General features: G+C 35.1%; 58 protein-coding genes and 2 tRNA genes (2 of these 60 cut by a window edge). 30 read left to right on the top strand and 30 right to left on the bottom strand.

Annotated elements, in window-relative coordinates; all coding sequences use genetic code 11:
* A protein-coding gene (locus tag FNE73_RS14405) for a hypothetical protein (protein WP_143885262.1) crosses the window boundary here: on the bottom strand, nucleotides 1–85 show its beginning. The gene continues 269 nt to the left of window position 1, outside the view; the window shows 85 of its 354 coding nt (coding positions 1–85); the start codon lies at nucleotides 83–85; the stop codon falls past the left edge of the window.
* A 30-nt stretch (nucleotides 86–115) separates the two neighbouring features.
* Nucleotides 116–850: a tRNA pseudouridine(38-40) synthase TruA gene (gene truA, locus FNE73_RS14400; RefSeq protein ID WP_143885261.1), complete on the bottom strand. Its 735-nt coding sequence runs from the start codon at nucleotides 848–850 to the stop codon at nucleotides 116–118.
* A 150-nt stretch (nucleotides 851–1,000) separates the two neighbouring features.
* Between truA and lpxK the strand changes: the two genes are divergently transcribed.
* From lpxK to FNE73_RS14365, 7 genes are all read left to right on the top strand, one after another.
* Nucleotides 1,001–2,026 carry a tetraacyldisaccharide 4'-kinase gene (gene lpxK / locus FNE73_RS14395; RefSeq protein WP_143885260.1) on the top strand — a complete coding sequence of 342 codons (1,026 nt, stop codon included), beginning with the start codon at nucleotides 1,001–1,003 and terminating at the stop codon, nucleotides 2,024–2,026.
* 324 nt (nucleotides 2,027–2,350) lie between these two features.
* A complete protein-coding gene (locus FNE73_RS14390) occupies nucleotides 2,351–2,857 on the top strand; it encodes a hypothetical protein (RefSeq protein ID WP_143885259.1) in 507 nt (168 codons plus the stop codon).
* A gap of 103 nt (nucleotides 2,858–2,960) precedes the next feature.
* A complete protein-coding gene (locus FNE73_RS14385; RefSeq protein WP_185147356.1) occupies nucleotides 2,961–7,007 on the top strand; it encodes an Ig-like domain-containing protein in 4,047 nt (1,348 codons plus the stop codon).
* Nucleotides 7,008–7,080: 73 nt separating this feature from the next.
* The gene (locus FNE73_RS14380) at nucleotides 7,081–7,743 is read left to right on the top strand and encodes a hypothetical protein (RefSeq protein WP_228430135.1); all 663 of its coding nucleotides are present in this window, start codon (nucleotides 7,081–7,083) and stop codon (nucleotides 7,741–7,743) included.
* Between the two features lie 130 nt (nucleotides 7,744–7,873).
* Nucleotides 7,874–8,389: a TlpA family protein disulfide reductase gene (locus FNE73_RS14375; RefSeq protein WP_143885257.1), complete on the top strand. Its 516-nt coding sequence runs from the start codon at nucleotides 7,874–7,876 to the stop codon at nucleotides 8,387–8,389.
* A gap of 79 nt (nucleotides 8,390–8,468) precedes the next feature.
* Nucleotides 8,469–9,563, top strand: a complete 1,095-nt coding sequence (gene dinB, locus FNE73_RS14370) for a DNA polymerase IV (protein WP_143885256.1) — start codon at nucleotides 8,469–8,471, stop codon at nucleotides 9,561–9,563.
* A gap of 38 nt (nucleotides 9,564–9,601) precedes the next feature.
* Nucleotides 9,602–11,074 carry an alpha-amylase gene (locus FNE73_RS14365; RefSeq protein WP_143885255.1) on the top strand — a complete coding sequence of 491 codons (1,473 nt, stop codon included), beginning with the start codon at nucleotides 9,602–9,604 and terminating at the stop codon, nucleotides 11,072–11,074.
* A gap of 247 nt (nucleotides 11,075–11,321) precedes the next feature.
* On the opposite strand, the gene FNE73_RS16935 is transcribed toward FNE73_RS14365, so the two are convergent.
* The 5 genes from FNE73_RS16935 to FNE73_RS14340 form a co-directional block, all read right to left on the bottom strand.
* Nucleotides 11,322–11,555 (bottom strand): GNAT family N-acetyltransferase, encoded by a 234-nt coding sequence (locus FNE73_RS16935; RefSeq protein ID WP_228430132.1) that lies wholly within the window; start codon nucleotides 11,553–11,555, stop codon nucleotides 11,322–11,324.
* Nucleotides 11,543–11,785, bottom strand: coding sequence for a GNAT family protein (locus FNE73_RS16930; RefSeq protein WP_228430129.1), 243 nt, complete (start codon nucleotides 11,783–11,785; stop codon nucleotides 11,543–11,545). Before FNE73_RS16930 ends, FNE73_RS16935 begins: the two co-directional genes overlap by 13 nt.
* Nucleotides 11,786–12,799: 1,014 nt before the next feature.
* Nucleotides 12,800–13,489, bottom strand: a complete 690-nt coding sequence (locus FNE73_RS14350) for a hypothetical protein (RefSeq protein ID WP_143885254.1) — start codon at nucleotides 13,487–13,489, stop codon at nucleotides 12,800–12,802.
* 200 nt (nucleotides 13,490–13,689) lie between these two features.
* On the bottom strand, nucleotides 13,690–15,315 hold the full coding sequence (gene groL / locus FNE73_RS14345) for a chaperonin GroEL (protein ID WP_143885253.1): 1,626 nt from the start codon (nucleotides 15,313–15,315) through the stop codon (nucleotides 13,690–13,692).
* Nucleotides 15,316–15,422: 107 nt separating this feature from the next.
* Complete coding sequence (locus tag FNE73_RS14340; RefSeq protein WP_039369684.1) at nucleotides 15,423–15,701, bottom strand: co-chaperone GroES; 279 nt, start codon at nucleotides 15,699–15,701, stop codon at nucleotides 15,423–15,425.
* A 350-nt stretch (nucleotides 15,702–16,051) separates the two neighbouring features.
* Here FNE73_RS14340 and FNE73_RS14335 point away from each other — a divergent pair, with 350 nt between their 5' ends.
* On the top strand, nucleotides 16,052–16,468 hold the full coding sequence (locus FNE73_RS14335) for a hypothetical protein (protein WP_228430126.1): 417 nt from the start codon (nucleotides 16,052–16,054) through the stop codon (nucleotides 16,466–16,468).
* Between the two features lie 37 nt (nucleotides 16,469–16,505).
* On the opposite strand, the gene FNE73_RS14330 is transcribed toward FNE73_RS14335, so the two are convergent.
* Nucleotides 16,506–18,884, bottom strand: coding sequence for a M1 family metallopeptidase (locus tag FNE73_RS14330; RefSeq protein ID WP_143885251.1), 2,379 nt, complete (start codon nucleotides 18,882–18,884; stop codon nucleotides 16,506–16,508).
* 66 nt (nucleotides 18,885–18,950) lie between these two features.
* On the bottom strand, nucleotides 18,951–19,529 hold the full coding sequence (locus FNE73_RS14325; RefSeq protein WP_143885250.1) for a HupE/UreJ family protein: 579 nt from the start codon (nucleotides 19,527–19,529) through the stop codon (nucleotides 18,951–18,953).
* A 67-nt stretch (nucleotides 19,530–19,596) separates the two neighbouring features.
* On the opposite strand from FNE73_RS14325, the gene FNE73_RS14320 reads away from it, so the two are divergent.
* From FNE73_RS14320 to FNE73_RS14310, 3 genes are read left to right on the top strand one after another with little or no spacing between them, the layout of a single operon-like run.
* On the top strand, nucleotides 19,597–19,845 hold the full coding sequence (locus tag FNE73_RS14320; protein WP_143885249.1) for a hypothetical protein: 249 nt from the start codon (nucleotides 19,597–19,599) through the stop codon (nucleotides 19,843–19,845).
* Nucleotides 19,821–20,126: a hypothetical protein gene (locus FNE73_RS14315; protein WP_143885248.1), complete on the top strand. Its 306-nt coding sequence runs from the start codon at nucleotides 19,821–19,823 to the stop codon at nucleotides 20,124–20,126. Before FNE73_RS14320 ends, FNE73_RS14315 begins: the two co-directional genes overlap by 25 nt.
* The gene (locus FNE73_RS14310; protein WP_143885247.1) at nucleotides 20,123–20,626 is read left to right on the top strand and encodes a DUF6702 family protein; all 504 of its coding nucleotides are present in this window, start codon (nucleotides 20,123–20,125) and stop codon (nucleotides 20,624–20,626) included. The genes FNE73_RS14315 and FNE73_RS14310 overlap by 4 nt, the downstream gene beginning before the upstream one ends.
* A gap of 1 nt (nucleotide 20,627) precedes the next feature.
* Here FNE73_RS14310 and FNE73_RS14305 read toward each other — a convergent pair whose 3' ends face one another.
* The 3 genes from FNE73_RS14305 to radA all read right to left on the bottom strand — a co-directional run bounded on the left by FNE73_RS14305 (nucleotide 20,628) and on the right by radA (nucleotide 24,312).
* Entirely contained in the window at nucleotides 20,628–21,221 is a 594-nt protein-coding gene (locus FNE73_RS14305) for an acyl carrier protein phosphodiesterase (protein ID WP_143885246.1), read from the bottom strand.
* An 85-nt stretch (nucleotides 21,222–21,306) separates the two neighbouring features.
* Entirely contained in the window at nucleotides 21,307–22,845 is a 1,539-nt protein-coding gene (locus FNE73_RS14300; RefSeq protein WP_143885245.1) for a zinc-dependent metalloprotease, read from the bottom strand.
* 117 nt (nucleotides 22,846–22,962) lie between these two features.
* On the bottom strand, nucleotides 22,963–24,312 hold the full coding sequence (gene radA / locus FNE73_RS14295) for a DNA repair protein RadA (RefSeq protein ID WP_143885244.1): 1,350 nt from the start codon (nucleotides 24,310–24,312) through the stop codon (nucleotides 22,963–22,965).
* Nucleotides 24,313–24,946: 634 nt separating this feature from the next.
* On the opposite strand from radA, the gene FNE73_RS14290 reads away from it, so the two are divergent.
* Nucleotides 24,947–26,554, top strand: a complete 1,608-nt coding sequence (locus FNE73_RS14290) for a CTP synthase (RefSeq protein WP_143885243.1) — start codon at nucleotides 24,947–24,949, stop codon at nucleotides 26,552–26,554.
* Nucleotides 26,555–26,805: 251 nt separating this feature from the next.
* Nucleotides 26,806–28,623, top strand: a complete 1,818-nt coding sequence (gene yidC, locus FNE73_RS14285; RefSeq protein ID WP_143885242.1) for a membrane protein insertase YidC — start codon at nucleotides 26,806–26,808, stop codon at nucleotides 28,621–28,623.
* A 63-nt stretch (nucleotides 28,624–28,686) separates the two neighbouring features.
* Here yidC and aroQ read toward each other — a convergent pair whose 3' ends face one another.
* A complete protein-coding gene (gene aroQ / locus FNE73_RS14280) occupies nucleotides 28,687–29,097 on the bottom strand; it encodes a type II 3-dehydroquinate dehydratase (protein ID WP_143885241.1) in 411 nt (136 codons plus the stop codon).
* A gap of 123 nt (nucleotides 29,098–29,220) precedes the next feature.
* Between aroQ and FNE73_RS14275 the strand changes: the two genes are divergently transcribed.
* The 4 genes from FNE73_RS14275 to FNE73_RS14260 all read left to right on the top strand — a co-directional run bounded on the left by FNE73_RS14275 (nucleotide 29,221) and on the right by FNE73_RS14260 (nucleotide 31,421).
* Complete coding sequence (locus FNE73_RS14275) at nucleotides 29,221–29,583, top strand: hypothetical protein (protein WP_143885240.1); 363 nt, start codon at nucleotides 29,221–29,223, stop codon at nucleotides 29,581–29,583.
* A gap of 147 nt (nucleotides 29,584–29,730) precedes the next feature.
* On the top strand, nucleotides 29,731–30,006 hold the full coding sequence (locus tag FNE73_RS14270; protein WP_143885239.1) for a YHS domain-containing protein: 276 nt from the start codon (nucleotides 29,731–29,733) through the stop codon (nucleotides 30,004–30,006).
* Nucleotides 29,993–30,673 carry an SCO family protein gene (locus FNE73_RS14265; protein WP_185147355.1) on the top strand — a complete coding sequence of 227 codons (681 nt, stop codon included), beginning with the start codon at nucleotides 29,993–29,995 and terminating at the stop codon, nucleotides 30,671–30,673. Before FNE73_RS14270 ends, FNE73_RS14265 begins: the two co-directional genes overlap by 14 nt.
* A gap of 79 nt (nucleotides 30,674–30,752) precedes the next feature.
* A complete protein-coding gene (locus FNE73_RS14260; protein ID WP_143885237.1) occupies nucleotides 30,753–31,421 on the top strand; it encodes a superoxide dismutase in 669 nt (222 codons plus the stop codon).
* 73 nt (nucleotides 31,422–31,494) lie between these two features.
* Here FNE73_RS14260 and FNE73_RS14255 read toward each other — a convergent pair whose 3' ends face one another.
* The 6 genes from FNE73_RS14255 to ruvC form a co-directional block, all read right to left on the bottom strand.
* Nucleotides 31,495–32,985, bottom strand: a complete 1,491-nt coding sequence (locus FNE73_RS14255) for a hypothetical protein (protein ID WP_228430125.1) — start codon at nucleotides 32,983–32,985, stop codon at nucleotides 31,495–31,497.
* A 279-nt stretch (nucleotides 32,986–33,264) separates the two neighbouring features.
* Nucleotides 33,265–33,336 (bottom strand) — tRNA-Glu (locus FNE73_RS14250).
* A 68-nt stretch (nucleotides 33,337–33,404) separates the two neighbouring features.
* Nucleotides 33,405–33,476, bottom strand: a tRNA-Glu gene (locus FNE73_RS14245).
* 10 nt (nucleotides 33,477–33,486) lie between these two features.
* Nucleotides 33,487–33,741, bottom strand: coding sequence for a 30S ribosomal protein S20 (gene rpsT / locus FNE73_RS14240; RefSeq protein WP_143885236.1), 255 nt, complete (start codon nucleotides 33,739–33,741; stop codon nucleotides 33,487–33,489).
* A 77-nt stretch (nucleotides 33,742–33,818) separates the two neighbouring features.
* Entirely contained in the window at nucleotides 33,819–34,139 is a 321-nt protein-coding gene (locus FNE73_RS14235; RefSeq protein WP_143885235.1) for a hypothetical protein, read from the bottom strand.
* 215 nt (nucleotides 34,140–34,354) lie between these two features.
* Nucleotides 34,355–34,909, bottom strand: a complete 555-nt coding sequence (gene ruvC, locus FNE73_RS14230) for a crossover junction endodeoxyribonuclease RuvC (RefSeq protein ID WP_143885283.1) — start codon at nucleotides 34,907–34,909, stop codon at nucleotides 34,355–34,357.
* 120 nt (nucleotides 34,910–35,029) lie between these two features.
* Here ruvC and FNE73_RS14225 point away from each other — a divergent pair, with 120 nt between their 5' ends.
* From FNE73_RS14225 to FNE73_RS14210, 4 genes are all read left to right on the top strand, one after another.
* Nucleotides 35,030–35,353: a PadR family transcriptional regulator gene (locus FNE73_RS14225; RefSeq protein WP_143885234.1), complete on the top strand. Its 324-nt coding sequence runs from the start codon at nucleotides 35,030–35,032 to the stop codon at nucleotides 35,351–35,353.
* The gene (locus FNE73_RS14220) at nucleotides 35,350–36,063 is read left to right on the top strand and encodes a hypothetical protein (RefSeq protein ID WP_143885233.1); all 714 of its coding nucleotides are present in this window, start codon (nucleotides 35,350–35,352) and stop codon (nucleotides 36,061–36,063) included. The genes FNE73_RS14225 and FNE73_RS14220 overlap by 4 nt, the downstream gene beginning before the upstream one ends.
* A gap of 64 nt (nucleotides 36,064–36,127) precedes the next feature.
* The gene (locus FNE73_RS14215; protein WP_143885232.1) at nucleotides 36,128–36,832 is read left to right on the top strand and encodes a hypothetical protein; all 705 of its coding nucleotides are present in this window, start codon (nucleotides 36,128–36,130) and stop codon (nucleotides 36,830–36,832) included.
* A gap of 21 nt (nucleotides 36,833–36,853) precedes the next feature.
* A complete protein-coding gene (locus FNE73_RS14210; protein ID WP_143885231.1) occupies nucleotides 36,854–37,573 on the top strand; it encodes a hypothetical protein in 720 nt (239 codons plus the stop codon).
* Between the two features lie 7 nt (nucleotides 37,574–37,580).
* Here FNE73_RS14210 and FNE73_RS14205 read toward each other — a convergent pair whose 3' ends face one another.
* Complete coding sequence (locus FNE73_RS14205) at nucleotides 37,581–38,672, bottom strand: serine hydrolase domain-containing protein (RefSeq protein WP_143885230.1); 1,092 nt, start codon at nucleotides 38,670–38,672, stop codon at nucleotides 37,581–37,583.
* 143 nt (nucleotides 38,673–38,815) lie between these two features.
* Here FNE73_RS14205 and FNE73_RS14200 point away from each other — a divergent pair, with 143 nt between their 5' ends.
* Together FNE73_RS14200 and FNE73_RS14195 are read left to right on the top strand one after the other, a co-directional pair.
* Complete coding sequence (locus FNE73_RS14200) at nucleotides 38,816–40,102, top strand: DUF389 domain-containing protein (protein ID WP_143885229.1); 1,287 nt, start codon at nucleotides 38,816–38,818, stop codon at nucleotides 40,100–40,102.
* Between the two features lie 21 nt (nucleotides 40,103–40,123).
* Complete coding sequence (locus FNE73_RS14195; protein ID WP_143885228.1) at nucleotides 40,124–41,002, top strand: mechanosensitive ion channel family protein; 879 nt, start codon at nucleotides 40,124–40,126, stop codon at nucleotides 41,000–41,002.
* 50 nt (nucleotides 41,003–41,052) lie between these two features.
* On the opposite strand, the gene nhaA is transcribed toward FNE73_RS14195, so the two are convergent.
* The 4 genes from nhaA to FNE73_RS14175 form a co-directional block, all read right to left on the bottom strand.
* Nucleotides 41,053–42,228 carry a Na+/H+ antiporter NhaA gene (gene nhaA / locus FNE73_RS14190; RefSeq protein ID WP_143885227.1) on the bottom strand — a complete coding sequence of 392 codons (1,176 nt, stop codon included), beginning with the start codon at nucleotides 42,226–42,228 and terminating at the stop codon, nucleotides 41,053–41,055.
* A 244-nt stretch (nucleotides 42,229–42,472) separates the two neighbouring features.
* Nucleotides 42,473–43,363 carry a hypothetical protein gene (locus FNE73_RS14185; RefSeq protein WP_143885226.1) on the bottom strand — a complete coding sequence of 297 codons (891 nt, stop codon included), beginning with the start codon at nucleotides 43,361–43,363 and terminating at the stop codon, nucleotides 42,473–42,475.
* Nucleotides 43,364–43,399: 36 nt separating this feature from the next.
* On the bottom strand, nucleotides 43,400–44,110 hold the full coding sequence (locus FNE73_RS14180; RefSeq protein ID WP_143885225.1) for a Dph6-related ATP pyrophosphatase: 711 nt from the start codon (nucleotides 44,108–44,110) through the stop codon (nucleotides 43,400–43,402).
* A gap of 43 nt (nucleotides 44,111–44,153) precedes the next feature.
* Nucleotides 44,154–45,191, bottom strand: coding sequence for a hypothetical protein (locus tag FNE73_RS14175; RefSeq protein WP_143885224.1), 1,038 nt, complete (start codon nucleotides 45,189–45,191; stop codon nucleotides 44,154–44,156).
* Between the two features lie 349 nt (nucleotides 45,192–45,540).
* Here FNE73_RS14175 and FNE73_RS14170 point away from each other — a divergent pair, with 349 nt between their 5' ends.
* The gene (locus tag FNE73_RS14170; protein ID WP_143885223.1) at nucleotides 45,541–46,293 is read left to right on the top strand and encodes a hypothetical protein; all 753 of its coding nucleotides are present in this window, start codon (nucleotides 45,541–45,543) and stop codon (nucleotides 46,291–46,293) included.
* A gap of 73 nt (nucleotides 46,294–46,366) precedes the next feature.
* On the opposite strand, the gene FNE73_RS16975 is transcribed toward FNE73_RS14170, so the two are convergent.
* Nucleotides 46,367–46,495, bottom strand: a complete 129-nt coding sequence (locus FNE73_RS16975) for a hypothetical protein (RefSeq protein WP_262711347.1) — start codon at nucleotides 46,493–46,495, stop codon at nucleotides 46,367–46,369.
* A 191-nt stretch (nucleotides 46,496–46,686) separates the two neighbouring features.
* The gene (locus FNE73_RS14165) at nucleotides 46,687–50,034 is read right to left on the bottom strand and encodes a methylmalonyl-CoA mutase family protein (RefSeq protein ID WP_143885222.1); all 3,348 of its coding nucleotides are present in this window, start codon (nucleotides 50,032–50,034) and stop codon (nucleotides 46,687–46,689) included.
* Nucleotides 50,035–50,218: 184 nt separating this feature from the next.
* Here FNE73_RS14165 and FNE73_RS14160 point away from each other — a divergent pair, with 184 nt between their 5' ends.
* From FNE73_RS14160 to rpsB, 5 genes are all read left to right on the top strand, one after another.
* A complete protein-coding gene (locus FNE73_RS14160; protein ID WP_143885221.1) occupies nucleotides 50,219–50,551 on the top strand; it encodes a hypothetical protein in 333 nt (110 codons plus the stop codon).
* 37 nt (nucleotides 50,552–50,588) lie between these two features.
* Complete coding sequence (locus FNE73_RS14155; RefSeq protein WP_143885220.1) at nucleotides 50,589–51,317, top strand: hypothetical protein; 729 nt, start codon at nucleotides 50,589–50,591, stop codon at nucleotides 51,315–51,317.
* Between the two features lie 210 nt (nucleotides 51,318–51,527).
* A complete protein-coding gene (gene rplM / locus FNE73_RS14150; RefSeq protein WP_143885219.1) occupies nucleotides 51,528–51,983 on the top strand; it encodes a 50S ribosomal protein L13 in 456 nt (151 codons plus the stop codon).
* 6 nt (nucleotides 51,984–51,989) lie between these two features.
* Nucleotides 51,990–52,376, top strand: a complete 387-nt coding sequence (rpsI, locus tag FNE73_RS14145; RefSeq protein ID WP_047373582.1) for a 30S ribosomal protein S9 — start codon at nucleotides 51,990–51,992, stop codon at nucleotides 52,374–52,376.
* Between the two features lie 185 nt (nucleotides 52,377–52,561).
* Nucleotides 52,562–53,326 carry a 30S ribosomal protein S2 gene (gene rpsB, locus FNE73_RS14140; RefSeq protein WP_089744153.1) on the top strand — a complete coding sequence of 255 codons (765 nt, stop codon included), beginning with the start codon at nucleotides 52,562–52,564 and terminating at the stop codon, nucleotides 53,324–53,326.
* A 37-nt stretch (nucleotides 53,327–53,363) separates the two neighbouring features.
* Here rpsB and FNE73_RS14135 read toward each other — a convergent pair whose 3' ends face one another.
* Nucleotides 53,364–54,092, bottom strand: coding sequence for a DUF6759 domain-containing protein (locus FNE73_RS14135; protein ID WP_185147354.1), 729 nt, complete (start codon nucleotides 54,090–54,092; stop codon nucleotides 53,364–53,366).
* A 16-nt stretch (nucleotides 54,093–54,108) separates the two neighbouring features.
* On the bottom strand, nucleotides 54,109–54,786 hold the full coding sequence (gene trmB, locus FNE73_RS14130; RefSeq protein WP_143885218.1) for a tRNA (guanosine(46)-N7)-methyltransferase TrmB: 678 nt from the start codon (nucleotides 54,784–54,786) through the stop codon (nucleotides 54,109–54,111).
* Nucleotides 54,787–54,965: 179 nt separating this feature from the next.
* On the opposite strand from trmB, the gene FNE73_RS14125 reads away from it, so the two are divergent.
* On the top strand, nucleotides 54,966–56,306 hold the full coding sequence (locus tag FNE73_RS14125) for an IS5 family transposase (protein ID WP_143885217.1): 1,341 nt from the start codon (nucleotides 54,966–54,968) through the stop codon (nucleotides 56,304–56,306).
* 27 nt (nucleotides 56,307–56,333) lie between these two features.
* On the opposite strand, the gene FNE73_RS14120 is transcribed toward FNE73_RS14125, so the two are convergent.
* Nucleotides 56,334–57,116 (bottom strand): DUF6759 domain-containing protein, encoded by a 783-nt coding sequence (locus FNE73_RS14120; protein ID WP_143885216.1) that lies wholly within the window; start codon nucleotides 57,114–57,116, stop codon nucleotides 56,334–56,336.
* A 162-nt stretch (nucleotides 57,117–57,278) separates the two neighbouring features.
* Nucleotides 57,279–57,671 carry the final stretch of a hypothetical protein gene (locus tag FNE73_RS14115; protein WP_143885215.1) on the bottom strand. Its footprint extends 396 nt past the window's final position, so only the last 393 of its 789 coding nucleotides appear in the window; its start codon lies beyond the right edge, outside the window — the gene reads right to left on this strand; it ends in the stop codon at nucleotides 57,279–57,281.

Genomic DNA, 57,671 nt, shown 5'->3' with positions numbered 1-57,671 from the left:
CGAAATGCCATTTTGTTTTACCGAACTTTTCGGCTAATCCGGCATAATACCTGTAGGCTGCAATAGCAATGAAAATAGACAACATGATTAAGTTTTTTATAGCGAATATAAGTATTTATTCAAAATCATATCCTACATCTACCAAAAAAAGTCCGTGAGCAGGTGCTGATGTACCTGCAGAATTACGGTTTTTATTTTCTATGATATTCCGAAGGTCTTCTGGCTGAATTTTGCCTGCGCCGATATCTACCATAGTTCCTACAATTGCTCTTACCATATTTCTTAAAAAACGATTGGCTGAAACAGTAAATTTTAATTCTGCTCCGTTTTGCTCCCATTCGGCTTTATAGATGGAGCAAAGATTGGTTTTGTTATCGGTATGAAGCTTGGCAAAACTTGTGAAATCTTCGTAATCAAATAAAATTCTGCAGGCTTCATTCATTTTATTGATGTCTAATGGTCTTCTCCAATGTTGCCATGCAGAATCCTGTGTGAAAGGATTTTTTTCTAATGAAATGTAATATTCATACGTTCTGAAAGTAGCATCAAATCGGGCATGAAAGTCATCTTTTACCTTAAATATTTTATAAACAGCGATATCATTCGGTAAAAAACTGTTGAGTTGATGTACAAGCTGTGGAGATAAATCTTGACTGGTATCAAAATGAGCAAACATTTTTTTTGCATGAACTCCTGTGTCGGTACGTCCTGCTCCTGTGGTTTTGATAGGTTCTCTAAGAATGGTAGAAAGTGCTTTTTCAAGCTCTTCCTGTACCGAAATGTCTTTTGGCTGAATCTGATAACCGAAATAATTTTTACCGTTGTATGAAAATTCTATAAAATATCTCAAAGCTGATATGTTTTAATTCAAGATGAGGTTTTTTTAAAAATCTATTTGCAAAAATACTTTAATTTAATGTAAATATTGATGTGAATATTTTGTAAAAACTGACTAAAAACATCATCAGATAGTTTTTAAAATTCTTATTTTTGCCAACGTATGAAAAGATGGTATCTCTATCCTTTTTCTTTAGGTTTTCACATGGTTACGGGTTTTCGTAATACGATGTATGATCTGGGAATTTTTAAATCTACTAAATTTAAAACGCCGATTATCAATGTCGGTAATCTGTCTGTGGGCGGAAGCGGAAAGTCTCCTATGGTGATGTATCTGGCAAAATCTTTGTCAAAAAATTACAGAACCGGCGTTCTTTCCAGAGGATACGGAAGATTGACAAAAGGGTATGAAGTAACCAATTATGAAAGCAATTATAAAACTGTTGGCGATGAAGCGATGCAGCTTTTTGAGCGTTTTAAAAACCGTTTTGTAATCGCAGTTTCGGAAGAAAGAGTTCCCGGAGCAAAAAAGGTGATTGATGATATGGATCTGGATGTTCTGATTCTGGATGACGCAATGCAGCACAGACCCATCAAAGCAGGCTTTAATATTCTTATGACCGACTTCAATGATCCTTATTTTAAAGATCATATTCTTCCTGCGGGAGATTTGAGAGAATCAAGGTCGGGAGCTAAAAGAGCCGACATTATTATGGTTAGCAAATGTCCGGATGAGTTAACGGAAGAAACAAAACGCTATTATATTTCCAGAATAAAACCAACAGCTCATCAAAAAGTATTTTTCTCTTCCATTGGATATGATGAAAACGTTTATTCAAGAGATAAAATGCTGCCTGATAATAATCTGAATTATTACGATATTCTTTTGATTACAGGAATTGCGAATCCTAAACCTTTACTGGCACATCTTGCGAAGTTTTCTCAGCGAGTGAAACATCTAAAATTCAGAGATCACCATAATTTTTCTGACTCTGACATTAAAAATATTTTGGCAGAGTACAAAAAAATGGGTGAATATAAACTGATTCTTACTACCGAAAAAGATTATGTTCGTCTTAAAACTTTTGATTATCTGAGAGATTTGGTTTATTACTGGCCGATCAATGTTGTAATAGACAGGAAAGAGGAGTTTAATCAAATCATTATGAATTTTGTAAACCGTAAATAGTTACTCTTACCTATAGGTTATATTTATCTTACTTTACAGTAGTCTTTTTGCTTGGTTGACAAATCAGGCATTTTTGTTATTGACTAATATTTCTACCGATACTTTAGACATAATATTAAAATATGGACATACCTAGGTATCTGTATTTTGGTAAAATGATAAAAATCATGTTATTTTATTAAATATTATTAATATATAATAAATTACGATACTTTTTAATTTAATTTATTCTAAAATAAAATGTAGATTTGCCAAAAATAAACAAATAGCACTTTTATAATGTTTGCTTTTTACAGGAAGGGCATAAATATCAAAAAAAAATTTTTGATAAGTCTCATTCTTTTTTTGTCATTCGTTAATATCTCAGCGCAAATTTATGTCATCGGTGATGCTAAAATTATTGCTGAAAAGTCTATTGTTGCTACAGAAAATTTAAAAAATTCACTTTCATCGGTTACAGCTTCATCCGGAGAATCTCACAACCATAAAGGCTCGGATAAAAATTCATTTAAGAGAAAACCTTACCATAAAAAAAATAAGACTCTCACACATAGGCAGTACAGGCGCGCTTCAGGAGATCATTTTCAAAATGTATTACAGAATTTCTTTAAAAATACGGATGATGATCGGTATTTTAGGCAATATGATTCTTTTCAAAAATCTTTAGTTTTACAAAATGATTCATCAAAGTATGGTGTTGCTGCAAAAAACGATAACCGTTTTGATATAATTTTTCTTTTTGAAAGAAATAAATTTTTCTATACATCCACACCTGTTTTTTATAGAAGCAAGGAATATTTTCTAACAAGACCTCCGCCCGGATTTGCGTAAACATTCAGAATATTACTTTCTGATATCAATTTATTTTATACTTGAAAACTTTTAACGTCAGAATAAGCCCCGTAATGCGGTGCTCTGATTTTTTATCATGATAATGAAAAACTATATTTTTAAAGATAATCACCTGAAGAAAATCAGGAGTTTATTAATAGCAATGCTTGTAATACTCAATTATTTCACAGCTTCTGCTCAACAACCAAATTCTTTTGTTTTAGCAATTCCGGGACAAAACCTCAGTTTCCTCAATTCTAATAGGACACTGATTACGAACGCGGGTAATGGTGGTCTTTCTGCAGGTTCTGTCTGGCGGTATGATAATCTTCTTACGACCAATGGTATTACTATTTATGGTATCCTTACCATTAAAGAACTCAATGGAGCTGCAATTACCACTTTGGATAGTGAAACAGTTGGACTTCCGGCAAGGTTTCAGCCTTTTATCACTACCAATACAGCGGGAGGTTTTGCTCTATTTGAATTAGAATTCTATGAAGTAATTACCAATAACAGAGCCTATATTTCGGAGTATTATTTTACTTCGGTAGATATTGATGGTAGTGAATTCGTAGAAGTTGGAGGTTATTCTACCTATCAGGTTGATGCTACCAGTGGATTGACGATCAGCCAGCAACCATCCGGAAGGACAAGATTTGGAGGAATTACAGGGGATTTAACGAATGTGACATTTGAAAATACTGCAGCATTTATTGCACAATACAAATTCCCTTATACCAAAGTTACTTTTGCTTTAGGTAAAAGCAATACAGGAACTTCTCGTCAGTATTCAGTACAATTTGGTACTGCGGGAGGTACTTTCTCTAATCCTACAAGCGTAAGAAACCCTGTGAAATTGATGTATATCAATAAAACCGCTGATAGCAATTATTTTGTGGGAGGTGAAACAAGGAAATACACTATGGTTCTGGATAATTTAGGAAGTACTTCTGAAAATGTTACACTTACAGACCCTCTTCCGGCAGGACTTACTTATGTGCCAAACAGTACAACTATTTCCGTTCCTGCTGCAAGTGTGAATGAGAATGTGGCAGATAATTTTAACTCGGTATCTTATGCCCGTAACAATGGTACAGCTTTATGGAAAAATGAATGGGCAGAAATAGGCGAAACCACAAACCCTGCAGCCGGACAAATATCTATTACCGGAAATCGCTTAAACTTTGTTACTTTGCCTGTTGGAAGAGGAATTGAAAGAACAGCCAATCTTACCAGAGCAACAAGTGCAACACTTTCATTTGTCTATACTCAAAGTGCTGTTGGCGGAACCTTAGACGTGCAGGTTTCACCAAACGGATCCAATTATTTTTCTATCGGAACAATAACTGGTACAACAAGTGGTACTTTCAGTGCACCAATTAACTCTTCATATTTAACAGGTGATATGCGTATACGATTGGTTAATAGCGGAACTGCATGGGGAACCAGAACTGTAACTGTAGATGACATCCTTTTACAATATACACTTTCTCAGGCAGCGCAAAATAAGACCAATGCTCTTTCAGGAGGCACCTTGATCAATGGTGTTCCGCCCAATGTGATTGTAAGCGGTGATAACATTACTTTATTACCGGGGGTACAAGCTACAATTACTTTTGATGTTACAGTAAATTGCAATGCACAGGGTACAATTACTAATACTGCCACCGCTGCAACACCCGGACTTTATGAAGATACAATATCCGCTTCCCATACAGCTTATGTAGATCCGGTAAATGTAACGGGAGCAAGTCGTTGTGAGGCAGGTACGGTTGTTCTTACGGCATCCGGAGCACAAGGAAATCAGCAATACCGATGGTACTCAGCTCCTACAGGCGGAAGCCCTCTTGCAACTGGTCCTTCTTTTACAACACCAAATATATCAGGGACGACAACTTATTATGTTTCATTCTATAATCCGAATAATGGATGCGAAACAGGTCGTACACCGGTAACTGCAACAGTTTCTTCGGCAAGCAGCATTACTGGAACAGGAGTAATAAGCAGCTCAACGGGACAAAATGGTTCAATATTAAGCACAGGTGCGCAGAACGGCATCTCTGCTGTTAATTCCGGAACTGGTGTAGCTTGGACAAATCCGGGTAATGCCATAACTGCTAATAACAATAGTGCATCTGTAGCTTTATCATCTACAAATACTTTATCGCAGAATTTAGATATTTCATTCCCGAATCTTACTTCCGCAATACCTGCGCTGTCTACTATTACCGGAATACAAGTAGGTATACTTCGCAGTAGCACAAGTGCTGTACGAGATAATACTGTACAACTATTAAGAAACGGAACAGTAACGGGTACAAATTTAGCAAATACAGCAGCAAACTGGGCTACAGCTGCAGGTACTGTTAATTACGGAGGCAATGCTAATCTTTGGGGAGCAAGCTGGACACCTGCTGACTTTGCAAATACAGGGTTGAGAATTCGTACAGCTTATAATACAGGAACGGCACCCACGGCTTCCGTAGATAATGTAACCATTACTGTATTCTATACTTCCTTCGGAGATGACCAGAGTAGTGTAAGCTTTACTCTTACCGGTATTTCCGGTGCAACTGGATATACTTGGACGGTTCCTACAGGAGCTACCATTACTTCAGGGCAGGGTACTGATTCAATTTTAGTGAATTTTAATAATGCGGGACAAGACGGGTCAAATTACAACGTTTGTGCTACGCCAACCAATTCGTGCGTTACGGGAACACAGGTTTGCCGTACACTTGCCATATCTAATAATGTGAACAATGAAATCTCAGGAACTGTTTATAATGACCAGAATGGATCTGTAAGTCCTCAGAAAGTAGATGGGATTCCTATTTCGCAGATTGGAGGTCAGCAATTATATGCGGTATTAACTTCAAATACAGCTCCTTATAACGCTATTTCATCAGTAACAATAGCTCCGGATGGGACTTATAAATTTAGTTATCTTGCAAATACCACAGCAAATTTTTATAGGATATTCATCAAAACAACACCTTATGGTGATGGTATAGCAGTGCCTGTTACATCAGACCTTCCGTCTGGTGCTACATTCAACGGGGCGATTGATAACGATGCGGCGAATTCCTTAACAGGTGGAAGTACAACTAATGGATTCCTTGTAGTAACCGCCGGAAATAATACCAATAATACCAATGTTAATTTTGGAATTTTAGTGAATAATCCGGTATCTAATCCTGATACAGCAAATACTTTGGAAGACAATCCTGTGACCTTTAATATTTTATTAAATGATACGGTACCTACCGGAAGCATCAATGCAGGAACGGTAGATCTTGATCCGTCAACTCCAGGACGTCAGGTTTCAGTGACGACAACAAATGGAAGCTGGAGTGTTGATAACAGTGGAAATGTTACCTTTACACCTGTTGCTGATTATTTTGGCACCGATTCTATTTTTTACACAGTAGAAAGCAACGGAGGATTCATCTCTAATCCAACCTCTATTACGGTTACCATAACTCCTGTAAATGATGCACCTTCATTCACAAAAGGAGCAGATCAGGCACATACACAAAGCGGATCTCCAGTTGCTTATACAGTTCCTGGATGGGCTACCAATATCAGCCGCGGACCTGCGAACGAATCTGTACAAAATATTAGTTTTATTGTTACCAATAACAACAATGCAATGTTTAGTGTACAGCCTTCTGTAAATGCAGCAGGTCAGCTTCAGTATACGGTTGCGGCAAATGCGGCAGGAACTGCTGCTGTAAGTGTTAGAATTCAGGATGATGGCGGTGTAGCTAATGGAGGCGTTGATACTTCGCCTGTTCAGACATTTTCTATTACGGTTAGTTCTTCAAGATGTTACAAACCGGCAGTAACGAATGCAGGAGCTACATTTCCTGCAAAGCATGGTGTTACAGCATTATCTGCAGCAGGAGCCGATAACGGAAACTGGCCGATGGTAAGAGAAAGTGCATGGAGCGTCATTGAGTCAAAAGAAAAAGGATTTGTTATCAATAGGGTTGCGGATACTGCATCACTCAGCAATATTACCAATCCGGTTATCGGAATGATGGTATACGATATTCAGGCAAAATGTCTTAAAATTTATGCTTTGAAGTCTGGGGACGCTAATCCTGCGTGGCACTGTTTTGAAAATCAAGCTTGTCCGGATTGATCCTTGGTCAATTTACATAGAACTTTTAAGTGTAATTGAATATCCTCATCTTAGATATTAAAGATAATTTAAAATGAATAATATTAAAAATATCATCACCATAATTGCTTTTGCAGTGTTTTTTTCTGCAAAAGCACAGGTTGCTATAGGGAAAAGTGAGCTTTCCAAAATACAGCCGGCAAATACAACAACCAATACAAGCATTTCTTTAGAATTTTATGATGCACCCGACAATAAATATGGGATCGTTCTTCCGTGGACTTCTACGGTCAACAATCAGCCTGCAGCATACAACGCAGCAACAGGAGCGGGTTATAGAGGGATGCAGGGAACCATTGAAAACGGAACTCTGATCTTTGATCTTTCTGACAGAAATGTGAAATACCGAAAAGACGGAGCATGGTTTAATCTTACGAATGTAACCTATCCTGTAACGGTAACAAGAGCAGATAATACTAATCAGACTATTACGGGAAATAATACAGTAGACAGCTCTTTGCAGGATAATAAAAGAGAAAATGCTACTGCAAAAGTAGCAATCGGAACAAATTCTGCAGCAGATACAACCAATGGTATCCTTGTGCTTACAGATACAAACCGCGCCATGGTTTTACCTAAAGTGGCAAGTCCGCATCTGAATGTCATCAATCCTTCTCCCGGAATGATGGTTTTTGATACCGTTAAGCAGCAGTTAGCTGTATTCAACGGAACTGTGTGGAGCTTTTGGCAGCCTTAACTAAATCTGTAAAAAACAATCAGACAATCCCTGAAGATTTTCAGGGATTGTCTTTTTAACATCTTATTGTTTGTTAAAATTTTACGATATATACGCTTCAATGTTTAGATTTGTAAAAAAAATATTGAGAATGAAGCAGATTATGATTTTTGTAATGATGAGTATCTTTACATTAAGCTGTGCCCAGAAAGCACCACAGGAAAATAAAACGCAGTTTTCAAAAGAGGCATTACGCCAGAAGCTTGAAGATGAAAATGGTAAGAAAATAAGTGTTCAGGAAATTCTTGATCAGCATAAAGGTAAGGTTCTGGTTATAGATTTCTGGGCAGGATGGTGCAGAGACTGCCTTTTAGCATTGCCAAAAGCGGAAGAGCTTGAAAGAAATAACCCCGATGTAGATTTTGTTTTCTTTTCTCTGGAACGGTCAAAAGAGAAATTTGACAGCAGTCTGGAGAGGTTTAGTATGAAAGATAAAGAAAACTATTGGTTTTCTGTAGGCTGGAAAAATAACTTTAACAATTATGTTGATCTTAACTGGATTCCAAGATATATGGTTGTAGATCAGCAGTCGGGAATTGCCAAATACTATGCAATCTCACCTGAAGATCCTGAAATTCAGAAAACAATAGATAAGCTTTTAAAATAACTTTAAATAAAATTTTATTGATCTGAACTGCAAACATTGAAGCTTGATTTAAAAAACGTAGAATCCATATCTTTGTGATATGGATTCTTCTTTTCCCATCAGAAAAATTATTCATGTTGATATGGATGCATTTTATGCTTCTGTAGAACAGCATGACCATCCGGAATTAAGAGGAAAAGCCATTGCAGTGGGTGGTGGTCATCGTGGTGTGGTTTCTGCGGCAAGCTATGAAGCAAGAAAATTTGGAGTACGGTCTGCAATGCCAAGTAAAACAGCCCGCGAAAAGTGTCCGCATCTTATTTTTGTTCCGCCAAGATTTGCAAGATATAAGGAAATCTCAAGGAAAATCCGTGAAATATTTTATGAGTATACCGATCTTGTAGAACCGCTTTCTTTAGATGAGGCGTATCTGGATGTTACCGAAAACAAGAAAGGAATAGAATCTGCCAATCAGATTGCCAAAGAAATCCGTGAAAAAATTTTTAAGGAAACCGGTTTAACGGCTTCTGCAGGTATTTCGGTAAATAAATTTCTTGCTAAAGTTGCTTCGGATATCAATAAACCAAACGGACAGAAGACCATTCATCCTGATAAAATTGAAAGCTTTCTGGAGGAACTTCCGGTAGATAAATTTTATGGTGTAGGAAAAGTGACTGCCAATAAAATGTTTAGCCTGTCGATCTATAAAGGAAAAGATTTGAAAAATAGATCCTTGGAAGATTTAACGAGACTTTTCGGTAAGTCAGGCAAATATTATTATGATGTTGTACGAGGTATTCACCATTCGGAAGTAAAACCAAACCGAATACAAAAAAGTGTAGCTGTAGAGCGTACTTTTCTTGAAGATCTTTCTGATGAACAGCAGATTAATGAAAAGCTGGAAAACTTAAGCAGGGAGCTTCATCAGAGATTAATGAAAAACAACATTTTGGGAAGATCTTTAACACTGAAAATCAAGTATAAAGATTTTTCACTATTTACAAGAAGTTTTACTAAAGAAGAATACTTCAGCTCTGCAGAACAGTATTTTTCCACTGCTAAAAAATTGTGGGAACTACGTCCTTACGATAAAGCGGTACGATTATTGGGATTGTCATTATCACACCTCAACACCGAAGAAAAAAAGCAGGTCTCTGTACAGCTCAAAATCCGGTTTGAGGAATTTAAGGATTAACGACAGCAATACACTATTCATAAAATTTACTTGTAACTATGAACCCAACTATGATTCAGCTCTTTCACTGGTATACAGAAGGTGGAGGAACGTTTTGGAAATACGCAGCACAACAATCATCATATTTAGCAGAATTAGGCATCACTTCAGTTTGGTTTCCTCCAGCCTATAAAGGAACAGACGGAGAAAACTCTGTAGGTTACGATGCATATGATCTATTCGATCTTGGAGAATTTGACCAGAAAAATTCTGTTGCAACAAAATACGGAACCAAGAAAGACTATCAGAAAGCCATTAAGGCGCTCAAGGAAAAAAATATTCAGGTTATTGTTGATATTGTTTTGGGACACAAAGGAGGAGGAGATGAACTTGAAAAGTTTAAAGTAGTAAAGGTTGACGAAAATAACCGTGATAAAATTATATCAGATGCTATTGAAATAGAATCTTATACCAAGTTTACTTTTCCCGGAAGAAATAAAAAGTATTCGGATTTTGAATGGAATTTCACCTGTTTCAGTGGTGTAGATTATGCAGAGGGAAAAGATTCGCATATTTATAAAATCTTGTCTGAGTATGGTGATGACTGGGAAGAAATGATTGATGATGAAAAAGGGAATTATGATTATCTAATGTTCAATGACGTAGAACACAGAAATCCGCATGTACGGGAAGAGCTTAATAAATGGGCACAGTGGTATTTTGAGCAAACCGATTTCGACGGTGTCCGACTGGATGCGTTGAAGCATATTTCATTTGATTTTTATAAAGAATGGCTCACACTTCTCCGTTCCAATTCCGGAAAGAATATTTTTGCAGTTGGTGAATATTGGGCTCCCGGATATCTGAATCTTCTTCAAAAGTATATTGAAGCTACAGAAGGCTGTATGAGTCTTTTTGACAGCTCTTTACAAAACAATTTCTGTAATGCTTCCAAAGAAGGTGCTTCGTATGATCTTCGTAGAATTTTTGACGAAACCCTTACGCAGGCAGATCCCATGCATTCTGTAAGTCTGGTTGATAATCATGATACACAGCCTTTACAGGATTTGGAAGCTCCGGTAGAGTATTGGTTTAAACCGCTCGCTTATGCATTGATTTTGCTTAGAGAAAATGGCTACCCGTGTGTTTTCTATCCGGATTTGTATGGTGCTCATTACAAAGATTTTGACAGAGAAGGAAACGAGCAGGAAATTTTTCTGGATAAAGTAGAAGGAATCGAAGAATTATTAAAAGCCAGAAAAGAAAATGCCTACGGAATTCAGCGGGATTATTTTGAAGATGCCAATTGCTTAGGCTGGGTGAGGGAAGGAGACGAAGAGCATTCCGGCTGTGCTGTTGTGTTGAGTAACAAAGATGCGTATGAAAAGCCTATGGAAATGGGAGAGAAATATGTTGGAAAAACTTTTTATGACAGACTTGGAAGAAGCCAGGAAAAAGTAACCATTGATGAAAATGGTTGGGGAAACTTCCCGGTTCCGGCAGGAAATGTAAGCGTATGGATTGCAGAATAATCTGACCATAAATAAAAAATAACCGTTCTAAAAAAAGGACGGTTATTGATTTTTATGCAAAAAAACGGTTGTAAATAATACATTATTCTACAATATCAGCAAGCCCTCTGAAAAGATTGAGCGGATATTCAGCCCAACGGTTGCACAAATAAAGATACCATTGTTTTCCATAAACAACATAGATTCTGCATTGGTAACCGTGGTTTTTGAAAGTATTATCTCTATGGCTTTAAGCAATTAATTTATGTCATACAGTTGTGTCTTGAATTTTTAATTTCATTCTTAATAAAGGATAGTTTCTTCCTTGATCATCTTGATCTATTCTTGCAAATATCTCAAATCCAGATTTTTGATAAAATTTTACCGCTTTTACGTTTTGTTCATTCACATCAACTTTATTGGCTTTCAGTTCTTTTACTGCGAAATTCAGCAACTGCAGACCCAATCCTTTTCCGAAGATCTGAGAATCTAAAAACAGCATTTCAATCTTTTTTCAGCGACTCCGATAAATCCGGATACGATATTTCCGTTTGTCAGGCAAAAAACATCCAGCTGATTAAAGTTGATACTGCTTACTAATTCTTTAATTTCTCTAAAATCATTCGGACTCAAAAAATCGTGAGTAGCAAGAACTGAATTTTCCCAGACTTTCAAAACCTGTTCTCGCACTTTATCGCTGTATGGCTCAATGTTAAAATGATCTTTCTGCATAGTTATAACTGCTGAAATTGGCAAATTTTTCGTGGAATTTCAGTTTTTCCCTAAAATCCTGAGAAACCTGAATATGCATGATTATAATTTTTTTACAATAATACATATATTGGTTTAATGTTGCAAAAAAATCCTGTAAGGTGGAGTTAATTTGGGTTTGAATTAATTTTTTTAATAGTTTTTTGTTAAAGTGGAGTAGCAGTTAAAGCCACGCCACGGATTGGAAACTGGCAATATGTTTAAGATTTGACGATTTTCTTTACCCTTGTCAAGGTTTTAAACCTTGACAAGGGTACTTTACGCAATGAAACTACAAAGGTCTCCTACAACCTGCGTGAAACCAAATACAATTGCAGGAGGTTACAAACACACTTGTTTTAAACCACCGGAGAACGACGGAGGTCTTGCGCAATTTGCAGGAAACGAAATGCAATCACAGGAAGTTACAAACAGGTGTGTTTATAATAAAATGCAATTGGAGGAGGTTATCAACACTCTTGTTTTAAATAACCGGAGAATGACGGAGATCTTAATTCAAAGCAAAAAAAATCATAGATTGATGTTCTGTGATTTAAAGTTGTTGCTCAAAGTCGGGAGACTTTGCACAGCGGGGGCGGGGGCAAATAAGCATGTGCGCTTCGCGGAGCAGAGTAATAATTTTGTTTTCAATGGTGTTGAGGTTTGGTTTAATTGATTTTCTGTGTAGAAAAATATGTTTTAAATATAGGGAAAAGTCACGGATTGGAAATCTGCGACATTGAACTCGTTTTGAAATGGAAAAACCGCTCTGGTGTGAGCGGTTTTGTCTTATTATTATTGCACAAAGTCATGAGACTTTGCGCAGCGGGAGTTTGGTAATTCCATTCCTGACCGACTTTATATTTCGTGGTTTCTGGATTTTTGCAGTTGGTGAGGAATAGAGATAGAAGTAGTGCTGTTATAATTTGGAGTTTGATCATGGTTGGGAATTTGTTTTACTGCCTCAAAGTCGGAGGCTTTGCGGAGCGGGGAGTACTATTTAGGCGCAAACTTTTTATATTCGTTTTCTAATGCTGGTTTTACTGCTGCTAGTAATCCTATTGTTTTATCAATCTCGTTAATGTTAGGTGATTTTCGGTTGTAATAATCAACACATAAATCACAAATCATTATTATTGGAGTTTTATAATATAATAACGTTTGATAGAAGTCTTTTTTATCCTCTAAATCTATTGAGCTATTGAAATTTTTTTGCAAAGTTTTAGTTAAATTACTTATAAACAATGTAAAAGATAATTGGAATGACCTCAATGAAGAATCATCAAGACAAGTTGATATATCGTTGCAACTTTTGATAGTATTTGCCATTCCAAATAATGCTCTTGTTCCTTTATAGGAATCAAAACTTCCTTTTGTTGGGAAAAAATTTAAATTTTCAAAATCTTGTTTTGTACTATCAAGCATTTTTGTGATTGTATCAAAATCTTTTGTTTTTCTTGTTCCTTCAGTTTGTTCCCTTAAAGTTAGATAAAGAAGTATAATACTTAGTAAATTTAGAAAAGGAGAGACTAATCCGCCGATTGTATCACCAATCTGACCAGTTTCTAAAAAACTAATATTTGTCCATTTTCTTGTGAAAAGTAGTGGAGATGTAAATGAAAATAAAATCATTAGTAAGCAGATCCATTCAATATTCTTTTTTAAAAAAGTATATGTTCTATTCATTTGTAGGTAAGTGTTTTCGTCAACCCAAATTTACGCATTGCGCAAATTACGAGAATGTTATTTAGTTTTAGATATCTGTTTGTTAATCATTAAATTGAAATCTAAATATACTATTTTCTTTGGGGAAATCATAATTTAAACATAAAAACCGCCCAGAAAAATCTGAACGGTTTTTTTTATATTGTCTCAGCGACACGCTGCTACATCATTCCCGGCATTCCACCACCCATTGGCATAGCTGGTTCGTCTTTTTTCACTTCAGTGATTACACATTCAGTTGTTAAAAGCATTCCTGAAACAGAAGCTGCGTTTTCAAGGGCAACTCTTGTTACTTTTGTAGGGTCGATGATACCTGCTTCAAGCATGTTTACATACTCGTCAGTTTTAGCATTGTAACCGAAATCTGCAGTTCCTTCTGCAACTTTAGCAACGATTACAGAACCTTCACCACCTGCGTTGGCAACGATTTGTCTCAATGGCTCTTCGATCGCTCTTTTTACGATTTTGATACCCGTATTTTCGTCTGCATTGGCACCTGAAAGATCATTTAAAGAAGCGATTGCTCTTACCAAAGCAACACCACCTCCTGCAACGATACCTTCTTCTACAGCAGCTCTTGTTGCGTGAAGTGCATCATCTACTCTGTCTTTTTTCTCTTTCATTTCCACTTCAGAAGCAGCACCTACATACAATACAGCAACACCACCGGCTAATTTAGCCAATCTTTCCTGTAATTTTTCTCTGTCGTAGTCAGAAGTTGTTGTTTCCATCTGAGCTTTGATCTGGTTTACTCTACCTTTGATCTTGCTGTCTTCACCACCACCGTTTACGATAGTTGTATTGTCTTTATCGATAGATACTTTCTCAGCAGTTCCCAACATATCCAGAGAGATGTTTTCCATAGTGAAACCTTGCTCTTCAGAAATAACCTGTCCACCTGTTAAGATGGCGATATCTTCCAACATAGCTTTTCTTCTGTCACCAAATCCTGGAGCTTTTACCGCAGCAATTTTAAGAGAACCTCTTAATTTGTTTACCACTAAAGTTGCCAAAGCTTCACCTTCAACTTCTTCAGAAATAATCAATAAAGATTTACCACCTTGAGCGATTGGTTCAAGAACAGGAAGCAATTCTTTCATTGAAGAAATTTTCTTCTCAACTAAAAGAATGTATGGGTTTTCAAGTTCAGCCAACATTTTCTCAGGGTTAGTCACAAAATATGGCGACTGGTAACCTCTGTCAAACTGCATCCCTTCTACAACATCAACGGTTGTATCAATACCTTTCGCTTCTTCTACCGTGATAACGCCTTCTTTTCCTACTTTTCCGAAAGCTTCAGCGATCAAAGCACCGATTGTTTCGTCGTTGTTAGCAGAAACAGAAGCAACCTGCTTTACCATTTCTGTAGAATCACCAACAGTTTTAGATTGAGATTTTAAGTTCTCAACAACGGCAGTTACTGCTTTGTCAATCCCTCTTTTCAGATCCATTGGGTTTGCACCTGCAGCTACGTTTTTAAGACCTTCTCTTACGATAGCCTGTGCCAAAACAGTAGCGGTAGTTGTACCGTCTCCTGCAATATCATTGGTTTTGGAAGCTACTTCTTTTACCATTTGAGCTCCCATGTTTTCTACTCTGTCTTCAAGTTCGATTTCTTTTGCAACTGAAACCCCGTCTTTAGTAACGTGAGGTGCACCGAAAGATTTTTCGATTACCACGTTTCTCCCTTTTGGACCTAAAGTTACTTTTACTGCATTTGCCAATGCATCAACACCTCTTTTTAAAGCGTCTCTTGACTCGATATCGAATTTTATTTCTTTTGCCATTTTGATTAGATATTAGATGTTAGATGTCAGAAGTTAGACATTCAACAATAGTTTAATTTGATTTTAATTTAAATAAATCTGAAATCTGATGTCTTGTATCCGGAGTCTTATCCGATGATACCCAATAAATCTCCTTCTTTTACAATTAAATAATCCTTTCCTTCCAATTTCAATTCAGAACCTGAATATTTTCCATAAAGAACTTTGTCACCCACTTTTACAGTTGTAGGCTCATCTTTTTTGCCCGGACCAACTGCCACAACAGTTCCTTCCTGAGGTTTTTCTTTTGCGGTGTCCGGAATAATAATACCTGAAGCTGTCTTAGTTTCTGCAGCGATTGGTTCTACCAAAACTCTGTCTGCTAATGGTTTAAAGTTTACTGACATAATATATTTAATTTTTTAGTTATTTCTGTCTTGTACTTCTCTAATTGTGTGCCAATAGACGAGAAAGAAATTTTTGGCAGATTTTTTTTAAGGGATGTGAAATTTTGGCAGACCTTATTATTTGTGTTCTGATGAAATAAATTTATATAAAAGTCATTTGTGTTTCGAATTAAATGATATTTTTGCAAAATCATTAAGAAAAATTAATATAAATGAAAACTATTTTATTATTGGCTGCGATTGGATTGTCATCAATCGGCCTCTATGGTCAAACTGCAACTGAACCGGAATTTATTGGAGAATGTTTATTACTAAAACCTGATCAAAGTACGGTGCTCCTGGAAAAACATATGACACAAACACGTTCTGCTATGAATGCGGGAATGGTGATTACTGGCTTTGGCAGCATTAAATCTAAGCTGCAGATTGATGGATGTTGCTCTATAACAAAACTTAAATCTAGTGATGATATTCAATTTATTGTACGTGCTGTAGACAATAATACAGATCCTATGGCTATTATCAAGATTTTTGAGTTTGATTCCAATAAAAAGTTCAGAAGAGCAGAAATGGCATCTATGAATACTTTCGGAACTACGAAAACGAATAAGCTTCATTATCTTAATTTTACAGGTAAAAAATATGGACAAAATTCATATATAATAACCCTGAAAGATAAGCTGCCGGGAGAATATGGTATTACAGTTACTAATCCTAACTCATTGGATGAGAAAAGTACGATCATATCAACTTTTTCTATTTTGTAATAAAAAAATGGCTGATTAAAATAATCAGCCATTTCATTTAGTCTTTCTTTCCTGCCGCCTGCATCGGATTTACTCTTCCGTTGCCGCCGCCTCTTACCGGACCGTCTTTTTTCTGCTTGAATACCTGAAATTTTGAAGTTTCAGAGGTGCTTCCGTCATGGCTCCAGAAATTGTTTGAAGTATCAATATCTGCTGTTTCTCTCATAGGATCCAGCTGTACAGACTTCAATTTTTTATCAAAATAAAAAGTCTTGGAAACTTTTTGCTCATTGTGTCTCCAGATTTGTGCTGAAGATTTGTCTCTCAGCTTGGTGCCGTCTTCGAAAGTAAATTCAAGAATGATCGGCATTACTAGACCACCTTTGTTAACAAAATCGATTTGATATGCAGTAAGGTTCTTGAGTTTATCCTGCTCTTTTTTATCTAAGGCGTCACTTCCTTCAGTTTTAAAGGTATATTCTTTATTATAGTCTACTTTTTCCTGACCTCGGTCGTATCGGTAATAAAAATCCTGCAGACTTTTGTCTTTTTCTACTTCAAAAGTGATGGTTTTATCTTCTCTGTTTCTTATTTTAGAAATATCTTCAAATTCATTTTGTACAGGTTTCTCAACTTTATATTTAATTTCACGCTCTTGTTGCACAGCTGCAAAATCGGGTGTTGCTACAGTAACTTTATCAATAGCAATGTCAACCGGGTCTGTGCCGTAGAACCAGCCTCTCCAGAACCAGTCCAGATCTTCTCCGCTTGCATCTTCCATCGTTCTGAAAAAATCTGCAGGTTCGGGATGTTTAAACGCCCATCTCTTTGAATAAGTTTTGAAGGCTTTGTCAAAAAGCTCTCTTCCCATAATGGTTTCGCGAAGAATATTTAAACCTGTTGCAGGTTTTGCATAAGCATTGGGTCCAAACTGAATAATATTTTCAGAATTACTCATAATGGGTTCCAACTGATCTTTCGGAAGTTTCATGTAGTCAACAATCGTCCATGCCGGTCCGCGTTTTGAAGGGAATTTGTTGTCCCATTTTTCTTCCGTTAAATATTCGGTGAATGTGTTTAAGCCTTCATCCATCCAGCTCCATTGTCTTTCATCTGAATTGATGATCATCGGAAAAAAATTGTGTCCCACTTCATGAATAATTACCCCGATCATTCCGTTCTTTGTGCCTTCGGAATAAGTTCCGTCTTTTTCTGTTCTTCCGAAATTAAAGCAGATCATCGGATATTCCATCCCGTTGGAAGCCTCTACAGACTGCGCAACAGGATACGGATATGGAACCGTATATTCTGAATAAGTCTTTATAGTATGTGCAACAGCTTTCGTGGAAAATTTTCTGTATAAACCATACGCTTCTTTAGGATAGAAGCTCATTGCCATTACTTTATTGTTGTTTTCCGGAATTAAAACTCCCATTCCGTCCCAAACAAATTTTCTTGATGAAGTCCAGGCAAAATCTCTTACATCTTTGGCTTCAAAAATCCAGGTTTTTCTCTGCTTTGAGCGGTTTTTCTCTGCTTTTTTAGCTTCGTCTAATGTTGCAATTTCAACCGGTTCGTTAGCTTTTTCTGCTTTTCTGTATCTGGTAAGCTGATCTGAGGTAAGAACCTGTTCGTAATTTTTGCATTCGCCCGTTCCGCCCACGATATGATCTGCGGGAACATTTACAGAAACTTTATAATTTCCGAAAACTAAAGCAAATTCTCCTCTTCCTGTAAACTGGTGATTCTGCCATCCCTGAAAATCGCTGTACACACACATTCTAGGAAACCACTGCGTAATAGTATACAAATCATTCCCATCTTCCGGAAAATTTTCATAACCGCCTCTGCCGCCCATTTTCATTCGGTTAGGAATGTTATAATTCCAGTCAATTTTAAAAATGAATTTTTCACCTTTCTTCAAAACTTTAGGCAGATCAATACGCATTATTGTTTTGTTGACCGTATATTTCAAAGGATTTCCTGATGCATCTGTTACTTTTTCCAGATTTACTCCGTAACCATTATCTTTCACAGGTAATTCTGAAACTTTCAGCTGCTGATCGCTCACAGCTTTGGGTAGAGTGGAAGAAAAAGGATAATCTGCTTTTTTTACCGACGACTGCTGGTTTTCATCCAACTGGAGCCAGATATAATCTAAATCATCAGGTGAATTGTTGTAATACGTAACAGTTTCAGAGCCTCTCAGATTTCTTTTGTCTTCATCCAGATAAGCGGAAATTTCGTAATCCGCCCTGTTCTGCCAATAAGCGTGTCCCGGTGCTCCGGAAGCTGTTCTGTAGACATTCGGAGTAGGAAGAATGGTTCCCAGCTGCTCAAATTTATTGCCGTGATTGCTTCCTGGGTTGTTTTGGATTTGCTGTGCAGAGACACCCAAATATAAAAATACCGAAAGAGCAGTAACAGTTAGTTTCATGAAAGAAAATTTAAATAATTATCAAATATAATAATAAGTAGTTAAAAATTTCAAAATGTTTCAGCCTTAAAAAGGAATTCTTTCCAAAGTCATCTTTAAAGCCAGGGCAAAAACTCCTGAAGATATAAATAAAACCCAGTCTTTTTTATTGATTTTAAATAGATTTAAAAGAATAAAAAGCAGTATTAATATTGCAAAAACAATGAGAATCTGTCCCAGTTCAAGACCAATATTAAAACCCAGCAACGGAACTGCAATACTCTGGCTTTTGGCAATGATTACTCTTGCTGTATTGGCAAAGCCCATCCCGTGAATCAATCCGAAAAATAAAGCCAGATAATAATTGAACTTACTTTTTGACTGATTTTTATTTTTATTGAGAATGTTACTCAAAGAAGTTAAAACTATCGTTAGTGGAATTAAAAATTCTACCCAGTCTGAGGATACTCTTACAATGTCTAAAATGCTTAAAGCTAGAGTAATAGAATGCCCAATGGTAAAAGCGGTTACCAAAACCAGTATTTTTTTCCAGTCTTTGGAAGTGTATACTGCGATTAAAGCCAAAACAAAAAGTTGATGATCAAGTGCATCAAGAGAGATGATGTGTTCCCAGCCAAGTTTCAGATAAAATAAAAAATCCTGCATTTTGATGATATTTTTTTAAAATGCGATGATACAAAATTTATTTTAACTTTGTATAAAATTCAGCATTATGATTGTCAATATCGAGTTGGAAAATTCTGAAGATTTTGTTTTTATCAAACAGCTTTTAGAAAAGATAAAAGGAGTAAAATCGGTTTCTGTAGAAAGCGGGTACGAAATGATTGAGGGAGTTCCTGCTCATGTTTATGAAGAGATAGCGAAGTATGGGAAATCTTTAAAAGAAAGTGACATGATTTCTAAAGATGAGTTTTTTGAATTTATTGACGAGGAAATATGCAAGTTGAATTCTCAGAAATAGCACGCAAAACTTTAGCTGAAAATATTCAGTTTCTTAGGGAAATATGGACTAACCGAGAGATTGTTAATTTTTTACAGGATGTAAAAAGGATCACAAATGATCTTGAAAATGGACAGTATTCGCAATTTCAAAATTCCAGAGACGATTCTATCAAAAGTGTATTGATAGGCAAAAAACACGTCAGGATGTTCTTCAGAAAAGAAAATGAAAAGCAAATAAAAGTTCTTCTGTTCTTTGGTATGAGACAAAATCCTGAAAAAATAATTGAACTTTTAAAATGAAAAAAATACTATTTCTAATTCTTATTTGCTTTCTTTCTTTTTCGTCATTTACCAAAGTTAAACATCCTTATCATGTAGGTTCGGTAGAAATCAATTACAATTCAAAGTCAAAAGCTTTTGAAATTACCGGAAGGTTTTTTCTGGATGATCTTGAGAATGGTTTAGCCAAAAAATACGGAAAGCCTTTTCATTTTAATGATTCCAAATATAAAACACAGCTTGATGAAGCTATTAGAAATTACAGTTCAGAATATTTTAAATTAAAAACCAATAGTCAGTTTTTAAAGGTAAATTATGTGGGTTATGAGGAAGACAGCGAATCCGTTAACATTTATCTTGAATCCGAAAAAATTGAAAACCCGAAAAAAATAGAAGCTGCAGTAAGTTTTTTATATAATCTGTTTGATGACCAGATTAACTTGGTTCATGTCATCATCAACGGAACACGGAAAAGTGAAAAATTAACTTATCCGAATCGGTATCTGTATCAGCAGTTTTAGCTTATCTTTCCAATTGTAAAAGTGCATTTTCTGCTTTTGCATGCGCCAGTAAATCCGGAAAGAAATTATCATAACATTTCTGTAATTTTTTTTTATTATCTAAAAAAGCCTGAAAAACCGGAATGTTTTTATCTAAATATTTTGCTTTGTTTAAAACATTCTGAATACTAAACTGGATGCCCCAATCTTCACGGTAATTGAATAACCAGTCATCGTGTTCCATTTTGATAAGCATCCTTTTAAAGGCATCCGGAAAATACTCTAAATTTTCATTTAAAACTTTATAAATTTTAAGTGAATGTTCTTTCCAGCCGTTTAAATCATGTAAGCTAAAATCTGTTGCCAGAAAATAATCCATAGAAACATCCACAAAAGCTCCGGCATACAGTCTCACAAGCGGACTGAATATTTTTTTTGCTTCATGTATTGCGGGGTGTGAGTCGGTAAAGGTATCAATGGCTCTGTGCATGGTGATCCCGTCCTGTATTTCTTTTGGGAAATTATACCGCTCATTGTTCCGGATAAAATCTTCAAGAAACTGCCCGACAATTTGTCCGTCAGAAAAGGAAAGAAATGAGTGGGCAAGAAAATTCATACAATCTTTATAAAGGCTTAAATTTAAAATCCTTTATCTTTAGACTAAGATAAAGGATTTTCCTGATTTAGTTTTAAACAAAAAATTATTTTACAATAAACTTTTTGCTTGCTACAAAAGTATTTTTATCGGTGTAAACATTCAGGAAATATTCTCCTGAAGGAAGTCCTTTCAGATTGATGGTTTTTTTATCACTTGAAATAACAATCTGCCCAAGAATGTTAACTACCTTATAAGTATATGCTTCATCATTTTTGATCCAGATATTAATTTCATCCTTTGCAGGATTAGGAAAAACGGTAAAATCTTTTACATCTCTGTTTCCCACTTCAAATGTTCCCAAACTAGATGTAGGCATAAACTGTGAAACAACACATGCAAATCGCGAAAAGCCAAAAGCTTCATTGGCTGGATTTGGATTTCCAATGGCAACTCCAGTGGGTTCAGAATTGTAATTTACATTCGGATTTGCCCATCTGTTGATTCTTGCACAGGAAATCCCGTTGGTGGTACATTCGTCGTTATATGCCATGATTGTTCTCCAACGCTGTGATGATATGCTTGATGTACCCAAAAGTACGGCAGTCTGATTCACATAACCATGATGATTGCTGCATGGTGTTGTACTTGAGTCTACAAACCAGTCATGTCTCAGTCCCATATTGTGTCCCATCTCGTGCGAGAGACTGTAATTAGTAACAACACAATTAAACAGAGTTACCGAAAATGCTGCATTGGCAGAATAATTGGTCGGATTGGTGTTCAGATAACCTAATCCGCAGGTATTGGTTGGTGATCCTGTTACCAGAGCGCAAAGATCGGCTCCATAGGTGCTTCTTAAAACATGTACATCATCTAAAAATCCGTCACCATTGTTTCTGAAATTAGCTAAATCCGTAGAAATACTTCCTGATTCGGTATAAAATATCTCACCTGAATATACCAAGTTGATAAAAGTATTGGTAACACCTGAATTAATAAGAGCTGTATTAAAATTTGTAATGGCGGTTGCGGCAAAAGAATTGCTTTGTGAAACACCTCCCCAAGAGGCTCTTGCAGCAGAAGTATACACAATAAGAACGTCGATCGTGGTGGAAGGACAAACTGGTGTGGCATCCAGACAGATGTTTGAATTTACTTTTTGCGAAATTGCAGAATTGTTTACGATAAAATCTTCATTAGAATCTCTCTGAATCAAGGAAGCTTCATTTACCACAGAAACAGCAAATAAATTGGTATCTAACTGATGGAAAATTATTTTTTCTCCGGAAACAGAAACATACATTCCTGTAATTGCATTTCCTGCTTTAGAAAAAACAAGTTCAGATTTTGGTTCATTTTGTACGCTGAAAACTGATGATTCACTTCCGTTACTGTATTTAAAATTTCTGGAGAATTGTGCTTTAATCTCTCTGTTGCCCGGTAAAACTATGGTAAGATCAGATTGTAATCCGAAAGATGATTGTGCATAATATTTTGTTGAAAGATAGGTTGAGGCGAGATCTTTACTAACTTTCTGCTCTGAGTTGAGGCTGTTTTCACTGATGCTGTTCTGGAATATTTTATTCTGTGAAAAAATAATGATACTGCAAAAAAGCATCAAAAAAGTAATTTTGTTTCTCATATTCCGTATTTTTGATATGGATTGATATTGTTTTTTTTAACCGCTTTACTTCTAAAGTTTTATGAATAAAGCTTTTACAACTGTAAATATAATCTTTTTTGATCAGATTTTATTTTTTTAAAACAGTCTTTCGTGAAAATCCTCAACTTTGCTCACTTCTTCAATTTTGATCCCGAATTTTCTTTTGGGAATTTTATTCAGATTAGAAACAAAAATCTTTTCATAGCCCAGTTTTTCGGCTTCTGTAATTCTTTGCTCAACTTGTGCAACCGGTCGTATTTCTCCGCTTAAACCAATTTCTCCTGCGAAGCAAAACTGTTCAGAAATTGCAATGTCTTCATTGGACGAAAGAATAGAAGCAACTACGGCTAAATCCAAAGCAGGATCATCAGTTTTTATACCGCCTGTAATATTCAGGAAAACGTCTTTTGCTCCCAATTGGAAACCCGCTCTTTTTTCCAGAACAGCCAAAAGCATATTGAGTCTTTTAGAATCAAAACCAGTGCAGCTTCTTTGCGGAGTTCCGTAAACCGCTGTGCTTACCAAAGCCTGAATTTCTAAAAGCATCGGACGGTTTCCTTCTAGTGTTACCGCAACAGAATTTCCTGAAAGTTCCTCAAATTTTTTGGTAATTAAAATTTCGGATGGATTTTTTATCTCTTTTAAACCCTGCGAAATCATTTCATAAATTCCGATCTCGGAAGTCGATCCGAAACGATTTTTATTGGCTCTCAATAATCGGAAAAGATGATTTCTGTCACCATCAAAATTCAACACCACATCTACCATGTGTTCCAGTACTTTGGGACCTGCAATTTGTCCGTCTTTCGTGATGTGACCCACCAAAAATACAGGCACATTATTTTCTTTGGCGTATTTGATGATTTCATTAGAGCATTCCCGAATCTGAGAAACAGTTCCGGGTGAGCTTTCAATTAACTGTGACTGTAAAGTCTGAATGGAATCAATAATCACAAAATCAGGCTCCAGTTTTTTGGCTTCATGAAGAATTTTTTCCAGATTCGTTTCTGTAAAAAGAAAGCAGTTGGGATTTTTGATTTCCGCCAAACGATCGGCTCTCATTTTGATTTGCGAAGCACTTTCTTCCCCGGAAACATAGAAGATTTTTTTCTTCATTTTCAGGGCAAGCTGAAGAAGCAGGGTAGATTTCCCGATTCCGGGTTCGCCGCCGATCAAAGTAACAGACCCCAATACAATTCCGCCGCCCAAAACACGGTTCAGTTCATCGGAAGGAGTTTTTATTCTTGGTTCTTCAATGGCTTCTACTTCAATGATGTTGATAACATTCTGTTTCGATTTTGAAAAAGGGGAAGTTTTGGATGAGGTTTTTTCCACGACTTCTTCTACTAAAGTGTTCCATTCTCCGCAATTTTTGCACTGCCCCGTCCATTGCGGGTATTGCGAACCACAGTTCTGACAGAAATATGCTGTTTTGAGTTTTGCCATACTGCGAATTTCTATATTTTTTTTGAATTTTTCAGACTGAAAATTGTTTTAATTTCAAGCATGAAGAATATTTTTTTTGAGTCTGATTATTTTTAGAGTAATGTCATTTTTACATACTGAATCTAAATATGCATATTTTTAAACGCAAAGTTTTTTAAAATAAAAACTATACAAGGAGCAAAGAAGATCAGCAAGTTGATTGACGAAGCCATGTTTTCAGGTTTTATGAGCAATTGATTTGCCTTTGCATCTCAAATGAAATGCTTTGAAAATAAAACTTTGCGTAAAATAAAACTTCAATTCAAAAAAATGAGTTTTATGTTTAAAAATGATTGTCTGTCTTTAATCATCATTTTAAAGTTTTGAAAAACTGTTTAATACTTGTTGTAGTTCAAAAAGTTCTTTTATCATGACCAATTTAGAATTCAATTAATTTAACTTTTACAATCACTTTTAATCTATATGATGTAAGACTTTTAAATAAGTCATTGCAACAATAATTTTCATATATATAATTTGGTTTAGGTTAAGGCTTCTCAGTTTTTGGGAAGCCTTTTTAGTTTTTAAAACTACAGATTCCAAAATAAATTGCTTTGCTTTTCTTTTTCCCCTAACTTTGCACAAACCTAATCTAATGAGTAAAAAGAATACAAAGTACATCTTTGTGACAGGAGGTGTAACTTCATCTTTGGGAAAGGGAATCGTTTCTGCTTCTCTTGGTCTATTACTAAAATCACGCGGCTTCAACGTAACTATTCAAAAGCTTGATCCTTACATCAATATTGACCCGGGAACTTTGAATCCTTATGAGCACGGAGAATGCTATGTAACCGAAGATGGTGCGGAGACGGATCTGGATTTAGGTCACTACGAGCGTTATCTTGATGCGCCGACTTCTCAAAACAACAACGTTACTACAGGAAAAATCTACCAGACTGTCATTGAAAAAGAAAGAAAAGGAGACTTTCTTGGAAAAACAGTTCAGGTAATTCCTCATATTACCAACGAAATCAAACGCAGAATTAAAATTCTATCCAAACAAAATTACGATATCATCATTACCGAAATCGGTGGAACTGTCGGAGATATCGAATCTTTACCTTACATTGAAACCGTTCGTCAGTTGAAGTGGGAATTGGGTGAGAAAAATTCTATGGTGATTCATCTTACTTTATTACCATATCTGGCTTCCAGTGGAGAATTAAAAACAAAACCTTCACAGCATTCTGTTCGTCAGCTAATGGAAAGCGGAATCATGGCAGATGTTTTGGTTTGCCGTACAGAACACAAGATTCCAAAAGATCAGAGAGCAAAACTGGCTCAGTTCTGTAATGTTCCTTTGGATAATGTGATTGAATGTAAAGATCTGGAAACAATATATGAAGTTCCGATGTACCTTCAGAAGCAAAATTTTGATGATGTAGTTCTGAAGGAATTAGATCTGAAAAGCGATAAAGATGCCGACCTGAAAGACTGGAAAACATTCCTTAAAAAATTCCAGAATCCTAAAAAATCTGTTGAGATTGCTTTGGTTGGAAAATATGTATCTCTTCAGGATTCATACATCTCAATTGCTGAGGCTTTCAAACATGCCGGAGCTGATTTGGAAACTGAAGTGAAAATAAGATGGGTGTACAGTGGAGATTTAACTTCTGAAAATATTAAAGAAACCTTAGCCGGAGTAAGCGGAATTTTGGTGGCGCCGGGTTTTGGTGACAGAGGAATTGAAGGGAAAGTGCTGACTGCTCAATATGCAAGAGAAAATAAAGTTCCGATGTTGGGAATTTGTCTGGGAATGCAGATCATGACCATTGAGTTTGCTAGAAATGTTCTTGGGTATTCCAAAGCCAACTCTATGGAATTTGATACTTCTACCGAACATCCTGTGATTTCTTTAATGGAAGAACAGAAAAATGTAGTAGATAAAGGTGGAACTATGCGTCTTGGAGCCTGGAAATGCTCTTTGAAAAACGGTTCTAGACTAAACGATATTTACGGCGCAAAAAATATTACTGAAAGACACCGTCACAGATATGAGTTCAACAGTGAGTATATTGGTGAATTTGAGAAAAACGGGTTTTTAGCGACAGGAACAAACCCTGAAACCGGCTTGGTTGAAGCGTTGGAAATGCCGGATCATCCTTTCTATGTCGGAGTGCAGTACCATCCTGAATACAAAAGTACGGTAGCAACACCACATCCTTTATTCAGAGCGTTTATTAAAGCTTGTACTTCGAAATAATTGTAAAATTAGATTGATAGATTTATAGTTTTGCGAAACCTTATAGGTTTTTAAAATCTAAGGTTTGAAAAAAAGTAATTCTGAAATTACGAACGTCATAGATAAGCTCAGACTGATTATTCTCAGCCTGAGTTTATTATATAGTAACACATTATAGTATAGAGTTTTGATAAAAAAACAGTATTTTTGTCGACTCAAAAAGCATGGGATTACCATGTTTGTTTAAATTTAAAAATTTTAATTAAAATAAAATGCAACAGAACAACGGACTCGATAAAAGTCAGATTATCAGTTTTGCGGTTTTATGTTTGGTTCTTTTCGGATTTATGTTTTATTTCCAGAAAGATCAGCAGACAGAGGAGGCTTTAAATGCTGAAAAACAGAAAACAGAACAAAAACAAAATTCTGTAAAGTCTACTCAGGCAGCCAATATCAATCCTAATGTAACACCCAATTCTATTCAGACGGCAACACTTGCTAATAACGAACTGAAGCTTGAGTTTTCAAGTCTGGGAGGTCAGGTTTCCAAAGTGGAGCTTTTGAAATATAAAGCTTACGATCAAAAGACTGATAAAGCAGATCTGCCGCTGTATCTGATCAATAAAAACAATTCGAGCTACGGTTTTCAGTTCAAAGACAAAACAGGAAAAGTAATCAACACCAAAGATTTGGTTTTCTCGCCTGTTGTTAACGGAAATGCGTTGACCTTAACTGCCAATTACAACGGAGCAGCTATCCAGTTTATTTATACTTTAAATACAGTAGGAGAACTGAAAGATCAGTATACTTTAGATTTTAAAGTGAGATCTCAGGGACTGGCAAATATTTCTTCCGATAACAAAGCAGATTTTATCTGGGATTACAGCGTAAGAAATGTGGAAAAAGGAAGATCTCAGGAACAGTCGCATTCAGAATTTTCGTATGCCTTTAATAATTATAATGATTATGATTATGACGGCAGAACAACAATGGATGAAAAAGATGAAACCCTTAACTGGATTGGGGTAAAACAGCAGTTTTTCTCATCCGTTATTGAATCTAAAAGCGGCTTCACACAAAGCAAAGGAAATCAGGAAAACATAGAAGAAGGTGAATACCTGAAAAAATTAAATTTTGAAGGTTTTGTTCCAATGACAGGAAGTGAACTTAATCAGGATTTCACATGGTATTTTATGCCGCTTGATTTACCTTTACTAAAATCGTATGACAAAAATTTTGACGAAATATTACCTTTAGGATGGTCATTTATTGGTTCTATGAACCGTTATTTCTTCATGCCGATGTACAACATCATTGCAGATTGGGGAATTGCAGCAGGATGGGTGATTTTCTTAATGACGATTATTGTGAAACTGATCTTGTCACCTATTATGTACAAACAGCACAAGCTGAGTGCAATGATGAAGGTAATCCGTCCGGAAATAGATGAGGTAAATGCTAAATTTAAGGATGCAGATCCAATGAAAAAGCAGCAGGCGACAATGGAAGTTTACCGAAAAGCAGGAGTCAATCAAATGGCAGGCTGTTTACCGGCATTGGTTCAGATTCCAATATTTTATGCTTTATTCAGATTCTTCCCGAATTTTATTGATTTAAGAGGACAGGGATTCTGGTTTGCAAAAGATCTAACAGCGTATGATGATTTGATTAAATTACCTTTCAAAATTCCTTTCTTGGGAGATCATTTAAGTGTTTTTGCGATTGCATGTACGATTGTGATTTTAATTTATACCGTAATGACTTCCGGAAATATGCAGCAGCCACAACAGGAAGGAATGCCGAATATGAAAGTAATCATGTATATTTTCCCGATTACATTCTTATTTTTCCTTAATACATCTGCTTCAGGTTTGTCCTGGTATTATTTTGTATCCAATGCAATTAATATTTTGATTATTCTTGTCATTAAATATGTGATTCTGGATGAAAAGAAGATTCATGCACAGATTCAGGCAAATAAAGCACAGCCTAAAAAAGAAGGCAAGTTTCAGAAAAGAATGAGAGAGATGATGGAGAAAGCACAGGAGCAGCAGAAAGCACAGGAACAACAGAGAAACAGAAAAAAATAATTAGAAAAAACAGTCTCATCAATTTGGTGAGACTGTTTTTTTGTAGATGTTGTTTATCTTTAGCTAAGAAATTAAACTTAATACAGCCAGTCTGTAACCGTTCATGCCAAATCCGGAAAGGACTCCGTCTGTATTTGCTGCTGTTACTGATTTTTGACGAAACTCTTCCCGCTTATAAATGTTACTGATATGAACTTCTATCTTAGGTTTACTGATGTTTTTTAAACAATCGGCAATTGCATAAGAATAATGTGTAAAAGCTCCCGGATTGATAATTAAAGCATCAAAATCATCTTCCTGAATGCGATTGATGATTTCTCCCTCAATATTAGATTGATAATAATTCAGCTCCTGAGAGAAAAACTCGGTTTTGAGCTGATTGAGATAATCTTCCATAGAAACAGTACCGTAGATCTCCGGCTCTCTTGTTCCCAAAAGATTAAGATTGGGACCGTTGATGATTAAAATTTTCATGATAGGGAAGTGGTTTTAAATTCATTTAACAATGAAGAAATGATTTTGCAAATATAATGACATTCATCATTATTGTCCTGAAATAAAATTTTGAATGGTATATTTGTAATAAAGATTTTATAATTGAAGTTTTTCATATCTCTTTTTATCGTTTTTACCATCGCAATACGACCTGTTTTGCCGATGATAAATTATGTGGTAAATTATGATTACATCGTAGAAAATCTTTGTGAAAACCGGACTGTAGAAAACTCTTACTGCAAAGGTAAATGTTATTTAACAAAAGAGCTATCAAAAGCAGAAAAGCATTCTTTGAACGGTCAGAATATTAAAATTGCAGGTTTGGATGTTTTTGTTTTTAATGAAATTCTAACGCTTACTGAAACTTCTTTATTGCCTCAGTCTGCAGTAAAATTATATATCAATAATTCTTGTCTGTACAATTCAGAATATTTTTCAAGAATATTTCATCCTCCCTTGTCTTAGTGAAATTTCGGCTAATCTGTTGTCGGTTTTAATGTAGTTAAAAGCATATTTCTATTGTGAATAATGCCGATTGAGCTATTTTAATATTAAATTTGACTTATCAACAGATTTTTAATCAAACTATTTTTAATTTAAATTTTAAATAAAATGAAATCAAAAATTTTATTCACGGCATTATTGTCGATGTCATTATTTGCCTGCGCTCAGGAAACTCCAAAAGTAAAACAGAAAAAAAATAATAAGTCAGCTAAAACGGAAACTCAAAATGTGAAATTTGCCAATGCGGTAGATCCTATTTGTCACATGAAAACAGAAAGTGATATGAAGGATACAGCGGTTTATAAAAACAAAACCTACGGTTTTTGCAGTAGCTATTGCAGAGACGAGTTCAAGAAAAACCCTGAAAAATATGTCCAAAAATAAAAAAGAAGGGAATAATAAAACTAAAATTATTATTCCCATTATTGTCATTGCTTTACTTTTTTTCGGGATTGGTTTTGGGATGAATTATTTCAAGAAAAATCTTTACACGGTAATGAAAGTTCCGAATTTTGAACTGACAAATCAAAACAATAAAAAAATTACCAGTAAAGACATGCTGGGAAAAGTATATCTTGTAGAGTTTTTTTTCAGCAAATGTCCAACAATTTGTCCTGTAATGAATACCAATATGAGAGCAATTGAGGATGAAATCAACAGTAAGGATTTTGGAATTATCTCTATCAGTATTGATCCTGAAAATGATACTCCCGAAACATTAAAAGAACATGCAAAAAGAATAGGGGTAAAATCTCCAAACTGGCATTTTCTTACGGGAAATCGCGATTATATTGGTAAATTAGCTGATGAATTTGATATTTATGTAGGAGATAAAGAAGATGAAAGTGAAAATCTAAATCATAGCGGAATGATTGCTCTGGTTGATAAAGAAGGAAACATACGTTGTCGATATGATAAACATAATATGCCCATTCTTTATTATTCCGGATTGAATTATGAAGATCCTGAAGGAAAAAATCCTAAACTCAACGGAAAATACCATCCGGATCGGGAAATTTTAATTGAAGATATCAGAAAATTATTGGAATGATTTTGGAAGACAAAGTTTTAGATTATTTATTTTAATCATTTGATTTTCAATTTTATCAAAAACCATAAAATAATACATTATGAAAATTTTTAAAATCGCAGCACTTACTGCAGTTATGACCGCTCAGTTTGCGTTTTCACAATTTAAGCAGTCACCTTTGCCGTATGCTTACAATGCTTTGGAAGGTAATATAGATGCGCAGACTATGGAAATTCACTATTCAAAACATGCAGCAGGATATGTGAACAATCTCAATAAAGCTATTGCCGGAACTCCTCAGGAAAAGCAGAGCTTGTACCAGATACTTTCCAATGCGTCAAAATTGAGTACAGCAGTAAGAAATAATGCAGGTGGACATTACAATCATGAATTATTCTGGACGGTACTTACTCCGCAAAAAAATACGCAGCCATCAGCAAAACTATCAAAAGCCATCAATGATGCATTCGGAAGCATGGATGCTTTCAAAGAAAAAATGAGTAAAGCCGGTGCAGAACGCTTTGGTTCTGGTTGGGCTTGGCTTTCAGTAGATAAAAAAGGAAAGTTATTTGTTTCTTCAACTCCAAATCAGGATAATCCGTTGATGGATGTTGTAAAGGAAAAAGGAACTCCTATTTTCGGAATTGATGTTTGGGAACATGCTTATTACCTGAAATATCAAAATAAAAGAGCCGATTATCTTACGGCAATCTGGAATGTTACCAATTGGAACGAGATCAGCAGAAGATATGAAGAAGCTGTAAAGTAGAAATTTTTATGCTAAATTATAAAGCCACTGTTTTGCAGTGGCTTTTACTATTATCAATTATCATCACAAGAATTTACTTTATCGTAATTGTCATATTGGGAACAATTATATCACCTGTGTTGCCGGAAAAACGTTGAGCAAAAATCTCAATATAATCGTTGGTAAGAAGTTCGGTAGTTCCATTGATAGGAATTACAACAATATCGTTTGTTGCTGATCCTCTTCCGTAAACTTTAAATTGACTGATAACTGAACCATTTTTGGCAATATAAATGATATACGTTCCGGCTGCGGGTACCTGAAAAGATACAGAGCCAATAATTTGAAAAATTCTTTTCTTTTTTCCTAAATATTTTAATCTGTTGGGAATTCCGTCTGTGGAAAATCTGAATAAATTTGATGATGTAGAAATAGAAGTAGCTGTGCCAATTTTTACAATATTACTTGGGTTACTGTTGTTAAAACTAACAGCAATTCCATTTCCTACCGGATAATCTACAGCAAAATCTCCAACTGCCGTGTTGTCACTTTCTGTAGGAATTCCTGCTGCTCTCACAGTCCAGCTGTTGTTGAAATTATATCCGGGATAAGCACCGGTAGTATAAGGTCTTACATATCCAGCTGTATTTGTTCCGGTAAAAACTACAGATTCCATTACCGCATCTCCGGTAATTGTAAGACCAGCTGTAGAAACGTCAAATCCTACAGCCGTTCCGTTTACCTGGCTAAAACCGCCTTGTTTTTCTACTAATGTAAATGTGCCTGTCAGCCTTTCATAAGTTCCGGTGTTATTTCCAAACCATCCTATATTGCTAAGAAGTAACTGCGTTATATTGTTGTACGTTATTCCGTTTGCATTGCCAGAGAACTGAATAATGCTTGAAAAGACCAATCCAAAACCTGAAATGATACCGACGCTGTTTGAATTTGCCACAATACAGTCTCTGAAAATTAAATTTTGAGCTGCAGAACTGTTAAGATTAAAAACGCTTCCTGCGGTTGCAGTAAGTGTTACATTTCTGATGCTTCCTCCTGTGCTTCCTTCAAATATATTACCTGTTGTTCTGACAATAATATCATTGTTAGTATCTAAACCCTGTATATATGAATTGTTTATGTCAATAGGAAAATCAAACAGTATCTGACCGTTAATTTCGTACAGAGTATCAGCGTCAAACACGTATTTAGTTCCTCCACCTGCTGCAAGTTCAGATGCCAAAACGGTTGCTAAAACATCTGTTGATTTTATACGTTTAAAATTTAGCCTCCCTGTTACACCGCTTGCCATAGGAGACCAGGAAGATGTAGAAGCTACATAATAGTAAAATACTTTTAGCGTTGTGTCATATACCATCAAGCCATCTGCCGGAGATACAATTGCATTTCTTTGAGTGGTGGTCATTCGTGGTGTAAGTAATCCTTTTGATGTAGAATTTAGATCTAGTAAAGAACTGGCATCAGGTGTTGATGTTCCAATTCCAACTTGAGCATTAAGGGTTAATGATAATATGAGCAATAAAAATGATACAAGTTTATGTTTATAAGTAATATAAATGTTTTTCATAATAATAATATTTTGTATTGGTGAATGTAATTCAATAATAAATATTTAATAATTATCATTTATCATTGAAATTAATTGTAGACTAGGGCTTTTCTAATATATATTATGCAAAGCTACGGCAATGTTACACAATGAAATTATGACTTAAGTCATATAACAATTACCGATTCCGTTCGTTGTAATGAATAGATGGAATTTAAGAACTTGAAGGAATTTGTAAAAATTCAAAACAAAAAACTCTGATACTTGTATTTATCAGAGTTTTTGATTGTTGTTAAGTAGCCCGTAGGGGAATCGAACCCCTCTTACCAGAATGAAAATCTGAGGTCCTAACCGATAGACGAACGGGCCTTCTATCTTCCATAATCAGAGACTATGTGTTAGATTTTGTTTTTATAAGTATCAACTCTTAAAATTAGTAGCCCGTAGGGGAATCGAACCCCTCTTACCAGAATGAAAATCTGAGGTCCTAACCGATAGACGAACGGGCCTACTATATAATTACGCTAACTTGTTAACGTGCTTAGTTAATTTACTTTTTAAGTTAGCTGCCTTATTCTTGTGAATAATGTTTTTCTTTGCTAACTTATCCAATAAAGAGATAACTTTTGGCAATTGCTCACTTGCAGCTGCTTTATCTTCTTCATTTCTCAAGACTTTCATTGCAGTTCTTGCAGTCTTGTGGTAATATCTGTTACGAACTTTTCTAACTTCGTTTTGTCTTATTCTCTTAAGTGCTGATTTATGATTTGCCATATCGTTCAAATGTGAGTGCAAATTTATAACCTTTTTTGTTACCCACCAAATTTATTTTTAACTTTTTTTTAAATTCTTTAATTTTCTTCTGAAAGGTACTTTTTAAGCTTATCCAGCGCCTGTTGTACTTTGATATTTTCAGTTTCTTTATCAATTTTTTTGATGATGTTTTCCAACATAATCATTGCGTTGTTCCATTCTCCTGTGGAGTTGGCGAAAGTAAGTCCGTCGATGGTTACTTCAAAAACACTTCTTTCCCCGTTCCTGTAAATTCTGAAACTAATTTTTTCATCGTTGCCTGTTATTCCTTCCGTACTAGTTTTTAGATCATAGCTTTTTGGGTTAGAGCGAATTTTATTAAAAAGCAGTTTTGCTTCCTGAATTTTTAAATCCGGCATGATATAAAATTTTGTAGCCTGAAAAGGAGTTTAATATCTTTTTAAATTGTCTTTATAAAGAACGATTAAATTACATTAACCACAACTTTATGTCGGCTGAAATTTAAAAGAACGTAATGCCTCCCCTTTAAGGAACTGCAAATGTAAGATTTTTAATATCTCCGGCAAAAATATTTTCAAACCTGAATAAAAAAATTATATTCAGCTCACTATTTTTATTTAAGACGATCAGGATTTTGTTTAAGAAAACTTTCCCAGCCGGTGTAAGATTTCGTATCTGTTAGCGTACCGGAATTAAAGTGATGACAGACCGCAACCGCCAGTCCGTCAGATGCATCCAGGTATTTTGTGGGAAATTCTTTAAGATTTAAAAGGTTTTGCAGCATTCCTGCAACCTGTTCTTTACTGGCATTTCCGTTTCCTGTGATTGCCATTTTTATTTTTTTAGGAGAATATTCTGTAATTGGAATATTACGGTGTAAGCTGGCTGCCATTGCCACTCCCTGTGCTCTTCCAAGCTTTAGCATTGACTGTACATTTTTACCATAAAAAGGAGCCTCTAATGCCACTTCGTCTGGGTGGAATTCGTCAATAAGTGCTAATGTTTTGTCAAAAATATATTTCAGCTTGGTTTCGTGATTGGGATATTTTTTCAGGATCAGTTCATGGATAGAAATCATTTCCATTTTGCCTTTTTTTACCGAAATCAGCCCAAAACCCATAATAGCGGTTCCGGGATCAATGCCTAAAATTATTTTTTCTGCTGCAATCATTTGCTGCAAAGATAGGATTTATGGAGTTACATCAAAGGTCACGGTAGTAAGATAAATTTAAAATAATCCATATACATAAGAAAATTATGCATAGATTTGTAAGGTATTAAATTCGAAATGAAAAAAAACAGTCTATATAAAGGAACGCTTCAGAATATTATTTTAAAACTGCTTTCGAAAGAAGTGAAAATGTACGGCTATCAAATCACGCAGCGTGCAAAAGAATTAACAGAAGGCGAACTTGAAATGACGGAAGGGGCATTATATCCTCTCCTCCATAAATTGGAAGCGGACGGCATCATTACGTCTGAAGTTCAGGAAATCAACGGCAGGAACCGGAAATATTACCTTCTTACTGATAAGGGAAAAAAACAGCAGGCGGCTCAGGAAGACGAGATGAGATCATATTTGTTCAATTTAAAAACGATTTTTGATATATGATTTCATCAGAACAAGAATTAGAGATTGAACAGTTTTTAATTTCTAAAAAACTGCCTTTAGATATTTTGCTGGAAGTTAAAGATCATATGATTTTGCAGATAGAAGATTGTATGAGTAATGAAAATAGAAGCTTTGAAGAAAGTTTTTCTAAAGTTGAAATTATGTGGAGAGAAAATTTCTCCTTAACAACATATTGGATGTTTTATGGTCGCGAAAAACTCCCGCAAATTGCAAAGAATATTATGAAGCAGAGGTTTAACAGTATTCTTTTTAAATCATTTTTATTCGGATTATTATTTTTTGGATTAAGCTTTTTAATGATTTCTTTATCAGTAAGCCTGGATTCTTTCAAAATATATTTTGTAATAAGTCATTTGATGTTTTTATTGGCTGCTGTTCTGCTGTATTTTTTCAATTTAAAGTTTAAAAACTATTTTAGAAAAGATTACAAATACAAAGGACAGATTAATTATACGCTTTATCAGCAAAATCTTACTTTATTGATGATCTGTTTTTTTGGGATGAGCCAGTTAATAATGAATGGAGGAGAATATCTTTATAATTTTTTTAAATCAGAAAACAATGTATCGGTAATAACTTTAATGCTATTGTCCTCGTATCGTTTGTTTCTTTATTCTTTTGGAATTTTTGGCATCTTGAATTTTATTGAGCATAAAAAAGCAATAAAAAAACTTCAGTTACTAAATTAAAAACATCTGGAAGTAAAAGATCTCTGTCTTGTATCCTTAATTAAAAAAAATATTGTCTTACCTGATGAACGAATTTCAAATTCTAGACATAAGAAATTATCTCCTTTCTAAAAATCTTCCGGTAGATCTTCTAATGGAGGTTGAAGATCATTTTGTAGCACACATCAATGATTTATCCCAAACCAAGGCTATGTGTTTCGAGGATGCCTTCGCTAAAGTAAAAGAATTCTGGAAAGAAGATTTGACTGAAAGCTATTATTACAACGGGAAAAGTACTACTCAGTTTGTTAAAGAAATAAAAACCCGACAACTTAATAAAATTCTCTTATCAAGTTTCATGGCAACAGCTTCTTTGGTTTTTTTGTTGTATTTGTTGGCTTTCTCGGTTTCAAATGAGATTTTCACTGAAGTATTGCCTTGTATTATCATCATTTTTTTATCAATTGCGGGAATGCATTATCTTATCAATTTTAATGTTTTTCGCTTTTCAAAAAATAACCCGAAGATCAGGTTGAATATTTATCAAAACGGTAATATTCTGGTGTTTTTAGCAAGCTTTGCTACTATTGTACTAGGAAATACTTACAATGCTTTATCAGAGAAAATACACAATTTCTTAACAGGGAATTCTTCTGTTGGATTTGCATCCTTTCTTATATTGCTTATAACCATTTGGTTTTACACATTTGGATTTTTGATGCAGATGAGATTTGTAAAGTCAGCAAAAAAGACCATGAAAATGATGAAGTTTTCAAAACTGTCATTTTAATTAAACTTAAATCAATCAAATATGAACGAATTTCAGATCCGGCAAATAAGAAATTATCTTCTTTCCAAAAATCTTCCGATAGATCTGCTCATTGAAGTTGAAGATCATTTTGTGATGCAGATTGGCGAAATAATGAAAAATGAACACATTGATTTTGATACTGCATTTTATCAGGTGAAAGTGTTATGGGAAGAGGAGCTAAGTTTTCCTAAGTATAAAATTCAGTTTAATCTGAATGATGTCACTCATTTTGTACGCAAAATCAACAGGAATATTTTAAGAGAAACTTTGAAAAAAACGTTTCTTTACAGCGTCATTATAGGAGCTTTTGTATTTGGCGGAGTCTTATTTTTCAATGAAAATACATTTAAACATTTTTCATTTATTGCTTTTCTTGCCATTTTTTTAGCGCCTTTGTTGGGGTATATCTTGAAATGGAAAGATTTTCAGCTTGCAAAAAAGTATGACCGTTATGTCTTAACGTACTACCAGAATTTTATTTTGATTGTGGCAGGTGGCTCAGGAGCTTTCAGCAGCATGATATATCAGTATAAAGCTCAAACATTTCCGGTGCTTTATCAGTTTCTTACCGGAATTTTTACTCCGGAAGGAATATTTTCTTTCTTTGGTTGTTTTATGTTGATTGTATGGTCTGTTTTTAATGTTATCTGTCAGCTAAAATATCTTGGTCAGATCAATAAAGTGAAGCCGTATCTTTATTATTTAAAAGAAAGCTCATAATTCGTCTTTATGGTGTATTTTCAAGAATATCTGCAATTTTTTTGATCTCTTTGTGAGGTCTGAAAGATGCAGATTTACCCTTTTCTTCATCGGCAATATTAGATAAAATAATAACCGAAGTCTGGGTTTTGGGATAGTAAATGTTCAGGGAAGGTGCGCCTTTTACATAACCGCTGTGAAAGTAAGAGACCGGTTTGTTTTCTGTGATCATAATACCCAATCCGTAACCCATCTTTCCCAGAATCGGATGCTGTCTTTCAGTAGTTTTGGAAACAAATTTTTTCAGAGTTTCAGGCTTGAGAATTTTGCCGCTGTATAAAGCATTATTCCAAATGTGTAAATCATTTATAGTAGACAAAACGCCACCTGCGGGAATTCCTATTTCTTTATTACCTAATCGTTTTGGCATGCCATCAACCACCGTTTGCGATTCAGCGTTTCCGACATACGTTTTTGCGAAATTTTTTCCCCTGAATGAATTTCCGGTTGAGGAGTTTTTCATTCCTGCTTGTTTAAAAAGTTCAAGCATATTTTCATCGAAAGATTTTCCGGTAACAGTTTCTGTAATTTTTCCTAAAGCATTATATCCGTCGTTAGAATAATTAAATCCTGTTCCGCTTTTAAATAAGAGTTTTTCACCAAAATTATTGAGTCCTGAAGTGTGATTCAGAAGTTGTTGTATGGTGATGTTTTCGTATTCTTTACTTTGAAATTCTTTAATGTATTTTGAAGCTTTGTCCTCAATCTGAAGTTTCCGCTGTTCCATCAATTGTAGGATTAAAACAGATGTAAACTGTTTGCTGATTGATGCAACCGAGAAAACAGTGAGGCTGTCAATTTTTATTTGATTTTTAAAATCCGAATATCCGTTGTTTCTTCGGTAAAGCTCAGTACTGTCTTTGAAAATTCCCACACTTCCGTTGAAACCGTAGGTGCTGAAAACCGAATCAATTTGTACCTGATAGATCTTTTTCTTTAAAGAAAGTTGTGCAGAATCTGCAAGAGCTTTTTTATCAATCGTTTCCTTTGCCTGTTCCTGTTTTTTGCTGCATGAAAACATTAATAACAGAACAAGTGAGAAAAAATAAGTTTTAATCATGAATGTATTTTTCAACTAAAATATAAAAAAGAACTTCAAAAACCGATCAGATGGCGTTTTTTTTGAAGCAGCTGATGACTAAATTACAGGCTGATGAAAGAATTTAGGTATATTTTTCTTAGATTGCAAAAAAATAAACACATATGTCGTTGATTAGTAATTTTCTTAATCTGCATCAGGGAGAAGAGGAGAGAGGGAAGGTTTTGGATAATGTAATTAAAAACATTTCATTTCGTGGAGCCAATCTCTGGATTCTTGCGTGTGCTATTCTTATAGCTTCCATCGGGCTTAATGTAAATTCTACTGCGGTGATCATTGGGGCGATGTTGATTTCACCTTTGATGGGTCCCATTGTAGGAGCCGGCTTTGCACTAGCAACTTACGATTTTGAACTTCTGAAAAAGTCGGGTAAAAACCTGCTTGTAGCTACTGTGGTGAGTTTGATAGTATCTACTCTTTACTTTTATCTTAGTCCGTTCAAAGATGTGCAGTCGGAACTTCTTGCAAGAACCTCGCCTACAATTTATGATGTAATGATCGCATTTTTCGGAGGAATTGTAGGTGCCATATCTATTACCAGAAAAGATAAAGGAAATCCTATTCCGGGAGTTGCCATCGCAACGGCTTTGATGCCTCCGCTTTGTACGGCAGGATTTGGACTTGCGGTTTTTGATATGAAATTTTTTATCGGAGCGATGTATTTATACACAATCAACTGCTTTTTTATCGGGATTTCTACTTTTGTTATTATTAAATATCTAAAATATCAGCCGATTGTTACCGAAAATAAATCATTTGATAAAAAACTGCGATACATTATCACCTCGCTTATCTTGCTGATGACAATACCCAGTTTTTATCTTGCGTATGGTCTTTTGCAGGAGAAAAGATTTTCGCAGAATGTAGAAAATTATATCAAAAATGAATTTACGGATAATGGCTATACTTTGATTTATAAAAAAATTAATTACAATACGGCGCCTAAAACCGTAGATCTAGCCTTTTTATCAAGAAATTTTGACAGTCTGGAAATTGTGGATTTTAATAAAAAGCTTAAACTTTTCGGGCTGGAAGATACAAAACTGAATATCAAGCAGAATACTTCAGATATAAAGTCTGAAATTTTAAATGAAATTAATAAAAACACCTCCAGTGTTTCTGAAAAAGATCTGAAGATTAATCTTCTGAATAAAGAGCTGAATGAATATAAAATTGAGGATAAAGATCTGATCAACGAAGTGAAAATTCTGTTTCCCGGAATTAGTGAGATTTCTTTAGGCAAAATGAACGGGAATTATACAAAAAATGATTCTACCTATCAGAAAACAGTTGTTTTGTATTCTGCTGACCCATCTGTTGATGAAGAAAAGCTCAACCGTTGGCTTGCTTCGAAGTTTAAAAACAAAAAACTTGAAATTTTAAAAAAATAACATTTAACACAAATAATAAAGATGAAAGAAGATTACATAAATATTTTTGAAGTCTTTACGAAAAAACTTACCAACTGGATCAACGAATTAATAGAAAAGACTCCCAATATAATCATTGCAACAGTCTTGTTTATTCTCGGGTTTTATCTGTCGGGAGTAGTGAAAAAGCTGGTTGTGAAACTTCTGGAAAAAAGAAAAGTGAAACTTTCTGCCAGAATGATGATTGGGAATATCATCTCAATCATTACTGTATCGGCATTTCTTATGTTTGCACTCAATGTTCTGAGCCTGGATAATATGCTGAAAACCGTACTTGCCGGAGCCGGTGTTGCGGGTTTGGCAATTGGTTTGGCGCTTCAGGGTACGCTCAGCAATACGTTTTCGGGCGTTGCATTGTCTTTTGTAAAAGATTTAAGTATCGGGGATACCATAGACAGTAATGGTTATACCGGTGTTATTCAGGATATTAATCTTCGGGTTGTTAAACTTAAAACTCCTGATGGGAATTTAGTAATGATTCCGAACAGAGCGATTATAGAAAATCCATTAAAAAATTATTCGCGAAACCCAATCACTATTGTTGCGGTAAATTGTGGAATAGAATATGGTGCAAATCTTGAAGATGTACAAATGATCGTAGTTGATGCTGTAGCTTCCCATGATGAAAATCTCAGAAAAGAAGATATTATATTTTTCTACAAAGAATTTGGAGACAGCTCTATTAATTTTGAAGTAAGATTTCCTATGCCTTCAAAAAATCTTGCAGAAACTGCTGTTGCAAAATCTAAAGCAATTGTCGCTATCAAGAAAAGTTTAGATCAGCACAATATTTCAATACCATTTCCGATCAGAACTCTTGATTTTCCAGTTGATTTACTTCAAAATAATAAAGAGAAATAGTTTTGACTGAAAAAAAACTCCGTAACTAAAAATTACGGAGCTATACTAAACTATTTTACAGTAAAAGGTTTAGAATATTTCAGAATAAAAAATCCTAAAATACCCGCTAATATTGAACTCAGCAATACGGAAAGTTTGGCTTGCGATACATATACAAGATCTTCAAATGATAAAATAGATATGAAAATCGACATTGTAAAGCCAATAGCCGCTAAGAAAGAAACACCCAAAATGTGAGACCAGCCGCTGTTCAGTGGCAGTGTTCCCCATTTCATCTTAACACAGATCACTGAAGCCAGCATAATTCCTACGGGTTTACCTAATAGAAGCCCAAATGCAATTCCGAGTCCTAAAGGCTGGGTCAGTCCGCTTGCCATTTCTGCTTCCCAGGTAATATTGGTATTTGCAAATGCAAAAACCGGAATAATAAGCAGGTTTACAGGTTTTGCTATGGCGTGTTCAAGCCTTTCCAAAGGCGAATCTTCTGCTGTTGCATTTGTAGGAATTGTCATTGCCACCAAAACTCCGGCAATGGTTGCGTGAATTCCTGAATGATGAATAAAATACCAGATAAATGCTCCCGGAATCAGATAAAGCCATGGATTTTTTACATTAAAACGGTTCATAAGCAACAAAACAATCATGCCTGCCAAAGCATAGCCAAGATACAGCAATTCAATTCCTGAAGAATAAAAAATGGCGATCACGAGAATAGCAATCAGATCATCAACGATGGCAAGAGCAGCCAAAAATATTTTAAGGCTTGGCGGAACTCTCCGGTCTAAAAGTGATATAACAGCCAAAGCAAAGGCAATATCTGTAGCCATTGGTATTCCCCATCCCTGCGAAGAATAGGAATTTTGATTAAAGGCTAAGAACGTCAAAGCAGGAATTACGGCACCTCCAATTGCGCAGACAATAGGCAGTGCAGCCTTTCTGGGAGATGACAGTTCGCCTTCGATAATTTCTCTCTTAATTTCCAGGCCTACAAAAAGAAAAAAAATAGCCATCAATCCATCGTTAATCCACATAGCAATGGAATAATTAAGGTGAATACTCTCGTTTTCAAAACCTATTTTTTGGTCTAAAAGACTTTGTAAATCTCCGGCTAAAGTTGTGTTTGCGACAATGAGTGAAGCAATAACGGCAAAGAACAAAAGGAAGCCGCCAAAATTACTAGATTGTACAAAGGTTTTAAAAATACTAAGTCGTATATTTTTGCTCATAATTTGGTTTTTTAGATAAAAATGAAAATAAAATTGCTTAAAAACAAATAGTTTGAGATAATTTATTTTAACAATAAAACGTAGGATACAAATCCTTTCCAGAGTTTTACGATTTGTATCTTACGATTTCACTTTCTTTAAACTTAATAATTTCTTCAAAAATAAGACCATTAAAATTGTTTGATTTCTGATCCTGTTCCGAAATTAAGCATTTGGATTTTTAACTTTAGAAAAGTCTTTATTGTTATTTTGGTCTGATAAATACAATGTAGATTTCTTCAATTGTTTCTTTAGTCGTGAAAAATTTCACGTATTCTTTAGGAATATAATGAACGTCATATCTGGTAGAGTAGAGTCTGTAACTGCTGTTAAAAGATTTGTAATCTAGTCTCTTACCGTCAACAATGACCAGCGATTTCTCAGATGCACTTGGGAAATCTATGTCGATCATACCATACACCATGTCCATACGATTGTAGTCTAGCTTTACTAATTGTTTTTTTCTAAGATCTTCAATCTTGTAGATGATTAATTTTCTGTCAAAAGTATAATCTGTTGGAACAAATTCGAGTAAGCTTTCATATTTCAAAATCTCTTTTGGAATTTCTAAGGAGTAAAACCCATCTTTATCTGTAATAGAAGTATACACTTTTTGTGCAGTAACGAAATTTACTTTTGCTGAAAGAGGCGTCCCTTTGTTTGAAGAAACTATTTTCCCCGAAATTTTAAAAAAATCGTTGTCTTTTTTATCTTTTTCTTTTTCTGAATTTCTTTTAGGCGATTCTAAAGTTACGGATTTTTCTATTGCAGGTTTTATGGTCTGAGCTGGATAAGAATTAATCATGCTTGCCGTTAAAACCAATCCTGCAGCAACGCTGGTAAAAGTTGTTTTTCTTGATTGAAATGAAATTACTCTTTCTACGTGTAGAGGTCGGTTTAATTGTTTTTTATAAAAAATTCCGCAAATCTTTTGATCTCCTGCTTTTTCTAAAATTTTTGCGATTTCAGAATCATTTAAATCTGAAAAATCAATTACTTTTTTTGAACATAAATCACAGAATTTCCCTCCGGAAACAGGCTGCATATTTTCTAAAGATTCTTCGCAGGGCTTTTTGATTCTCAGATAAGGCATCATAATTTTAGTTTAAAGCAAAACGGAATTTTCAGATTATTATTTTGAGATCAAATCGCAAAACCAAAAAATATATTCTCCATCCTCTTCATTTTCATCAGATTTTGGTTTAGGATAGGTCTTCTTTACCACTTCTCCAATTTCAAAATCAATCGGATTTTTAAAAATAGGTCCGTCAAAAGTAAACGTGTGAAATTCCCCGTTTTCTCCGCAAGGATCTACATTTTCAGGTAAATCTTTAATGAAACTTTCATCGATAATTCTACCGGCAAAGCTTTTATCCAGATAAGTTTCGTTGACGCAGGTGACAATGGTTTTAAAACCTAAATCTAAAAATTCGTGAATAAGATCTGTGGTGTTTTTTTTCCAGAGCGGAAAAACGGCTTCCATTCCAATAGATTGTAACTGATTTTCTCTATATTTCCTTAAATCTTCCAGAAAAATATCGCCGAAAATAGAATGAGTAACGCCCTGAGATTTTATTTTACTCATCGTACTGCTCATCAATTCCTGATATTCTTCCATTGACGGTGCTTTTGGAAGTTCAAGTTTAATTAAAGGGAAACCTATACTTTCTGCCTGTTTTTCTAATAGCGAAACAGAAACACCATGCATAGAAATTCTTTGAAACTCTTCGTTGATGCTGGTCAGCAAAGAGGCTATTTTAAATTTTTCTTCCTGCAGGGTTTTGTATAGAGCGAGTGCAGAATCTTTTCCGCTGCTCCAGTTGAAAATGGCTTTTTGTTTCATTTAAAATAAAAAATCTCCGAAAAATAGGAGATTCTGCGAATTATTATTTTTTAACTTCTTTGATTGGAATAAAGCCTCCGTTGACATAATCAAGTTTTAGTTCAAAAGGAACTGAAGTAGATTCTGAAGCAAGCAGCCCGCCGATAATTCCGAAAAATGCTGAAGCGAGAACTACATCTCCGGTTTTTGCAGTAGATTTTATTTTTCCTGTAAAATAAAAATCTCCATCCTTTTTTTCTGCCTTCACAAAAGCATTTTCTACCGGTAAATAGATGTAGGGAGAACCTTCGTAAACGATTGCAAATGCCTCATTCTTTTTAATTTCTTTTTCTTTGCCTTCTACCGTTTCATACAGCTTAATGATTTTAGTGGTTTTCCCGTAGAATTTTGCACTGGAAATTTTTCTTTCAGAAGGCTGCTGATTTTTAAACGAATTATAATCAGGATATATTCCTTCCTTTAATTCAGCAGAATTATATAAACTGAGTCTTTGTTTTTCGATTGCATCATAATTTTTGAGATCATTGAAAGTGTATCGGTCTGTTTGTATTGCTTTTTTAGAAACGTTTCTGCTTATAAAATTACTTACCATTTCGCTAGCTTTTTTCATTGTCGCTTTGGTAACATCCATAGAAGAGTGATCGATAACTGAATCTATTTTGTCAAGATATGAATAGGTGCCGTCTTCGTTTTTAGCAAACAGGTACGCTTGGAAATAGCAGTAGCCATGTTCGCTGAATGCGCCTGTAATTTCGGCAAAATACAATTGCTTCAGGTACATAACAATAGTTCCGTCCTCTGTATTTTCTCCGTTAATGTGGTTGAGTAAATTCTGAAACTGATCGTTGAGGTTTGTTGTAGGAACAACTCTCGCTTTAGCGTTGAATGCTCCCTTCTGAACAATTCCCAATGATGTGGAGTCGATTCTTGCATCAATAAGTTTGATGTTTTTATAGTAGCTTTTTTCGAGTTTTGTATCTGGAAAACTGATTGAGAAATCCTCAGTTCTTTTTTGAGCGTGCATAGAAACCGAGAATGTAATTCCTATGAAGATCAAAGTAAATTTCAAAATTCTTTTCATAAATATTGAGTGTATAAATTTTCAGTTGCAAAAGTACTATTTATAATGATCTGCCAAAATTAATCCTGAAGAAAATTCCTTTATGTTTGATTTAAAGTGGTTAAAATATTCAGATGGAAAAACTTTGGCAACGCAATTTCCCTTATTCTTTTTAATGGTTGGGATAATTCTTTCAAATTTCAGGTAATGTAACGTTAATTCAGAATTGAATATTATGATAAAGTATTTAATTATTTTTGATTTAATTAATGTTTACTTTGGAAATTTTTTAATTTAATTTATTTGTAAGGTCTTATGATTGTTGTTGTGATGCTAATGTTGTATATTCGCACTGCTAATTTTTATAACCGTGAAAAACATTTTTTTATTTCTTTTTATTTTATTTCTGAGCAAAACTTCGGCTCAGAATGTGGGAATCAATTCTACTAATCCACAAGTTACATTTGACGTTAATGGTACTGCATCTACAGTTGCTGCAGCCGATGGTATGAGAGCACCGCGAATCACCCTCGCTCAGCTGAATGCAAAAACCGGATACAATACGAATCATATAGGAGCTTTGTTGTATGTAACAGATCTTACTGGTGGTTCTACAGTTGCTGCAACCGCACAGGTTACAACGACAGGGTATTATTACTTTGACGGTTCTGCGTGGCAATCTGTTGTTGCAAAATCGGGTTCGGCTGTTTTTATTGCATCTCTGGGAAGTGGTAATGGTTCTGCTACAGCTGCTACAATTCCGGCAAGTGCATTTACTACAGTTCCACTGACTACCGTTGTAAAAAACGTAGGTGGAGGAGTCTGGAATCCCGCCACAAGCATTTATACGGTGCCAACTGCAGGAACTTACATTATAAAATCGAGTATAAGACTTGTTGACGGAAGCACAGGTAGGAATGTGTTTCAGGCGGTAAATACGTCAAATTCTGATATTCCTGACGGAATTTGGGATACCAATTCGGGAGGTAGATGGACAATGCTTTATACAAGAATTGCATATTTCAATAAAAATGATCAGTTAAGACTTTACATATATTCTGATGGTGCAACAGCTAATATTTCAGATGCTTCGCTTAATATTGTTTTGCTAAGCCAGAATTAAAATCATTTTAAAATAAATTGAACCCCCCTCAAAGAGATCTTCTTTGAGGGGTTTTTTAGTGACAAAGCTTAAATTAAGCTATTTGCTTGGTGGTTCCAAAATTATTTAGATTGCTAGTCTCAGTTTTTTCAAGTTCAGCAGCATGTCTTTTTTGCAGTTCTTCAGCATTTCTGTCGACATCACTTTTGTAAGCAACTTCCATTGGATAAGATTTACACGAAACAGCAGATCCTATTAAGCAAACTACTGAAATTATTCTGATAAAACTTTTTATTTAAATATTTTTCTTAATGTAAAAATAAAAAAAACCTCAAAGAAAATTCCTTGAGGTTTGAATTATAAATTTATTGATACGTTTAGTAGTCAACAATTGTCTTTCCGACAAGGACCGGACTACATATTTCTTCTGTACTTACCGCCTACTTCAAACAAAGCATTGGTAATCTGTCCAAGAGAACAGTATTTCACGGCATCCATCATTACTTCAAATAAGTTTTGCTGATTGATGGCAGCGTGTTGTAATGTTTTTAAAGCTTCTTCGGACTTATCATTATTGGATTTCTGGAAGTTGTGAAGCATTTCAATCTGGAACTGCTTTTCTTCCTCAGTCGAACGGATAACTTCTCCCGGGCGAACCGTTGGCGAACCGTCTTTTCCTAAGAACGTATTTACTCCGATAATAGGATATTCTCCGGTATGTTTCAGCCATTCGTAATGCATCGATTCTTCCTGTATTTTTGAACGTTGGTACATGGTTTCCATCGCACCCAAAACACCGCCTCTTTCTGTAATTCTGTCGAATTCTGCGTAAACAGCCTCTTCAACTAAATCCGTCAATTCTTCAATGATAAATGAACCCTGAAGCGGATTTTCATTTTTCGCCAATCCTAATTCTTTATTGATAATCAACTGAATCGCCATCGCTCTTCTTACAGATTGCTCAGTTGGCGTTGTAATTGCCTCGTCATAAGCATTCGTGTGCAATGAATTACAGTTATCGTAAATTGCATACAACGCCTGTAAAGTTGTTCTGATATCGTTGAAATCAATTTCCTGAGCGTGAAGCGAGCGTCCTGAAGTCTGGATGTGATATTTCAACATCTGGCTTCTTTCGTCGGCTCCGTATTTCAGTTTCATTGCTTTTGCCCAGATTCTTCTCGCGACACGTCCGATTACCGAATATTCAGGATCGATTCCGTTGGAGAAGAAGAACGATAAATTTGGTGCAAAATCATTAATATCCATTCCTCTTGACAGATAATATTCCACATACGTGAAACCATTCGCCAAAGTAAATGCCAACTGTGAAACCGGATTGGCTCCTGCTTCCGCAATATGATATCCTGAAATGGAAACAGAGTAGAAGTTTCTTACTTTTTCTTTGATGAAATATTCCTGAACGTCACCCATCAATCTCAAAGCAAATTCCGTAGAGAAAATACAGGTATTCTGTGCCTGATCTTCCTTCAAAATATCTGCCTGAACGGTTCCACGAACAGTAGCAATGGTTTTTGCTTTAATTTCTGCATAAACATTAGCAGGAATCACTTCATCACCTGTAATTCCTAATAATTTTAGTCCTAAACCATTATTGGAAGGTGGTAATTCGCCGTTGTATTTTGGTCTTGCTAAACCTTTGTCATCGAATTTCGCTTTTAAAACTTCCTCAACCTTAGCTTCAAGTTTATTCTCAATAATATATTTTTCAACATTCTGGTCGATGGCTGCGTTCATAAAGAAAGCCAATAACATCGGAGCCGGACCGTTAATCGTCATTGAAACCGAAGTTAATGCATTCACCAAATCAAATCCTGAATATAGTTTTTTAGCATCATCCAAAGTCGCAATAGAAACGCCCGCATTTCCGATTTTACCGTAAATATCCGGTGGAAGTGCAGGATCCTGACCATATAAAGTTACACTATCAAAGGCGGTTGATAACCGCTTTGCAGGCATTTCCGCAGAAACGTAATGAAATCTTCTGTTGGTTCTTTCAGGACCTCCTTCTCCGGCAAACATTCTCGTTGGATCTTCTCCGGTTCTTTTAAAAGGATAAATTCCCGCAGTGTAAGGGAAACTTCCCGGAAGATTTTCCTGACCTTTCCATTTGATCAAATCGCCCCAATCGTTGTATTTTGGTAATGCAATTTTCGGAATTCTTAGGTGAGATAAAGATTCTGTTGAGGTTTCAACCTTAATTTCTTTTCCACGAACGAAGTAGGAATAAAACTCTTCGTGGAAAGCCTTTTTCGTATCGTCCCAGGTTTTTAGGAAGTCGATGTTTTCCTGTTGAAGTTCTTTTTCTGCCTTTTGATATTCAGCGTCTAAAGTTTCATTGGAAATAATTTTTTTAACACCATCAATATGATACATTTTTCTTGCCAACTCTGCCTGTTTTTCAACATTCGCATCGTATTGTCTGTTGTTTTCAACGATTTCGGAAAGATAACGCACTCTTTTTGGCGGAATAATCGTTACTTCGTCTGTAATTTCCTGTTCAACAAATGTTTTTAAATTTAAATCAGCAAATTTATCGTTGACTTTAGAAACTAATCTGTTGTATAATTCTGTTGTTCCGTGATCGTTGAACTGAGATGCCTTTGTTGCATAAACCGGCATTTCATCCAATGGCTGTTCCCACAGCAAATGGTTTCTCTGGAACTGTTTTCTTACGGCTTGAAGCGCATCAAGAGCGCCACGTTTGTCAGATTTATTTAAAGCAACCAAATCTGCATAATCCAACATATCGATTTTTTCCAACTGTGTGGAAGCACCATATTCCGGAGTCATTACGTACATCGAAACATCCGCAAAATCAGAAACTTCCGAACCGGATTGTCCAATACCCGAAGTTTCCAAAATAATTACATCTGGATGAGCTAATTTTAAAACATTCAAAGCAGAATGAATGAACGGAGAAACAGAAACGTTGTTTTCTCTTGTCGCCATCGAACGCATATAAACTCTTGGATCATTGATCGCGTTCATACGGATTCTGTCACCCAAAAGCGCTCCTCCTGTTTTCTTTTTTGAAGGGTCGATGGAGATAATTGCAATTTTTTTATCGGTGTTTGAACGCAGGAAACGTCTTACCAGTTCGTCTGTTAAAGAAGATTTTCCGGCTCCTCCGGTTCCTGTGATCCCGATAATCGGAATATGTAAGTCTTTTGATTTTTCGTCAATTGCTTTTACCAGCTCAGGTTTTTCTTCTGAAAAATTTTCCACTGCTGAAATGATTTTCGCAATGCTAGTTGAATTTTCAAAACTGATGGAGTCCAGATCTTTTACATCAATATCTTTTCCTGTTGCGAAGTCGGATTTTTGAACCAAATCATCAATCATTCCCTGCAAACCAAGTTCACGACCATCATCCGGAGAATAAATTCGGTCGATTCCGTAAGCCATAATATCTTCGATTTCTTCCGGCAGAATTACACCGCCGCCGCCGCCAAAAATTTTAATCTGTGGCGAATTTTTTTCTCTTAAAAGATCATAGATGTATTTAAAATATTCGTTATGACCGCCCTGATAAGAAGTTAACGCAATAGCGTTTGCATCTTCCTGAATGGCTGTATTTACCACTTCTTCTGCCGATTTGTCGTGTCCAAGGTGAATGACTTCACATCCTGTTCCCTGAATGACACGGCGCATTATATTAATGGCAGCATCGTGACCGTCGAATAACGAAGCTGCAGTTACAATTCTTACTTTGTTTGTTGGAGTATATTTTTGGGTTTCCATATCGATTGTAGAAAATTTCTAAGTTCCCAAATATAATAATAAAATAAAAACTTATTTTTTATATTTAAAATACTGATTGATAATTATTTAATTAAATAGAATATATTCTGTGTTTCCCTTTATTATAAATAAGGGCTTAGAAATGATAAGTAAATTCTTTATTTTTACACCTTATTATAATAGTATGCAAAAAGCACTTATATATTTTACCTTGGGAACCGTTCTTAGTTTCCTGATCAATTATTTTTTTATAAGCAGTGAAAATATTGCTTTAGATATTTTTTATGCAATAGCTTTTGGTTTAGCATGGGGACTTTCTTATTATCTTGATACTCCGAAATTCACATTGGTTAAAAAGCTTTTAAGTTCTTTTGCTGCAATGGGATTATTGGTTTTAGCAGGTACCGCCATATTTAATCTTGAATTGGCAATTCCTGCAATCCTTAAATTTTCTACGGTTTTTGTCGCGTATTATTTAATTGCGAGTTTCAGAGGGAGCAAATCATTAAGGAAATAAACTTGTTATTTGCAATGTTTTTAAAAATTACGCTAAAATGAAAGCTAAATTATTTTTAATTTTATTAATTCTATCTTTATTTTATGGCTGTAGTTTTGAAAAAACTGAATGGAGAATTGACAGTTTATTTGTTCAAAAAATTGAAGGAAGTTCAAAATTAATATACAATTTTAATGCGTGGGGAGGGCGTGACTCAAATCTATACGGTTTTATTATTTTAGATTCTACAGAAAAATTTAAGGTGGAAGTGGAAAATATTCTTCCAATTTATCAATTATCAGGAATCCCTAACAAATTGAATATTGAAGGAGTAACGCATGATTGTTACGGAACTTGTGGAGAACCTTACTATAAAAGCACCAGTATTCTTAAACCCATGAAAATTGATATTACGAATAATCAAGGAATTAATTTAATAACACGCACTTACCAATATAAGGGATATTCTGAAAGTTCAAATAGTGGTAGATTTCAATTTGATAAATTTAAAGAAACCAAAGACAGTCTATATTTTTACAATTTAAATGATGTTGAAAGTATGGAAGAATACCATTTAGATGAGCTTAGAATAAAAAAAGGAGAAATCTATTTATATGTAAATAAAAATAATGAAATAGATAAGATAAATGCTCAAGTAGTACAACTAAGTCCTAAAATAAAATCACTCATAAAAATTTCTAATTTCACCTTAACACCCAAATATAAAGTGAGAAACGAGGATTTATCTCAACGTGGAATCTTCAGAGAGATTAAACTCATTAAATAATACTGCAAATTACAATTTAAACATTGTGCTTGTAATACCTCCAGCTTCGTCAAGTTGCGGGACGCTTAACCCACATTTTTCAAGGATATAAATTGTGCTTTATCACATATGTATTCTCATTAAATGAAATATGTTTTCGCATTCTAAAAATAATTTGTACCTTTGCACACCCTTATGGGGAATATTATGTTTAATCTTTAACTAAAACGTGTGAATACATTAAGTTACAAAACTGTTTCAGCGAACAAAGCTACTGCTAATAAAGAATGGGTTGTGGTAGACGCTGAAGGACAACCTTTAGGAAGACTTGCTTCTAAGGTTGCAAAGATTTTGAGAGGTAAGCACAAAGCAAACTTTACACCTCACGTAGATTGTGGTGATAACGTTATTGTTTTGAATGCTGGGAAAGTTGCTCTTTCCGGAAACAAGTGGAACGATAAGACGTATATCTGGCATACAGGTTATCCTGGTGGTCAGAAGTCTATGACAGCTGCAGAACTTCAGAAAAAAGATTCTTTAAAAGTATTGGAAAAATCTGTAAAAGGTATGCTTCCAAAAAACAGATTAGGATCTGCATTGTTGAAGAACCTTTATTTATATGAAGGAACTGAGCATAAGCATGAAGCTCAACAGCCAAAAACAATTAATGTTAACGAAATTAAATAATTAATTATGTCTATAGTTCACAAAATCGGAAGAAGAAAAACTTCTGTAGCAAGAGTTTATGTAAGACCAGGTTCTGGAAACATTACAGTAAACGGTAAAGATGCTAAAGAATATTTTTCTACAGACGTTATGGTTTACAAATTAAACCAGCCGTTCATCCTTTCTGAAACTGTTGGTCAGTACGATGTTACTGTAAACGTATTCGGAGGTGGAAATACAGGTCAGGCAGAAGCTATCAGATTAGGTATTTCAAGAGCTTTATGCGAAATCAACGCTGAGTTCAGATTAGCTTTGAAACCAGCTGGTTTACTTACAAGAGACGCAAGAATGGTGGAAAGAAAGAAGCCAGGTCAGAAAAAAGCAAGAAAGAGATTCCAATTCTCAAAACGTTAATTTTTTTCAGACATCAGATTGGAGATGTCAGATTTCAGACCTTTTCTTGTCTGGTATCTTATATCTGAAATCTATTAATCTAAATTTAAAATTGCCCGTTACGTTTAGCATCCAAACGCTTCTCCCATCTAAAGAAGTTGTTGATTGTTTAAAAGACGGAAAGTAAACTAACAAAAACAGAAAACATGGCAAAAGCAAATGTAAAAGACCTTCTAGAGGCTGGTGTACACTTCGGTCACATGACTAGAAAGTGGAATCCAAATATGGCTCCATACATTTTTATGGAGAAAAACGGTATTCACATTGTAGACTTACATAAAACAGCAGTTAAATTGGATGAAGCTTGTAACGCTTTAGAAAAATTAACTTCTGCAGGTAAAAAAGTTCTTTTCGTAGCTACTAAAAAGCAGGCGAAAGAAGTGGTTGCAAAACATGCTGCTGAACTTAATATGCCTTATATCACTGAAAGATGGCCGGGAGGTATGCTTACAAACTTTGTAACTATCAGAAAGGCTGTAAAGAAGATGAACTCTATCGACAAAATGAAAAAAGACGGTACGTTCGAAACTTTATCTAAAAAAGAAAGATTACAGGTAGACAGACAAAGAGCTAACTTAGAGAAAAACTTAGGTTCTATCTCTGACATGGTTCGTCTTCCTTCTGCAATCTTCGTTGTAGATATTATGAGAGAACATATCGCTGTAACTGAAGCTAAGAAATTAGGTATCCCAGTTTTCGGTATTGTTGATACCAACTCTGACCCAAGAAAAGTAGACTTCGTTATCCCAGGAAACGATGATGCTTCTAAGTCTATTGATATGATCTTGAGCGTTGTTTCAGATTCTATCAAAGAAGGTCAGTCTCAGAGAAAAGCTGATAAAGAAAAATCTAAAGAAGAAGGAGAAGTAGTATCTGCTGATAAAGATGCAGATTTCGATTCTGCTGAATAATTTTGATTATTCTTTTAAATATTAAAACCGCTGAATTTCAGCGGTTTTTTCTTTTTTTAGATTTATAAAAATTTTTATTTTGACTTTGATTAAGATTTTTTAAATCCCTATCTGGTTTTGTTGTTTCCTTTGCTATGTTTTGCTGGCTGTTTTTATAGCCGGGATTATTCAAAACCATCATTAGATTTTTACCGATTTCTTTTTTATTTTGGTATACTACATCACACAGGCTTCCGGATAGATTATACTCATCTTTATTCACTACAATAGAATTTTCTCCTTTTGCGGGAACAGGAAGATGGTAAAACTTTTTTCCGGAGATGTCCAGTACCAGATTGCAGTCGGAATTATTCTTTATAAGGAGGATTGCCTCGTTGCTGCTGATGTCTTCATTAAATAAAGAGTTAAGCAATTTTACCGTCTTTTCTTTGTGCTGTTCAGAATTTTCGGTCATTAATTTTTTGAATAGCTCCTCCTTTTGCTCATTGTTCTTTTTAGCTGAACTTATGTTGGGCAGATCTACGAAAACAGGTCTGGCTTCCATCGGTTTGGCATCTTTTTTACCTTTTGTCCATTCGGCGTTTTTGAGGGCTATGATGCGCTGTTTAAGAATTTTCCTTTTAGGATCTTCAGGATGAGCCTTAGAAAGATATTCTTCAATCTCATTGATGTTTGCACTTTTAAGTATTTCTTCCTTTGCAGTATTTACAGCGCAGGAAGAAACTATGAGACTGAAGAACAAAACGGTAGTCCATTTTTTCTTCATCAATTGTGTTTTTTGGTTAGTTAATTCTGAATTTTATATAAGTAATTGTTTTTCCTTTTGCTGAAAACAGTTCTTCATAATGTGTTTTTATATCGCGTAGATGGGGAGTGTCGGGATCATATTCCAATGCTCCGTAAATGTCGTGATGAGCGGTAATGATTTCGTAACCTGCACCCTGCAAATATCCTAATGTATAACCATGCAAGAACTCAGAATCTGTTTTAAGATGAATGATTCCGCCTGGTTTAAGGAATTTTTTATACCGCTCTAGAAAATCAGGATGTGTAAGTCTGTGTTTTGTCCGTTTAAATTTTATTTGAGGGTCAGGAAAAGTAATCCAGATTTCGTCAACTTCATTTTCAGCAAAATAATAATGAACCAATTCAATTTGAGATCGCAGGAAAGCGACATTCTTCATATTGTTTTCTACGGCTTCTTTAGCACCAAACCAAAATCTTGCACCTTTTATATCAATTCCGATAAAGTTTTTATCGGTAAATGTTTTTGCAAGACCTACAGAATATTCTCCTTTTCCGCAGCCCAATTCTAGAACGATTGGCTGATTGTTTCTGAAGAAATTTTCTCTCCACTTACCTTTGAGTTCAAAACCATTTAGTGCCTCTTCTCTTTTTGGCTGAATGACATTTGGTAAGATTTTATTCTCTGCGAATCTTCGTAGTTTATTTTTGCCCATGAATTATAAAATGAAATGCTGCAAAATTACGAAAATTATGCAGCATTAAGTTTTTTATTTAGTTGTTCCTTAGAATTGCAATAATATTTTGATTTTCAATACATTGTAATTAAAGTATGTTCAAAATCATTGTGAAAAATTGCAGAAAATCGTATTTTTAGGGTATAAAAATCGGCAAAATGTTAGGAAAAATAACTCCGGATTTACAGCAGAATTTATTCAAAACCAGGCTTACGGAACTCATTAATATGGAGCATCCGTTGGTAAAATTGGCAGGTGAGATTTCCTGGGATAAAATGGAGTCAGAGTTTGAGAAATTATTTTCAGAAAGCGGAAGACCTTCTATTGCTATCCGTAAAATAGCAGGAATGCTTTTGCTCAAGGAGATGTTTAAAGAAAGCGATGAGAGTGTTGTAGAAAGATGGGTGGAGAATGCTTATTGGCAATATTTTACAGGAGAAACCTTTTTTCAGACCGAGCAGCCTTTTGACCCGAGCAATTTTGTACACTTTAGAAAGAGAATTGGAGAGAGTGGTTTAGAATTTCTTTTGGGACAAAGCATTTCACTTCATCCCAAAGCCAAAACAGAAGATGAACTTCAGATTGATACTACTGTTCATGAGAAGAATATCACGTTTCCTACTGATGCCAAACTGGCAAAAAAAGTGATTGATAATTGCGTAAAAATAGCCGAAAAAGAAGGCGTTACTCAAAGACAAAGTTACAGAAGAGTAAGCAAACAGTTATTGCGAGATGCCTATTTTGGGCATCATCCGAGAAGACAGAAGAAGGCAAAAATGGCAAGGAAAAAGCTCAGGACTATCGGCAAAAGAGTACTTCGTGAACTAGAAAGAAAATTACCCGAAGCTGTTTTGAAAGGCTACGAAGACGTTTTTAAAATTTACCTCAAAGCACTCACTCAGGAACGAGATACAAAAGATAAAGTTTACAGTCTTCACGAGCCACAAGTTGCGTGTATTGCGAAAGGCAAATCGGGAAAAGCATACGAATTTGGGACCAAAGTAGCGGTAGTAAGAGATAGGAAAACAGGCATCATCACCTCGGTAAAGAGATTTTCAGGCAATCCTCACGATAGCAAAACACTGGAAGAATCATTGGCACAAAGTGAGAGGGTAAGAAAATCCGTTGGAGGAACAAGACCTAAGAAAGCGTCTACAGACCGAGGATTTAGAGGAATAAAAGAAGTCGAGGGAACAGCAATTCTGCTTCCCACAAAAAAAGAGAAAACAAGATATGGGCAGCAAGTAGCAAGATTAAGATTCCGAGCAAGAGCAGCCATAGAGCCTTGTATCTCACATTTAAAAAGAAACCACTCCTTAGGATTAAACTTACTAAAAGGAGTGGCTGGAGATATTCATAATGCCTTATTAGCAGGGATTGGATACAATTTAAAAATGAGATTTAACCAAATTAAAAAACAATTGATCCTTTGGTTTGAACTTGTTTTCAAAATCTTTTTAGGCAAGTATAATTTTCAAAATGAAAAATTAGCTTTTTAAGGAATGACTATTTAATATTGGGAATGATTATTTGGAAGAGTTTCCTAAAGCAATCATCAAAGGTTTCTGAATGGTTTTCTGAGATGCATACTGAGCGCCGCAAACGAGGCTGGATAAAAGATAGTCACCCTTTTCTACCACGATTGAGTTATCTCCGTTAGCCGGAACGGGAAGTCTGTATTTGGTATGTCCTATTCCCTCAATTCTTACAATGATGTTACAGTCTGATTTGTTCTGAATTAAAACAATACATTCTTTTGCATTGGGATCATTGTCAAATAATGAATTGAGAATTTTTACAGTTTTATTTTTATGCTCAACAGGATTTTCAGTCATAAGCATATTAAACTCTGATGCTTCTGTATCGGGAATTGGTGCGGCAGAAGCTTTTGTTGATGCCGAAGCTGCAATGTACACATTTTGAGGAGTACTGGGTGTATAGACTATAGCCGCTTGTCCTACCTGAAGCTGCTGTTGATATTTTTGAATTTGTTTCTGCTTGATAATAGCGTTAAATTCTTCAAAAGAAATCTTGGTAGAAGGTCCTCTTTTAAGTCTTGCAAGATTTTCCTGCATTTCTTTTACCTTTCTGTCGCCGGGCGGTGCATCTTTGATATAATCCTTCATCATTGCCATTACTCTTGGCTTGAGTACAGATCTTTTAGGATCATCAGGATGGGCATCTCTCAGAAATGCGTTGATTTCGTAAATGTTTTTGCTTTTAAGAATATCGCTGTAATCCTTATTTTTCCGTTGTGCAGAATAAGATACAAAAACGAGACTTGTAAAAAGTAAAACTAACTTTTTCATTGATATTTTAATTGGTGAAGTGAAGTTAATTTCAAATATTTAATTTAAAAAATAATGAATTATTAGTTTTCATTAAAATTAAATAAAATATAGAAATAAATCACTTTAAATTAATAATTTTTCCTTCGTTGTGTTTTTTAATACATAATTATACAAGATAAGTTAATTGATAACTTCCTGTAAATGTGAGTTTTTAAGCCGGCGCTGATAGATAGGCAGATATTTTTCTATTGGAAGCTTTACAGCTTCAAAATTTCCGGTCTGTACATATACTTCAATATTTTCTGAGGTATAGACAAATTGCAGAAAATTATCAATTAAATTTTCGGGAATCTTAAATCTTGTAAAATAGTCTTTTCCTAAATAATTTTTAATCTGGGTGACAGAATTTTGCATTCTCTCATAAGCTGCAAGGCGCTGTTTTTTCTTTCTCTCTCCGGACAGGACATCAAAAATACTTTCAATACTTAAGGTAAGACCACCATCACGAAATCCCGCAACCGGAAGTTCAGGAGGAGTACCGTCACCTTTGGGTTCAGGTAAACCGATTGCTTT

It is taken from the genome of Chryseobacterium binzhouense, assembly GCF_007474545.1.
Lineage (GTDB): Bacteria > Bacteroidota > Bacteroidia > Flavobacteriales > Weeksellaceae > Chryseobacterium > Chryseobacterium binzhouense.
The sequence above is the reverse complement of the archived record's forward strand: the minus strand, read 5'-3'. Positions and strand labels throughout refer to the sequence as shown.

Bases quoted from the DNA above. Each gene is read 5' to 3' on its own strand.
- yidC (WP_143885242.1), top strand. From the start codon at position 26,806: ATGCAACAGAACAACGGACTCGATAAAAGTCAGATTATCAGTTTTGCG.
- FNE73_RS14350 (WP_143885254.1), bottom strand. From the start codon at position 13,489: ATGAATAGAACATATACTTTTTTAAAAAAGAATATTGAATGGATCTGC.
- rpsT (WP_143885236.1), bottom strand. From the start codon at position 33,741: ATGGCAAATCATAAATCAGCACTTAAGAGAATAAGACAAAACGAAGTT.
- FNE73_RS14120 (WP_143885216.1), bottom strand. From the start codon at position 57,116: ATGAAAAAGTTAGTTTTACTTTTTACAAGTCTCGTTTTTGTATCTTAT.
- FNE73_RS14215 (WP_143885232.1), top strand. From the start codon at position 36,128: ATGAACGAATTTCAAATTCTAGACATAAGAAATTATCTCCTTTCTAAA.
- rpsB (WP_089744153.1), top strand. From the start codon at position 52,562: ATGGCAAAAGCAAATGTAAAAGACCTTCTAGAGGCTGGTGTACACTTC.
- dinB (WP_143885256.1), top strand. From the start codon at position 8,469: ATGGATTCTTCTTTTCCCATCAGAAAAATTATTCATGTTGATATGGAT.
- FNE73_RS14255 (WP_228430125.1), bottom strand. From the start codon at position 32,985: ATGAAAAACATTTATATTACTTATAAACATAAACTTGTATCATTTTTA.
- FNE73_RS14195 (WP_143885228.1), top strand. From the start codon at position 40,124: ATGAAAGAAGATTACATAAATATTTTTGAAGTCTTTACGAAAAAACTT.
- FNE73_RS14380 (WP_228430135.1), top strand. From the start codon at position 7,081: ATGAATAATATTAAAAATATCATCACCATAATTGCTTTTGCAGTGTTT.
- FNE73_RS16935 (WP_228430132.1), bottom strand. From the start codon at position 11,555: ATGCTGTTTTTAGATTCTCAGATCTTCGGAAAAGGATTGGGTCTGCAG.
- FNE73_RS14235 (WP_143885235.1), bottom strand. From the start codon at position 34,139: ATGCCGGATTTAAAAATTCAGGAAGCAAAACTGCTTTTTAATAAAATT.
- FNE73_RS14125 (WP_143885217.1), top strand. From the start codon at position 54,966: ATGTTAGGAAAAATAACTCCGGATTTACAGCAGAATTTATTCAAAACC.
- radA (WP_143885244.1), bottom strand. From the start codon at position 24,312: ATGGCAAAACTCAAAACAGCATATTTCTGTCAGAACTGTGGTTCGCAA.
- FNE73_RS14310 (WP_143885247.1), top strand. From the start codon at position 20,123: ATGAAAAAAATACTATTTCTAATTCTTATTTGCTTTCTTTCTTTTTCG.
- FNE73_RS14205 (WP_143885230.1), bottom strand. From the start codon at position 38,672: ATGATTAAAACTTATTTTTTCTCACTTGTTCTGTTATTAATGTTTTCA.
- FNE73_RS14210 (WP_143885231.1), top strand. From the start codon at position 36,854: ATGAACGAATTTCAGATCCGGCAAATAAGAAATTATCTTCTTTCCAAA.
- FNE73_RS14165 (WP_143885222.1), bottom strand. From the start codon at position 50,034: ATGGAAACCCAAAAATATACTCCAACAAACAAAGTAAGAATTGTAACT.
- FNE73_RS14220 (WP_143885233.1), top strand. From the start codon at position 35,350: ATGATTTCATCAGAACAAGAATTAGAGATTGAACAGTTTTTAATTTCT.
- FNE73_RS14160 (WP_143885221.1), top strand. From the start codon at position 50,219: ATGCAAAAAGCACTTATATATTTTACCTTGGGAACCGTTCTTAGTTTC.
- FNE73_RS14155 (WP_143885220.1), top strand. From the start codon at position 50,589: ATGAAAGCTAAATTATTTTTAATTTTATTAATTCTATCTTTATTTTAT.
- FNE73_RS14200 (WP_143885229.1), top strand. From the start codon at position 38,816: ATGTCGTTGATTAGTAATTTTCTTAATCTGCATCAGGGAGAAGAGGAG.
- nhaA (WP_143885227.1), bottom strand. From the start codon at position 42,228: ATGAGCAAAAATATACGACTTAGTATTTTTAAAACCTTTGTACAATCT.
- FNE73_RS14325 (WP_143885250.1), bottom strand. From the start codon at position 19,529: ATGCAGGATTTTTTATTTTATCTGAAACTTGGCTGGGAACACATCATC.
- groL (WP_143885253.1), bottom strand. From the start codon at position 15,315: ATGGCAAAAGAAATAAAATTCGATATCGAGTCAAGAGACGCTTTAAAA.
- FNE73_RS16975 (WP_262711347.1), bottom strand. From the start codon at position 46,495: ATGGAAGTTGCTTACAAAAGTGATGTCGACAGAAATGCTGAAGAACTG.
- FNE73_RS16930 (WP_228430129.1), bottom strand. From the start codon at position 11,785: ATGCAGAAAGATCATTTTAACATTGAGCCATACAGCGATAAAGTGCGA.
- FNE73_RS14335 (WP_228430126.1), top strand. From the start codon at position 16,052: ATGACACAAACACGTTCTGCTATGAATGCGGGAATGGTGATTACTGGC.
- FNE73_RS14135 (WP_185147354.1), bottom strand. From the start codon at position 54,092: ATGAAGAAAAAATGGACTACCGTTTTGTTCTTCAGTCTCATAGTTTCT.
- FNE73_RS14300 (WP_143885245.1), bottom strand. From the start codon at position 22,845: ATGAGAAACAAAATTACTTTTTTGATGCTTTTTTGCAGTATCATTATT.
- FNE73_RS14375 (WP_143885257.1), top strand. From the start codon at position 7,874: ATGAAGCAGATTATGATTTTTGTAATGATGAGTATCTTTACATTAAGC.
- FNE73_RS14260 (WP_143885237.1), top strand. From the start codon at position 30,753: ATGAAAATTTTTAAAATCGCAGCACTTACTGCAGTTATGACCGCTCAG.
- FNE73_RS14365 (WP_143885255.1), top strand. From the start codon at position 9,602: ATGAACCCAACTATGATTCAGCTCTTTCACTGGTATACAGAAGGTGGA.
- FNE73_RS14180 (WP_143885225.1), bottom strand. From the start codon at position 44,110: ATGAAACAAAAAGCCATTTTCAACTGGAGCAGCGGAAAAGATTCTGCA.
- FNE73_RS14330 (WP_143885251.1), bottom strand. From the start codon at position 18,884: ATGAAACTAACTGTTACTGCTCTTTCGGTATTTTTATATTTGGGTGTC.
- FNE73_RS14270 (WP_143885239.1), top strand. From the start codon at position 29,731: ATGAAATCAAAAATTTTATTCACGGCATTATTGTCGATGTCATTATTT.
- FNE73_RS14320 (WP_143885249.1), top strand. From the start codon at position 19,597: ATGATTGTCAATATCGAGTTGGAAAATTCTGAAGATTTTGTTTTTATC.
- FNE73_RS14265 (WP_185147355.1), top strand. From the start codon at position 29,993: ATGTCCAAAAATAAAAAAGAAGGGAATAATAAAACTAAAATTATTATT.
- FNE73_RS14185 (WP_143885226.1), bottom strand. From the start codon at position 43,363: ATGATGCCTTATCTGAGAATCAAAAAGCCCTGCGAAGAATCTTTAGAA.
- rpsI (WP_047373582.1), top strand. From the start codon at position 51,990: ATGTCTATAGTTCACAAAATCGGAAGAAGAAAAACTTCTGTAGCAAGA.
- trmB (WP_143885218.1), bottom strand. From the start codon at position 54,786: ATGGGCAAAAATAAACTACGAAGATTCGCAGAGAATAAAATCTTACCA.
- FNE73_RS14225 (WP_143885234.1), top strand. From the start codon at position 35,030: ATGAAAAAAAACAGTCTATATAAAGGAACGCTTCAGAATATTATTTTA.
- lpxK (WP_143885260.1), top strand. From the start codon at position 1,001: ATGAAAAGATGGTATCTCTATCCTTTTTCTTTAGGTTTTCACATGGTT.
- FNE73_RS14175 (WP_143885224.1), bottom strand. From the start codon at position 45,191: ATGAAAAGAATTTTGAAATTTACTTTGATCTTCATAGGAATTACATTC.
- FNE73_RS14315 (WP_143885248.1), top strand. From the start codon at position 19,821: ATGCAAGTTGAATTCTCAGAAATAGCACGCAAAACTTTAGCTGAAAAT.
- FNE73_RS14340 (WP_039369684.1), bottom strand. From the start codon at position 15,701: ATGTCAGTAAACTTTAAACCATTAGCAGACAGAGTTTTGGTAGAACCA.
- FNE73_RS14290 (WP_143885243.1), top strand. From the start codon at position 24,947: ATGAGTAAAAAGAATACAAAGTACATCTTTGTGACAGGAGGTGTAACT.
- FNE73_RS14385 (WP_185147356.1), top strand. From the start codon at position 2,961: ATGAAAAACTATATTTTTAAAGATAATCACCTGAAGAAAATCAGGAGT.
- FNE73_RS14305 (WP_143885246.1), bottom strand. From the start codon at position 21,221: ATGAATTTTCTTGCCCACTCATTTCTTTCCTTTTCTGACGGACAAATT.
- aroQ (WP_143885241.1), bottom strand. From the start codon at position 29,097: ATGAAAATTTTAATCATCAACGGTCCCAATCTTAATCTTTTGGGAACA.